Genomic DNA, 55,683 nt, shown 5'->3' with positions numbered 1-55,683 from the left:
AGCTTCCTCAGCTTCAGGCGCAGCGCCTTCTTCGAACAGCTCTTCGGGGATTTCGCCAGGCTCAAGACCAGCATTGTCGATCTTGGTGTCAGCCGCCGCTTCTTCGATCTCGCGCTGTTCATCTTCGAACATTTGCGCAAGAACGTCGACGCCTTGGGTCTGAAGCTCAGCTTCATCGTCAGAACGTGCAACGTTGGCTTTCACGGTTACGTGCACCTCAGGGTGCAGAGCAACGGTCACATCGTGCATACCGATCGTCTTGATTGGTGCGCCCATGATGACTTGCTTCTTGTCAACATCGTGACCTTGTTCCGTTAAGCCAGCGACCATGTCGCGAACATTGACCGAACCATAAAGCTGACCGGTGTTCGATGCGGCACGGATGAGGATAACCTCAGCGCCTGCAACTTTCTCGCCAGAGGCTTCTGCCACGGTCCGCTTTTCAGCGTTCTCTTTTTCAAGACGCTCACGGTTGGCTTCAAACACGGCCTTGTTGGCTTCGTTAGCACGCAGTGCCTTCTTCTGTGGAAGAAGGAAGTTGCGAGCATATCCATCCTTTACGGTGACGACATCGCCAATAGAGCCGAGCTTCTCGACGCGTTCAAGGAGAATGATATCCATGTGTCAGTCTCCTATTTCACGATGTAGGGAAGCAGGCCGATGTGGCGTGCGCGCTTGATGGCTTTGGCCAGTTCACGCTGCTTCTTGGCTGAGACGGCAGTGATGCGCGAAGGCACGATCTTGCCACGCTCGGACATAAAGCCCTGCAGCAAACGCACGTCTTTGTAGTCGATCTTTGGGGCTTCCTTGCCTGAGAATGGGCAAGACTTGCGGCGGCGGAAAAACGGGCGGGCCATCAGTCGCGCTCCTCACGGTCTGAACGGCGCTTACGATCGCGCTCGTTTTTGCGCATCATTACCGAAGGACCATCTTCGTGCTCTTCAACACGGATGGTCATGTAACGAATAACGTCTTCATTGATACGGGTTTGGCGCTCGAGCTCTTCAACAACCGAGCCTGGGGCGTCGATGTTGAGCATGACGAAGTGCGCCTTGCGATTGCGGTCGATTTTGTAGGCGAGGGACTTAAGGCCCCAAGTTTCGGTCTTTGTGACCTTACCTTCGTTCGCTTCGACGATTTCGGTCGCCGAGGCCGCCAGCGCGTCGACTTGAGCTTGGCTCAGGTCCTGACGCGCGAGGAAGATGTGCTCATACAGAGCCATGCTTCACGTCCTTACACTGTAATGCCGATCGCTGGCTTGTCTGCGGGATTGCAGGGCCCCTCCGGCTTTCTTCTACCCTCCTAAGAAAGAAGGGTTGCGCGCACATAACGAGTTTGATGGGGAATGCAAGCTACATAGCGTGAAATGAGCCAATCTATCGTTGGGCTTCGGACTCTTTGAGTTCTTTCAGCCTTCGCCTTATCTGGAACTGCGCGGCATCCAGGTCGGACATGAATACCGATCGCACCCAAGGATCGCTGACACTTGCCAACAAGTCTTCGCGAGAACGGGCATTCTCGATGATGGCATCCCCGTCCAAAAGGTCTTTCTGACTCTTGCGCCAGCAACATGCCATCTCATGAGCCAATTCTGGATCGCCAGCCTTTCCCGCGATTTCTTCCCATCTACTTCGCTTGTCCTGATCCAGTTCTGCATAAAAGTAGAACCGGGCCATATGGTAGGCTGCGATAGGATCGCCGGCCTCCGCTCGTTTGAGCCAGACCTGTTCGCCATCCAATAATACGGTTAATGTCGCCTGCGTGCTTCTGAGGGAACTTGCGTAGACGCTTCGGCCAATCGGGTCGAACATTCGCCTGTTAGGAAAAGCCTGCTTCAATAGCGACAGTTGCTCTCGCAACATTTCGATCTTTCGATTTGTATCGGGCTCGTCTTTCGCCTTCCAACCAATTCTGTCAGCCAGCCAGTATAGAGTATGCGGATCGCCCACCTCCATTGCTTTCTTGCGCCAGACCTGCGCGTTACGCTCATCAGACCGTTCAACGTAAGCTGAAGCGACCATGCCAGTCGCCCTGATGCTCTCGCTGGTGTCGCCCTTTTCCGCTATTTCTATGAGACGCCGAATCTCTTTGTCATCAGGAGGCGGTAAGCACGCACAACCCTCAGTTTCGAGCCCGGGGCTCGCAATCAAAAACAACCCCACAGCAACAATCGCAAACGGGATAAGCACGAATTTGAATCCACTCTTCATTGCAGCCGATCATTAGCATGCTGAGAGGATTTCCCCAAGCTACATGGCCAGAAAGCTTGACGCGATTGGCTTGCAAGAGAGATTGCAATAATCGAACAGGAGTATTGAAATGCCTTCAGGCTTAGTCGCACTGCTTGATGATGTCGCTGTAATCGCTCGCACGGCTGCGGCCTCTGTTGATGACATCGCTATGGCCGCCGGGCGAGCTGGATCAAAGACCGCAGGCGTAGTCATTGACGATGCAGCGGTGACGCCAAGTTATGTGACGGGGCTGTCTCCGGCACGTGAGCTCCCCATTATCTGGGCGATCACCAAGGGGAGCTTGTCCAACAAGCTTATCATCCTGCTGCCCGGTGCCATACTTCTATCCGAATTTCTGCCGCAAGCGATCATCTGGATACTGATGCTCGGCGGCGCTTTCCTTTGTTATGAGGGCGCTGAAAAGGTGATGGAGAAGTTGGGCGGGGCCAAACACGGCAAAACCGTCGATGATGAAATTACCGATCCCGCAACATTCGAGAAACAGCGCATCGCAGGAGCAGTGCGAACCGATTTGATCCTGTCAGCAGAGATCATGGCTATCACTTTGAGCGAGCTGGATCTGCCGACTTGGTGGGAGCGCGGCCTAGCGCTGGCATTGGTAGCATTTGTAGTGACGATTGTGGTCTATGGAACGGTGGCGTTGATCGTGAAGATGGACGACGTTGGCCTCAGGATGCTCCGCGAGAGCGAGATCACGAACGTTCGCCGGTTCGGAGTCTTCCTGTTGCGAGCCATGCCGAAGCTGCTCATCGCCCTGTCTTTCATCGGCACCATTGCGATGCTCTGGGTCGGCGGCGGGATTATTCTCCACGGCACGCATGAGGTCGGCTTCCACCTGCTGTACGACATTGCGCATGGCGCTGAATATGCGGTCGCGGGGGTTGCTGGAGCATTATCCGGTATTGCCGGTTGGATCACCTATGCTGCGATTTCAGGAGTGATTGGCTTGGCGCTGGGCGCAGCCATTGCCTTCCTATTGCACAATGTGATTGGTTATGAGGGCTCCCATTGATGCCAGAGGGACAATATACCGCGCCCATCCTCTACACCTGCGCAGGTTCGCGCGGGCTTCGCGCAACATGGGCGGCAGAGGAGGCGGGCATTAAGCTTGATCTTCGGATGCTGCCCTTTCCACCCAGGCACAAGGCGCCTGAGTACCTGGAAACCAATCCGCTAGGCACGATACCCATGCTCGTCGATGGCGAAACTCAAATGACCGAGAGCTGCGCGATTGCGCATTATCTTGCGGTGATGGGCGGCGCGGATCAGCTGATCGTTGCTCCAGGTCAGAAGGATTACGGCGAGTATCTCGATTACACTTACCACGCCGACGCCACGATTACCTTTCCGCAGACAGTCTATATGCGTTTTGCTCTGTTCGAGAAGCACAAGGGTTGGGAGGATGCAGGCCACGCCTATGCCAATTGGTTTGAAAAGCGCCTTGTGAAGATTGAGCAGCGTCTGGAACGCCGTGAGTTTCTGTGCGCAGATCGCTTCACCGTCGCCGATATTTGCGTTGGCTATGCGTTGATATTGGCTAAATCCGTAGGCCTTGATGGACGGATTCCTGAGCCGATTAAAACGTACCGCGACCGCCTAACTTCGCGTGAGGCTTACAAGATCGCAGTGGCTAAGGAAAAAGCGGGCGCGCCCTAACCCCCTACCGTCATTGCGAGCGCAGCGAAGAAATCCAGGGCGCTGTGCGAAACCGCTCTGGATTGCCACGTCGCCTGCGGCTCCTCGCAATGACGATTAGGTCTTAGCCCCCTGCGTCCAAGTCTGCCCCGCAATTCCCGCAGGTCTTATTGGGCCATGGGACAATGATAGAGCCTCGGAAAAACAGGTTCTTGCCGCAGTTTGGGCAATTAAACAGACGAATCCGGGCGTTAAATGCGATGAGCATCAACACCGCGACCGCAAACGCCCAGGTCGAATGCCCCATCCATTTGTCAATCGTGATGACGAACATAAACGCCGCGAGCGTTGCGAACAGCATCAATTGCATGTGCCGCAGCGCGAGGCGATAAATCGTCACGTCAGCCGCTCCAATATTCCGCGTGCAAAGCTGCTCAAGGTGTCATCGCGCGCACCCATAATGACAATCCTGTCACCGGGCTGAGCTAACTCCACGATCCTATCGCCGGATGCATCGCGTGAGGGAATGTGCTCTGCCGAGCCGCCATGCTGCTCAATTAGGCCAATAATCCGCTCGGTGCCCTCGCTGCGGTCGACCGTGCCACCGTAATAGACCGGATCACACATGATGGTGATGTCGCCTTCGCCAAACTCGCGTGCGAAGGTCTGCGCAAGCTCATCGCCCATTTGCCGCAAGGGACCGTAACCGTGCGGCTGGAAGAAGGCGATGACACGTCCCTTGGTTGCTTTCAAAGTGCGTAATGTGGCGGCGCACTTTTCCGGGTTGTGGCCAAAGTCATCGATCACGCTAATGCCGCTGGAGCTTGTCCCCACAACGTCAAAGCGGCGTGCAAGTCCCTCAAAGCGGCTGAGCGCATAGATGGACTTTGAAACTTCAATGCCCGCCGCGCTCATGGCCGCAATGGCGGCCAAGGCGTTGGAAAGGTTGTGCATACCCGGCATCGGCAATTCCAGTGGAAACACCTCTTTTGAGCGATTGTCGATCAGGACTGCGCGAATGCTTAAAGGGCCGTGTTCTATTGAGTCCGGCTCAACCGTGATGTCGGCAGATTGATCGTGAATGCCAAAGGTGACCTTTTGCGAAGCCCGCCCCGCAAGTCTGCGTGATTCGTCGTCGTCGAGATTGATGATTGCGCAGCCTGCTTCGAATATGAAATCACCAAAGAGCTGGCGCAGTTCTTCAATCGATTTGTGATCGAGGCTGACATTTAGAAGCACGCCGATGGTGGGTTTGAACAAGGCGATTGATCCGTCGCTTTCGTCCACCTCGCTGACAAAGATGCGCGGTGAACCGACGCGAGCGCTTGCAAATGGATTGGCCTCATCGACGAAGTTCTTCATCACCGCGCCGTTCATCACGGTAGGGTCATGGCTGGAATCCGCCAATACCCATGCGATCATGCCGGTGACGGTGCTTTTGCCCGATGTGCCGCCAACCGCGACGGAATAGCCAGCATCGTTAAACAACTGCGCCAGAAGTTCGGCGCGGGTCATCCGTTCGCAGCCAAGTTCCTTTGCGCGGGCGACCTCTGGAACGGTGTTTTCGACAGCCGCTGAGGCAATCAGAACCTGTTTTTCGGAAGTGATCCCGCTTCCGTCTTGCGGAAAGAGCGTGAAGCCATTTTCGGAGAGCCAAGCGAACTTCTCCGGCGTGCGCCCTTGGTCATAGGAGCGGTCAGACCCGGCCACTTTATAGCCAAATCCCTGCGCAAGCTGCGCCAGCGGGAGCATGCCCGAACCACCGATACCGCAAAAAAAGAAAGGGTGTTGTTCCCGCACCTGACCCATTGGTTCATCCATAGGCCGTATGGTTATGGGCTTGCACAGTCAGTTACAAGCGCCCTAGGCTGGCTTCATGACAAATATCGCCATTTGTGCACCGGCAAGGGCCATCACCCGCGATCATGCGACCGCGCTTCAGGAATTGGTTGCCGCAGAATTCCCTGATCACTTGGTGACATTCCACGATCAGTGCTTTGAGCGAATGGGCCATTTTGCTGGCGATGATCTGACACGGCTGACGGGCTTTCTCGATTGCGCCAATGATCCTGCTTTTGATGCAGTTTGGTTTGCGCGCGGCGGCTATGGCTCTAATCGCATTGCGGAGGCGGCGATCTCGCGCTTGAACGCTTCGGCGAAGTCCAAAACATATGTTGGCTTTTCGGATTGTGGCTATCTGCTAGGTGCGCTCTATCGTGCCGGGATTGGCCAATGCGCCCATGGTTCAATGCCGACTAGCGCCAGATCAGAGCGTGGGGCAGAGGCGGTTCGCCGAGTTCTCAGATGGCTTAGTGGTGACAATTCAGGGCTAGAGCCCAGCCTTGATGGAACAACGCCCACGGCTGCTTTCAATCTTATCACCCTCGCGATGCTCGCGAAGACACCGATGATGCCAGACCTGACTGGTCATATCGTGATGGTCGAGGAGGTGAGTGAACAATTGTACGCGATTGACCGGGTGTTCTTCGCGCTAGCGGGCAGTCTGCCGCGACTTGCGGGTCTCAGGCTGGGTGCAGTGACCGACATCCCGGAAAACGACATTCCATTTGGGCAAGACGAGGAAGAGGTCGCCAAGTTTTGGTGTGCGAGAGCAGGAATACCCTATCTCGGGCGCGCAGAAATTGGACACACAGCTTCCAACAGGGTTGTGCCATTCGGGCTTGCAGGCCCGGCTGCAGCTTCGTAACGGCGCGCCTCAACAGGAGGAATTTCAATGAGAGCTTTTGTTTTCCCCGGTCAGGGAAGTCAAAAAGTCGGCATGGGCACACAGCTCGCCGCCGCCAGCAGCGCCGCGCGTGAAGTGTTTGAAGAGGTCGATGAGGCGCTGGATCTCAATCTTTCGGTGATCATGGCCGAAGGGCCAGAGGATCAGCTGACCCTCACCGAAAATGCGCAGCCTGCGATTATGGCGAATGCGATCGCGACTTTGCGAGTTTTGGAGAACGACTTCGGTGTGAAGCTTGCGGAAACAGGCTCATGTGTCGCTGGTCACTCTCTGGGTGAATACACAGCTCTTTGCGCTGTGGGAGCATTTGATCTCGCCACCACGGCGCGCCTTCTGAAGCTGCGCGGGCAAGCGATGCAAGCAGCGGTACCCGTAGGAGAGGGAGCGATGGCGGCTCTTTTAGGTGCCGACATAACCAAGGCAACTGCGCTTGCCGAAGCCGCCGCAGAAGGTGAAGTGTGCGAAGTCGCCAATGACAATGATCCCGGCCAGGTTGTGATCTCTGGCCACAAAGGCGCTATTGAACGCGCCGTTGCTCTCGTGAAAGATTATGGGATCAAGCGCGGCGTGCTGCTGCCAGTTTCTGCGCCCTTCCACTGCTCGTTAATGCGGCTTGCTGCCGATCGCATGGCCGAGGCCCTGGCTGAAACGCCACCGGGCACGCTCGCTCTGCCCCTTTATGCCAATGTGACCGCAGCCAAAGTCACCGATCCGGCCGAGGAACAAAGCCTGCTTGTTCAGCAAGTCACTGGGCGTGTTCGCTGGCGTGAGAGTGTCGCAGCAATGCATGCCGAGGGCGTTGAGCATTTCGTCGAGCTGGGTGGCAAAGTGCTTTCCCCGATGATCCGCAAGATCGCAGGCGAAGCGGAGGCCACCAGCCTTCTCTCAATGGAGGATTTGGAAGGTTTCGCGAGCACGCTTTGAGTACGCTCACTCTCTCGACCCATTGGATTGACGCGGCGAACACACATCTGCTGAAGAGCATTGCGCCGGGAACATTTGATCACGCGATCGATCCGGCAAGACTCAAGCGCTATCTGGCTAACCCAGCCAATTGGATGGGCGTGGCGATCCATAACAATATTGTCGTGGGCATGGTGATGGCCGTCATCCACACGCATCCAGACAAACCAACCGAGCTCTTCCTTGACGAGATCGGCACAGGAGACGATTGGCGACGCAAAGGCATTGCGCGGAGCCTTATGCAAAAGGTATTCGAACGCGCAGATGCCGAGGGGATCGATGAGATTTGGCTGGGGACCGAGCCGGACAACGATGCGGCCAATGGCCTCTATCAAGGTTTCAAGCACGAGCGCGAAGACGCTGTGATATATTATTTCGATTGGTGAGGAGCCGATAATGTTTCGATTGGATGGAATGAATGCGCTTGTAACGGGCGCGAGCGGTGGGATCGGTTCGGCAATTGCGATTGCGCTTGCTAAGCAAGGGGCGCGTGTTGCGCTTTCGGGTTCCAACGGAGATAAGCTGCGCGCCTTCCGCGAACAGCTGATTTCGGAAGTTGGCTCGCCAGAGGCGGGCGATCATGTCGAGATTACCTGCAACCTTTCTGACAAGGTGCAAGTCGAGGAATTGATCCCTGCAACACTCGATACTCTTGGCGGGATCGACATCCTTGTGAACAACGCTGGCATCACTCGCGATGGTCTTGCAATGCGAATGAAGGATGAGGATTGGGACGCTGTCGTTGGCGTAAATCTTGAGGCGGCGTTCCGCCTGATGCGCGCCTCTGCTCGGCCGATGATGAAGGGCCGGTTTGGCCGGATCATCAACATTACCAGCGTGGTAGGACACACCGGCAATCCGGGTCAGATGAACTATTGCGCGGCGAAAGCGGGGCTCACCGGCATGACCAAAAGCTTCGCGCAGGAAGTCGCTTCACGCGGGATCACCGCAAACTGCGTCGCCCCTGGTTTTATCCGCACGGCGATGACAACCGCGCTTGATGAAAAGCAGACCGAAACCATCAACGCCAAGATCCCCATGGGCAAAATGGGTGATGGGGGTGATATCGGGGCTGCCTGTGCATTCCTTGCGAGCCGCGAGGCCGGCTACATCACGGGTGAGACGATGCATGTGAACGGAGGTATGGCGATGGTGGGGTAGCTACGGTGCAGATCATTCGATTGAGAACAGTTTTGTCCGTCGCGTTTGCGATATCGCTGCCTTCGATTGCATGGGCTCAGCCAATCGATGACCCAGTCGAATGCGGACGCGCTCAAATTGAAAAGCAACCCGAATACAGAGCGGTGCTGTTCGAGCAATTCCTCACGTCTCTTTCAGACCCTTCTGTAAGATTTCTGGAAGACAAGGAAATGATGGCCAACTTGGTTCCGATCGTCGGGAAATGTGCGGAGCACCTGACCGACGAGCAAGAACAACTCGCCATTCTCGCGCTCGGCATCGTTGGCGATCAAATGCTGATCGAAGGCCGCCAGCGGCTGAGAGAATTGAAATTCGACTCGAGCCGATTTGATGATCTCTTTCTTCCGGCCCTGCGCGATATGCCTCTGGATGCGCTCAACCTGCTCACGTTCCGACCGCCTGATGAATTGCGCGAACCCGCTTTCGCATTGCGTGATGAGATCATTGAGCAAAGCGGCAAGAGCAAAGAAGAGGTCACTTCGCTTTTGATCGCATATACCACTGGATTGGTAGGCGTCGAAGCATCACGGCGGGTAGTCGCCGAGCTTTCAGAAACGCCTTAAGCGACAGATCAAGGTGCCTTATCCCCAATGGAATCTTCCCTAGGAAGGCTACACGCTTGCCCACTGCGACAGCCGCGCTAAGGTTTTTGCGAACCAGAGGCTTTTTCAGGGGCGATTCCATGCCTCGGTGAAGCCATGAAACACGAAGACGATAGGTTACGCTGATGAAGGCTACGATCGAACGCGCGACGCTCCTGCGTTGTCTCTCCCATGTTCAATCGGTGGTTGAGCGCCGCAACACCATTCCGATCCTTTCCAATGTTCTGATCGAAGCCTCTGACGGGGGCAGTGTCAAAGTCATGGCGACTGACCTTGATCTGCAAGTGGTTGAGACAATGAGTGCGGCGTCGGTTGACACACCCGGCGCGATTACCGTGTCGGCGCACCTTTTGTTCGACATTGCTCGCAAGTTGCCAGAAGGTTCTCAGGTAAGCCTTGACGCTGCCGACAACCAAATGGTGGTCAAGGCAGGTCGCAGCCGGTTCAAGCTGCCGACCCTGCCGCGCGATGACTTTCCTGTGATCGTTGAAGGCGACCTTCCAACCTCTTTTGAAATCCCTGCGCGCACGCTCGCTCAGATGATCGACGCGACGCGTTTCGCGATCTCTACTGAGGAAACGCGTTACTACCTCAACGGCATTTTCCTGCATGCGAGCGATGACGATGGGCCGGTTCTCAAGGCCGCCGCCACCGATGGACACCGCCTGGCTCGCTTCACGATTGCGCAGCCTGATGGCGCTGACGGAATGCCCGACGTTATCGTACCGCGCAAAGCGGTTGCAGAGCTAAGAAAGCTTCTCGAAGAAGCGCTTGATGGTGCTGTAATGGTTGATCTTTCAGCTTCAAAGATCCGCTTCACGCTCTCGGGTGAGGGCGGTGTTGTGCTCACCAGCAAGCTGATCGACGGGACATTCCCTGACTACAGTCGCGTTATCCCAACCGGGAATGACAAGCTGTTGAAAGTCGATCCCAAGCTCTTCTTCCAAGGCGTTGACCGTGTGGCGACCATCGCCACAGAGAAGACGCGGGCGGTGAAGATGGGGCTCGACAATGACAGAGTGACACTTTCTGTGACTTCACCTGACAACGGCAATGCTGCCGAAGAGCTTGCGGCAAGCTACAGCAGTGATGGCTTCGAGATTGGCTTTAACGCCAACTATTTGAAGGACATTCTTGGCCAGTTCGATTCAGACGAAGTCGAATTGCACCTCGCCGATGCGGGCGCTCCAACCTTGATCCGCGAAGATGATAAAAGCCCGGCACTTTATGTGCTGATGCCGATGCGCGTGTGATGCGAGCATTTGGGGGGATCATTGCCGGTGCGTTGCTGCTGAGCGGGTTTGCTGCTTCCGCGCAAGAGAACACCCAACAAAGTGGCCAGGGTTTCTCACCCGAGGATGATCTTGATTGCGCGCTCTATGTCGGCTCGCTCATGGGCGAGAACGAGGGTCTTCTAACCCCGGATGTTGTGGCTGCCTATCTTAGCTCCATGACCTATTTTATCGGGCGCTATGAGGCGCAACGGGGAACGCCGATCAATGTCGCTCTGGCAGAGCGGTATTCCGAGTTCCTCGATCAGGACCCAGCGCAGCTCGAGCAAACCTGCGGGTTGCGGACCAGGGGTTTTGCCTCACGTATGGAAAATGCAAGCCGCGTCATTGCCGAGGTTCAGACTGAGCAACGGCGGGGCGACGGAGCCGAGGACAGCCCCTAGGCTCGCGCCATGTCAGACAAGGCGCAGGTTCGCATTTTCGGGACCGTTATCTCAACCTACACTCGGATCGTTCAGATTACCTGTGAGGAAGCAGGTCTAAGCCACCAAACGACAGCGACGGCGGCCAACTCACCACAAAACCGCCATCCGTTCGGAAAGGTGCCGGTGGTTGAGGTGGACGCACTTGAGTTGATCGAAAGCGTGGCGATCGCGCAATATCTCGACAACGCACACAATGGCGGCGCTCTCCAACCTTCTGACCCTGCAAAACGCGCAGTGTTGGACAAGTGGATTGCGATTGCCAACAATTACCTCTTCCCTTTGTTTGAAGGGGGTCTGGTGATGCCGTGGATCATGCACCGAGTGGCTGGCTTCCCGATTGACCCTGAAAAGATCAACCACGCGCTTCCGCAGATTAGCCGAGCCCTAGGTTTTCTTGAGGCGGAATTGCAGAGTGATGGTGCTTGGACACGTGCTGACGGTGAGGGTGGCTTCACTTTGGCGGATGTCTTTCTCTATCCAATCGTTCGCTCGCTTGAACTGACACCGCAAGGGGAGGTCGGGATTGCTCAATGCGACCATCTCAAGGCATGGCTTGATGCTCTTGGAAATCGATCATCAATCACCGCAACACGCTGGGAAATTGAAAACTGATGGGCTAGTCTCCTTGCAAACGAGGAGGATCCACAACCCATGTCCCTAGCCCAAGTCCATGTGCGCAAGAATGAACTCACCCATGCTGTCCTCGCCGAGGTTGATGCAGGGGAGCTTGCTGAGGGTTCTATCCGCCTGAAAGTTGAGAGTTTTTCAGTCACAGCCAACAATATCACCTACGCGGTGGTGGGTGATGGATTTGGTTATTGGAACTTCTTCCCGCCCAAGACCGATGAAGAAGATCTCGGCATCGTCCCAATGTGGGGTCACGCCGTGGTAACCGAGAGCAATAATGAAGCTTTCGAAGTCGGAGAGCGCGTTTATGGCTACTTGCCGATGGGAACGCAGTTCGATGTCGTGCCGGGCAATGTCACTGCGGCGAGCTTCTCCGACATGACCGATTATCGCCAACCGATGAGCCCGGTCTACAATAACTACTCGCGCCTTGCCGCTGATCCCGAGCATGACCCTGCGCGTGAGAATGAGCGGATGATCTACGGCCCGCTGTTCAAAACCGGCTTTATCATCGACTATTTCATGCGCTCAGAGGGCTGGTTCGGAGCCGAACAGGTTGTCCTAACGAGTGCCTCGTCTAAGACTGCGATGGGCCTCGCTAGCGTTGCCAGGCAAAACTCGCCGGGTGTGAAGCGCATTGGTTTGACATCTTCAGGCAATGTGGATTTCGCCGACAGCACAGGGCTTTATGATGAAGTCCACACCTATGAGACGATTGGCACACTGCCGATCCGCCCGACCGTCAGTGTCGATTTTGCAGGCAATGCCGAGGTGCTGGGCAGGCTCCATCGCCATTTCACCGACAATCTCAAATATTCGTGTCTCGTCGGCGCGACTCACATTGAGGCGCGCAGCTCCATGGGGGGAGGGGCAGGCGACCTTCCAGGGCCCAAGCCAACTCTGCTCTTCGCGCCCGATCATTTTGTTGCTTTCTTCAAGGAACACGGTCCCGTGGACGGCGGTATGATGATTGCCAAAACCTGGCACGCGTTTCTGAATGCGGTCGATGGGACGGTCTCGATTGAAACGCGCAAAGGTCTTGATGCTGCGCGTTCAACCTTTCTTGATATGCTCAACGGCACGATAGATCCCGCTAAAGGGATTGTAGTCGAACCTTAGGCGCGCTTAGTCGCTGCCTTTGGTCGCGTAATCGAAAAATCCATCTTGCTGCGCTTCATGGCGTGCAGCCATCTTGTCGGCAGTGTCGGTTTCGGTTGGAATGATGCACCAACCGCCGCCATTGGCGAGAGTTTCATCCACTCCGCGCTCGAGCACCTCGGGGCCAGGCTGCGCACGCCAGTGATCGCCAAGTTCATCGGGCGCGTTGCGAGCACCGCCAAAGCGCTCCGGACGAGCTTGCGCAGCGTTCCAGATTTGCGTGTTGAGAATGCCCGGACACAGGATTGTGACTCCAATGTCGTCTTCGGCAAGCTCTGCCATCAGCGCTTCGCCTATGGCCGCGGTCATCTGTTTGGTTGTGGCGTAGAGTGTGAAGGGGCCGCGTACTGGTGTCACAGAGGCAGAGCTTGCTGTAATGCCGACATGTCGCGCTCCTTTTCTTGCCTTGAGCACGGGGAGCCATGCCCGCGCAGTGTGCATCGGGCCCATGACATTTACGCCCATAAGCCAGTCGATTGACTTCGCTTTTGCCCCGCTGAGCGTGTCGGCAGATCCGACCCCCGCATTGATCCAGAGGAGCGATGGTTCGATTCCCTGAGCGATCAACTTCTCAGCGACACGCTCGGTTTCTCTGCGATCAGACACGTCGCAGCCATGCGCGCGCGCATCGTTACCGCACAACCGCGCGGTTTCTTCGGCTTCATAGGCATCGATATCAAGCGCACAGATGCGCATTCCCTTGGCCGCAAAGTGTTGCGCCAGCCAACGACCAATCCCGCGCCCTGCGCCGGTGATAACGGCCCAGTCGCCGGGCTTTGGTGTGTAAGCGGTCACTCAGCCGCTTCGGCGAGTTCGGCGCGCTGTGGGCCTCGGATAAGGCCTCCGGGCGCTTCGCCGGTCCATTTGCCGTCTTCGAAAGTCACCGCACCGTTTTTGATGGTGTAATCATAGCCTTGAGCCTTCTGCAGCAAGCGCTTGCCACCTGCTGGGAGGTCAAAGGCGAGCCAGGGCTTGCCCAAGGTGAGCCGATCAAGATCGATCACATTGAGGTCGGCCATATACCCGGGCGCAATCACCCCGCGATCTTCAAGTCCATAAAGAACAGCGGTGTCGCGGCACTGGCGTTTGATCGCATTCTCTAAGGTGATCCGGTCGCCGCGCGTGCGGTTCTTCACCCAATGATCAAGCATGAAGGTGGGCGAGGCGGCATCGCAGATTGTCCCGCAGTGTGCGCCGCCGTCTGAGAGCGAGTTTACCGTGTCATCAGAATGCTGCAGCGGATGGAGGAAATCCAAATTTCCGTCCGCATAGTTGAGGATCGGCAGGTAGATGAAGCCAGAGGCGTCATCGCGGCACAGAAGATCATAGGCGTATTCCTGCGGATCGACACCCGCAGCTTGGCCGCGTGCGTTAATGCTGGCTGATGCTTCCGGTTCGTAGTCGAAATCGTCATCCATCTCGTACTGTAAGGCCCAGCCCATAGTGATGACAGCGACCACTTCCATAATGTCTTGCGGGGCATCCGAGTAGTCGCTGGTCTCCGAGAGGAGCTGCGCTTTAAATGCTGGATCAAGGAGCTTAGCCCTTTGCTGCTCCCACGGAAGGTCTGCGATAGCCATCCAACTGGGGCGATAGACGAAGGGATGGACCGTACCTTGCCACGCCATGATGATCCCATTTCCGCGAAGCGCGATTTGCGCAACGATATTGGCACCGTTGTCGTTCTCGGCGCGCATTTTGTCGATTTGCTCGTCGAGAGGGAGCTCCTTGGCGATGGATTGCAGCGCAGCGAATGTGACGGGAACACCTGCCTCGCGGCTCAATTTACCCATCCACTCAAACTCGTTCCAATCACGTTTCAGGTCGCTTGCCATTTCGAAGACAGCATGTCCGCCCGCCTTTTGCCCGCGTCCCATCGCATGGCCGATGGCTACTAGCTCTTCAGCGGTTGCGGTGGTGCCGGGGACAAGCTCCCCATCGACCGATTTGTGCAAGACAGTGCGCGAGGTCGAGAAGCCTAAAGCCCCGGCGCGCACGCCTTCTTCGACAATATCGGACATCGCCTTGATGTCCTCGTCCGTCGGCACAGCGCCGGGCTGCTCACGGTCACCCAGTACATAGGCGCGCACCGCGCCGTGGGGCACATGCGTGCCGACATCGACCGTGCGCGGGAGCTTTTCGAGAGCGTCGAGATATTCGGGGAAGGTCTCCCAATCCCAGGTGATGCCTTCTGCCAACGCGGTGCCGGGGATGTCCTCAACCCCTTCCATCAGGCTAATTAGCCATTCATGGCGGTCAGGTTTGGCGGGCGCAAATCCTACGCCGCAATTGCCCATGACGACTGTAGTCACGCCGTGCCAGCTGGATGGGGCCATTTCTTGGTCCCAAGTCGCTTGGCCATCGTAATGGGTGTGAATATCGACAAAGCCGGGGGCCACGATCTTGCCGCTCGCATCGATTTCGCGCGCTGCATCGCCGCGCACTTCACCGACCTGCGCGATCAACCCGTCTTTGACGGCGATATCACCGGTGAAGCGCTCCGCTCCGGTGCCATCGACAATGGTTCCGCCCCTGATGATAAGGTCGAATGCGGGCATGATTTCTCTCCTGTCTCTCTCGATAGAGAAAGTCTCACAATGCAACCGGCTTGTCCAGATGGATGAGGCCGCTAGTCTGGCTCAAAGAAGGAGAGTGATTCCATGAAATCGAAGGCGTTAATGATGGCCGCGAGCGCTGCGGCGGTCTTGGTTGCTGCCCCTGCTATTGCACAGTTCGGGGGTGGGCCTTGGGAAATGCCCACAGATGGCGATCTGTCGACCACTCTGGATTGTCTCGAAGCGGAAGGTCTTACCATCATTTCTGCACACCGTGGTGGTCCGTCACCGGGCCTGCCTGAGAACGCTATCCCGACCATGGACGCCGTGCTCCATGCAGCCCCTGCGATGATGGAGATCGATGTCGCGGCCAGCCCCGATGGGGTCCATTATTTGATGCACGACCGTACATTGAATCGCACCACAACAGGGGAAGGCACGGTGAGCGATGTGCCTTGGGAGGAAGTGTCTCAGCTACGCTTAGTAGACGAAGCGGGATGGCTCACACCTTACAAAGTACCGACGTTCGCCGACACACTTGCATGGGCAAAGGGCAAGACTGTGCTCCAGGTCGACTTTAAACGTACCGCCGATTTTGCCACCGTCATTTCGGAGATCCGCGAAGCCGAGATGGCTTCAGGCGTGATTTTGATCGCTTACACGCAGGCTCAAGCGCTGCGACTGCATGAACTCGCGCCCGAAATGCTGATATCCTATTCGGTGAATGCGCCAGAGGGACTCGATGAGATTGTTGCAGCTGGCATCCCGGCTGAGAGCATTGTGGCATTCACTGGGACGCGCACAGTTCGACCTGATCTTTACGAGGCATTGGATGCTCAAGATGTCGAAGTGATTTTCGGCACGCTGGGTCGTCCGGACCGGTCTCTGGATGGAATCTTCGCGCGGTTTGGCACTGATGAACGCTATGCTGAGCTGGGTGAGGGCGGGGTGGATATCATCGCCACCGACCGTCCGCGCGCCGCGGCTGCTGCTCTTGCGGCGGCTGAGAGGCTGCCGAAGTCAGGCACCTGCGGAATCAATCGCGGCGGAAACTGATGGAGCGAACGCCCAGCTGGAACCCGCCCGAGGGAAGCGGCACTGCGATCCGCTTTGTCGAGACCAAGGGCCTGACTTTCGAGGTCGCGGAAGCCGGGGAAGGCGATCACTTGGCGCTCATGCTCCACGGTTTTCCCGAATTGCATTATTCGTGGCGGCACCAAATGCCTTTACTGGCGGAGAAAGGGTACCGGGTTTGGGCTCCCAACCTGCGTGGGTATGGTGCGACAGATCGTCCGAGCGAGGTGCGCGATTATGCACTCGACCATTTGACCCAGGATGTAGCCGATTTGATCGACGCAAGCGGGGCCAAGCAAGTCACTTTGATTGCGCATGACTGGGGAGCTATTATCGCTTGGCTCTTTGCGATCACGAAGAAGCGACCACTCCAACGGCTGATCATCATGAATGTGCCGCATCCGATGCCCGCACGCAGGGAACTGCGCAAATGGCGTCAGCTGAAAAAGAGCTGGTACATCTTCTTTTTTCAGCTTCCCTGGCTACCCGAGCTATTCCTCGCCCGTAAAGGCGGCGATGTGGTTGGCGAGTTGATCGCGAACACCTCTTGCAACAAGAAACGGTTTGGGCCGGATGTCCGGGCCATCTACAGTGAGGCGAGCAAGTGCCCCGGTGCACGTCGTGCGATGATCAATTATTATCGCGCGCTTCTCCGGCATGACGACACCGTCGATCCCGGTGACTTCACAATCGACATTCCAACACTGATGGTATGGGGCGAAGAAGACATTGCGATCGATATCCATTGCACTCACGGCACAGAGGAATGGGTGAGCGATCTTACGCTCAAGCAATTGCCCGGTGTCTCCCACTGGGTACAGCAGGATGCGCCAGAGCAAGTCAATACCATCTTGGAAGAGTGGTTGCCAAATACTTAAGCTGCTTGGCTTTCTTCCTCTTCGGTTGGCGGACAATCGAGGAAGTCTCTAATCGACGAAACGCATTCCTCTTCGTGGCTTAGGAGGAATAAATGTCCGCCGCCTTCCATCACCACAAGCTCACTATTGGGGATGAGCATGTTAAGGAATTTGCCATTGGCAAGAGGCACAATCGCATCGTCATCGCCCATGAGGATCAGCGTCTCCTGCTTGAGCAGGAAGGGCAGGGCCGGCGCGCTGGTCCATCCGAGCATGCACAATAGTTGGTACATATAACCACGGGGAGACGGTGGTTTCAGGCGGGACATATGCCCGCCCTTGCCCTTGCTCTTTCCGAGCCCATCACCGTAAAGAGTTTCGAAATTCTTGATCATGTAATCCGCATCAACATAGCGGCGCGGATTGGCCATTTTGGTAAGCGCTTTTGGGCTTCCTGGCATCATAAGCATACCAGCGCTCGTCGCGATTAGAATAACCCGGCGGCTACGACCGGCGTGCTGCATGGCGAAATGCTGCGCAATGCCGCCGCCCCAGCTGATCCCCATGACATCGACTTCATCGACACCAAGCTTGTCCAGCAGCTGCGCCGCGGTCCAGCTGATGGTGAAGGGATTGTAGGGAAGCACAGGATCAGGCGATTCGCCTACACCGGGCATATCAAACATAATGAACGGGCGTTCGCTCAAGCTGTCTGCCAGAGGAGCAACCGCTTCGATATTGGCACCGATGCCGTTGAAGAACAGAACCGGGAGGTGCTCGCTTGGCTGGTCCAGCCTCCACGTCGCAACCCGTAGCGTCCGCCCAGCCACATCTTCCATGGTGACCACTGCGTCATTCATCATTTTACTCACGATAATTCCGTCCTTTCACACCCCGAAGATTGGCAAACTAGGGTGGGAGACACGGCTCGCAGATCCCTTGCGGGCTGTGTCTCCCATAAGCCTGTTCGCACAAAATCCGGCGCGCGTTACTGGACGGGTCTATCAAACTTCTTCGACGACGTAGAGTCCCGGCGCACTTTCCATCGGTGGATAGGCTTCGCTTCCCACCGTTTCAGGTGCTGCGACTTTCTTGCCTGAGCGCTTCTGGATCCACTCAATCCAGTACGGCCACCAGCTGCCTTTAACCTCTTCGGTGCCTTGCAGCCACTCATCCGCGGTATCAGGCAATCTGCCCCTCTTCTTCTGGACGAAGTATTTGGCTTTTGGATTGGTCGGCGGGTTGAGGATCGCCTGCATATGGCCTGACTGAGAAAGGACATAGGTCACGTCTTTTGAGCCAAACAGCTGGGTCGAACGGTAGGTCGCTTTCCAAGGAGTGATGTGATCGGTGACACCGCCCAAAATGAAAAGGTCGGCGGTCACATTGCTAAGATCGACCTTGTGGCCGGCCATCTCGGTCTCACCCGGGGTTGAGAATGCAAGCGTCTCATAGAGTGTCAGGAAATCACCCATAAGGCTTGCCGAGAGGTTGGTCGCATCCGAGTTCCAGTAAAGGACATCGAATGCGGGCGGATCCATGCCAAGCAGGTAATTGTTGATCACATAGTTCCAGATGAGATCATTGGGCCTTAGCCACGCAAAACCGCGCGCCAGATCGTCCGCCTTGATGATACCTGCCTTCGATGCCCGCTTCTTGGCGATTTCGATGCCGTTTTCGCTGACAAGGGAGCCGGCTTCGATATCAGTGGGTTTCGGGTGAAGAACGCAAACCATCAAAGTCAGCGTTCCCAGCACCGGATTATTTGTTGCGGCCAGTTTGGATGCCAGCACAGACGCTGTTTGGCCTCCCGAGCACCCAGCCGAGACGTTGACTTTCTTAGATCCGGAGATCTCGGAAACCACCGCCAATGCCTCTTCGCAAGAGGAGATGTAATCGGCCATGTCCCAATGGCCCTGATCCTTGGACGGGTTGCGCCAAGAGATCACAAAGGTCTGCATCCCGTTGTCGACCTGCCACTTGATGATCGACTTCTCAGGCGAGAGGTCGTTGATATACATCTTGTTGATTTGCGGCGGAATTGTGAGCTGTGGAACCTCATACACCTTGTCGGTTGTGGGTGCATAATGGACCAGTTCGTACATCTCGGTTCGATGGATCACATTGCCTTTTGAAGTCGCGATGTTCTCACCAAGCTTGAAGGGCCGCTTGTCGACCTGGCTTACCATGCCCTTGTTGTGGACGATGTCGTTATAGGCGTTTTGCAAACCCTTGATCAGGCTGAGTCCGCCAGAATTGATAACCTGCTTTTGTGCAATCGGATTGCCGACCAGAGTGTTGGTCGGCGCGAGGCTATCGATGATGATGTTGGAGATGAAGTTGGCGCGGTTACGCTCGAGCTCATCCAGCTCAAGATCCTCAAGCCAATTGTTCATGCCCTTTTGGATTGCGAGGTAGTACTGCGCGCCGGCCCGGAAGAATGGGTTGAACTGCCATGCCGGATCCTGGAACCTTTTATCCTTTGGATGAGGTGCGAGATCGCTCTTGCCGGTTACGATTTTGACCATGTCTTCGCCCATGGTCTGTGCATGTTTCATCAGGCGCTTCGGATCCGATGCAGTTTCCCGCAAGAGCACCGCGACGGCACCGACAAAATCCTCTCGCGCGAGGCCGACCAGTGGCCCCAGCGCATTGGTGGATTGAGCAGCTTCGTTTTCGAGCGTTACCTTTGGCTCAGGCATTCAAATATCCCCTCATGATAGGCCGGAATTTCCGACCATGCATATCTGCTCTTGATGACCCGAGCGCATCGGCATTGCAAGATAGACCTGAAAAGCGGTGCCAATTCTTTTCCTGACCAAACTCCCGAGAATTGAACCGATTTGATGAGGCCAATTTAGTCTTCTTTCATCCATTTTAGCTATGTCGGTGTCGACCGAACAAGGATCAGGTAAGTAAATGAGTCGGCTTCTGTCGAAATTCTCCGGAGGGCAAGCGCTCGCATCTGCGCCAGAGCAAGGCAGTGCTATGCCATTTGACTCAAGGCGCAGTGCCGACTTGCTTGCTGGTCTTGAGGCTGCGGATCTTGGATGGTTTTGGGAATGCGATGCCAATCGCCGACTGACCTATCTTACCGGATCGGCGGTTTCATCAGTTGGTCTCGAGGGCGACGACCTAATCGGCTGTGATCTTACAGAAGTCTTCGCAACCGGCGAATCTGACGAATTCGATTCAACCTCTCGATCACTCAAGTTTCGACTAACATCGCGTAGCCCCATCTCCCGGCTCAATGTCAAAGTCCTTAAGACTGCAGAGTTGGAGACTTGGTGGGAGATCTCTGCCACTCCGCGTTTCGATTCAGAAGGCAAGTTTGAGGGCTATTACGGCACCGCTCGTGACATCACGCGCAGTCGTGCACATTCGCGCGATTCTGAACGCGCAGCGCAGTACGATTCTCTAACCGGGCTTGCCAATCGATTGCGAGTCACGCGCCAGCTTGAACAGACGCTAACATCATTCAAACAATTGAAGCGCTCCTGCGCGATCATGCTTTTCGACCTCGATCACTTCAAGAAAGTGAACGATACACTTGGCCACCCGGCCGGAGACGAACTGCTCAAGCAAGTTGCAAGCAGGATCAAGAAACTGGTTGGTGACCGCGGTGAGATTGGTCGTCTTGGCGGGGATGAGTTCCAGATCCTGCTCCCCGACATTGATGACCGCGGTGAGCTAGGTGATCTCGGAAAACGCCTCGTACAAATGATCTCTCAGCCGTACTCAATTGATGGATCTCGCGCTATCATCGGGTGTTCGATTGGTGTCGCGGTTGCGCCATATGACGGGATCGACGCAGATGAATTGGTGAAGGCGGCCGACCTTGCATTATATGCCGCAAAAGATGCCGGGCGGGGGACCTACAGATTCTACTCTAGTGAGTTGGCCCACAACGCCAATTTTCGCCAGCGCATTGAGGACGATCTGCGAGATGCGCTGGCACGGGATGAATTCCTCATCCAATATCAGCCCATAGTTGATGCCAAAACCCACAAGGTCGCCTCGCTTGAAGCATTGCTTCGTTGGCAGCACCCTGAACGAGGGCGCGTGTCCCCGGCCGAATTTGTTCCCGTGGCTGAGGAATTGGGCATTATCAACGAGATTGGCCAATGGGTGCTTGAAGAGGTGTGCACTCAGCTCAAAAGCTGCCCACCGGAAATTCGCGCAGCAATCAACGTTTCGCCAATTCAATTTGCCTCCGACGACTTTTACTCGGTCGTCGACCGCATTCTGACAAAGACTGAGGTTGATCCTGCACGAGTGGAGCTTGAGATTACGGAGAGCGTATTCGTCGGTGATCTCGAGTGTACAATAAAGCTCTTCAAGAAGCTGAAGCGTCGCGGGGTCCGTCTTTCGCTCGACGACTTTGGAACCGGCTATTCTTCGCTCAGCTATCTCCGGGATGCGCCGTTCGACAAACTCAAAATCGATCAGAGCTTTGTGCGTGGCTGTTCGGCCAAAGACAACAACAATAGCGCGCTTGTTTCAGCCATTATCAGTATGGCTAAAGCCCTAAAAATGGAGACGGTTGCCGAGGGTGTCGAGACACACGATGAGCTCGGATTGGTCACCACCCATGGTGCGACCCATCTGCAAGGCTATTTGTTTTCGAGCCCAATCTCATTTCAGGATCTACTTGCACGGTTTGACAAGAAGCAGCTCGAGTTCAAGCCGCGTGGCCCAGAAAAGTATCGCGCTGAAAGGCGAACGGAATTCCGCAAGATTGGTCTGATCCACGGCGACAGCCGCTACAATGTGGTCCTCCGCAACATCTCGAAAACCGGTGCCCGTATCGAAGGCCTGCTCGAAGTTCCTGTTGGCACTGAAGTGGTGCTTGATTTAGGCGATGGGCAATTGGCCGTCGCAACGGTCCGTCGATCCGACGGTTTCAGCCAGGGTGTTGAATTCGAAACACATCTTGTCAGTGACGGCGATAGTGGTCTGTGCACTCGACACCGTGTTTCACCTTATCAGATTGAAGCTGCTGGCAGGCCGCTCGGAGCGCTCACCAATTCAGCTGTGGCTGCTTACACCGGAGCAAAGCAATCTGCTCCCAAGGCATTTGTCCAGATCGATATTGGCGCTCAGATCAGGCATTAAGCCCCGGCTTTCGCTTGGGCCTGCGTTTCGCGCAGACGACCAATGCATGGTCAAATCTCCAAAGAATGCTGAAATCCAATGCCGAGAACTGGTTTCTCGTGCAGGACAAGGAGGGGACTGATGGTGCGCTCACCCCCCATTTTAGGGAAAAAATAACCACTGCAGTTTACTCCCCGTGAACATAGCGATCTGGATTTTCAGATATTCGCAGCAGGGAAAGGAAGTTCGCGGGTGCCCCTAAAGGGATTCTTGTCATCTATTGGCGGCGCAAACTCGCGTTCTGCGGAAAGCAAGCTCTCTGACGGACAGAAGCTAGACATGTTGCATGAGCTTGAGAGCTCAGGACTTGGTTGGTTTTGGGCGTGCGATCCTAAGGGCAACCTTACCTACTTAAGCGCCACCATTGCGGAGCGTCTTGATATCCCTCTTGAGGATTTGATTGGCCAACCGCTTTCTAGCGTGTTCGTATCTGCTGATCATGACGGGCGGACCAAGTCGCTTGCCCTTATGCTGGGTGCGCATAAGTCCTTTTCAGGCTTTGCGGTTCGTGCGGAGAAGCGTCCGGACGGTGCGGTTCTTAGACTTTCCGGTCAGCCGAGTTTCAAGGGCAGCACGTTTGAAGGCTTTCGCGGGACCGGCTGGGATATAACTGACGAATACTATCGCGAGGAAGAAACGGCGCGTCTTGCGAAGTATGACTCGCTAACGGGTCTCTCCAACCGCCATCGGATGAAGAGCATGATCGAATCAACTCTGACCGCTTTCAAGGCGGCCAAACGGAACTGCGCGTTGATGATGCTTGATCTTGATAAGTTTAAGCATGTCAATGACACCTTAGGTCATGCGGCAGGCGATGAGTTACTGAAGCAAGTCTCAGATCGCCTTAAGCGGTCAATCGAGGTTGAATGCGAGATTGGTCGTCTTGGAGGAGACGAGTTTCAGGTCCTCGTCCCTGATCTCGATGATCGCGGCGAATTGGGCGAAATCGCTCTCAAAATCATCACTATGCTCAAGCAGCCTTACACACTTGAAGAAGGTCGCTGTGTGATTGGATGCTCGGTTGGCATCGCTGTTGCGCCGCATGACGGTGTAACGATGGACGAGGTTGTGCGCTCTGCCGACCTTGCGCTGTATGCGGCCAAGAACGGTGGTCGTGGCCAATACCGCTTCTTCTCTGGCGAACTCGAGAACGAAGCGATCTTCCGCCGCCGGCTTGAAGAGAATCTTGGTGAAGCCGTGCGGAGCAAGCAGTTGTTCCTCAAGTATGAGCCCATCGTTGACGCGAGCAGCGAAGAGGTGCGTGTGCTTGAGGCACATATTTGTTGGATGCATGATCAACGAGGCGAGATCGACGAGGAAGAGTTCGCATCGATTCTCGAAGGATCAAGCCAGATCATTGACGTAGGCAGTTGGGCGATTGAGCAGGCTTGTGCCCATGCGGCTGCGTGGCCCGATTCCATTCGGGTGGCAGTGAATGTACCCGTTGCTCTCTTCGCATCAGACGGTTTTGTCGAGGCGGTGTCCAATGCGCTCACTGCGGCAGAATTGCCTGCGCGCCGGCTTGAGCTTGAAGTGAGCGAAGCGGTGTTCTTTGGCGACACTGATGCTGTAGACCGCACTCTTGGGCAGCTATTCAAGCTGGGCGTTCGGCTTACCCTTGATGAATTTGGCAGCGGTTACTCCTCACTTGCCTACCTGCGCCGAGCCCCGTTTGACTCGATTAAGATCGATGAAAACCTTGTTGCTGAGGCTGAAAAGCATGATAGCCGCGAGCTTGGACTTATCCGGGCTATCGTCGCACTGGCTGGTGCGCTGGAGATGGACACGATCGCCAATGGGATTGAGAGCACAGAGCTCTTTAGACGTCTCAAGGAGTGCGGCGTTAAACGCATGGAAGGTCCGATCTATTCCGACCCTGTCGCGCGGGATGTGGTCGAAGCTGAACTTGTCGGAGATAACTGGAAGATCGCGCCAAGCGGTGACCGCATCAAACGCTCCAAGCGTCGCACAGTCTATCGCCGTATCAATGTCATCCATCATGACCATTCCTATGAAGTGGTGTTGCGCAATCTTTCGAAGACCGGGGCACTTATCCAAGGCCTTGATGAGGTTCCCAAGGGCACGCAATTCGTGGTTGATCTTGGCGGTGGGCAATTGGCGGTCGCCACTGTCAGTCGTTCGAACGGCGACACGCAAGGCCTCGAGTTCGAGCAGTCATTGATAGATGATGGCTCCGGTGGTCTCTGCACCCGCAATCGGGTCTCTCCCTATGCGTTGGCGTCGGCAGGTGCACCGCTCGCGGCGCTTTCACCTGGCAGTTATCACAAGATGCAAGGTGGCGGCCTGGGGCTGGGAAGCGTTCCCCAGTTTAGCTACGCTCCTCAAGCTCGATTTGAAGCTGCCTGATTCTGCTCGTTCCTGGTAGATCACGTTGGGCAGTTGTGGCTTGCGATATTCGCGAATGACATAAGGCGCGAGGCTCGCTAAATGGCGGGCAAATGACTGATCTCTCCAAAATTCGCAACTTCTCGATCATTGCACATATCGACCACGGCAAGTCCACGCTGGCTGATCGGTTGATCCAATTCACCGGCGGCCTAAGCGCGCGGGAAATGTCCGAGCAAGTCCTTGATAACATGGACATTGAGAAAGAACGCGGCATCACCATCAAGGCGCAGACCGTGCGCCTCAACTACACCGCCAAAGACGGCGAAACCTATCAGCTTAACCTGATGGACACCCCCGGCCACGTCGACTTCGCTTACGAAGTTTCACGCAGCCTTGCCGCATGCGAAGGCGCGCTGCTGGTCGTAGACGCCGCCCAAGGGGTCGAGGCGCAAACCCTTGCCAATGTCTACCAATCGATCGAGCACGACCACGAAATCGTCTCTGTCATCAACAAGGTTGACCTTCCCGCAGCCGAACCAGAGCGCGTGCAGGAGGAGATCGAAGAGGTCATCGGCCTCGACGCATCGGACGCTGTCATGACGTCAGCGAAGACCGGCATCGGCATCGAAGACGTGCTCGAGGCAGTCGTTGCCAAAATCCCGCCTCCACAAGGGGAACGCGACGCAGCCCTCAAAGCCAGCCTCGTCGACAGTTGGTATGACCCCTACCTCGGCGTCGTCATCCTCGTGCGAGTCATCGAAGGCGTCCTGACCAAGGGCCAACAGATCAAATTCATGCAAGGCGGCACACAGCACCTTGTCGACCGCGTCGGTTGTATGCGTCCGAAAATCGAGCAATTGCCTGAACTCGGCCCCGGCGAAATCGGCTTTATCACCGCGCAGATCAAAGAGGTCGAACAGGCCCGCGTGGGTGACACCATCACCACCGTCAAAAACGGCGCGACCGAAGCGCTTCCCGGATACAAAGACGTGCAGCCCGTGGTCTTCTGCGGCCTCTTCCCCGTGGACGCCGCCGACTTTGAAAAACTGCGCGAAAGCATCGCCAAACTGCGCCTTAATGACGCCTCCTTCTCGTTTGAGATGGAATCGAGCGCCGCCTTGGGCTTTGGCTTCCGCTGCGGGTTCTTGGGCCTCCTGCATTTGGAGATCATCCAGGAACGCCTCAGCCGCGAATACGACCTCGACCTTATCACCACCGCGCCATCCGTGGTTTACCGCCTGCAACTCAGCAAGTCGAAGACCGAGGATGCGAAGGAGATCATGCTCCACAACCCGGCCGATTGGCCCGATGTGAACCGCATCGCCATGATTGAGGAGCCGTGGATCAAGGCGGTGATTTACACCCCCGACGAATATCTCGGCTCTATCCTCAAGCTGTGTCAGGACCGGCGCGGTATCCAGACCGATCTCACATACGTGGGCGGGCGCGCGCAGGTCACATATGAGCTGCCTTTGAACGAGGTGGTGTTTGATTTCTACGACCGGCTCAAGTCTATCAGCCGTGGCTATGCCAGTTTTGATTACGAGCAAATCGGCCTTCGCGAAGGCGACCTTGTGAAGATGAACATTCTGGTGAACGCAGAGCCCGTGGATGCGCTGTCATTGATCGTTCACTCCGGCGTCGCAGAAGAGCGCGGCCGCGGCATGTGCGAGCGTCTAAAAGACCTGATCCCGCGCCATTTGTTCAAGATCCCCGTGCAAGCAGCCATAGGCGGCAAAATCATCGCCCGCGAGACGATTGCGGCAATGCGCAAAGACGTGACCGCCAAGTGCTACGGCGGTGACATCAGCCGTAAGAAGAAGCTCTTGGAAAAGCAGAAAAAGGGCAAGGCCAAAATGAGAGAATACGGAAACGTTTCGATCCCTCAGGAAGCTTTCATCGCTGCACTACGTATGGGTGAAGAGTAGCTCTCATTTTGATGCGCGAGCGCCGAAGGCGGCCTGTCCCCGCGAAGGCGGGGAGGAATGTGAGCATTCCGCAGGAAGCGTTTATTGCGGCGCTGAGGATGGGGGAGGAGTAACCTTCTCCCCTCCCGCTTGCGGGAGGGGCAGCGAGACTTAGCCCGCACCAGCGGGCTCTAGTCGCAGCGGGGTGGGCGCGTATGCCACTACCTTGCAGACCCACCCTTAACCCCTCCCGCTAGCGGGAGGGGGACCAATTGAGCGCAAACCCGTTCATCCTGAGCTTGTCGAAGGATGCTCCCAGCGCGGCGCACGGAGCGCTTGCGCCAGCAATCGTGGAACTGCGGGTGGCGGTTTTGCGCCCTCATCCAAGACGCGGGTACCCGCGAATTCGGCACCCCAAAGCGGACATTGTTTATTGATGTTGCGCCGCCGACGACGAGAAGCGAAACCTGTAGATCTTTGACAGAGATTTGTGGGGTAAAGCGATGGCTCAATCGGAACAGGTTTGCTGTTCGAGCTGGAGGATGAGATCGAGGACAGCATGTCGAATGGAAAAAATCAGTATTGTTAAGAGAATCTAGTAAGTTCTTGTCATCGGAAAATAATGGAGCAATACACGGACTCCGAAGCAGGGCGCTATATCAACTCATGGGACAATCTTTATGATAAGTAACTTCGACGAGGTGAAGAAGCAACTTTCAGAGCTTTCTGAGGTCATCAACAAGTTCAAGTCTGAGGCAGTCCAGTTACGGATTGTGGAGATCGTTCTGGGCGATGGGGCTGAACACGGCTCGGCTGATGACGCCCAAAACGATGCAAGCAAACCGGCACCCAAACCTGGTCGTCGAAAAGCTACGCGGAGCAAGGCCACGCTCAAGGCCAAAGTTGATAGCGCAGAAGCAAAAACCAGTAAGAACACACGAAGCAGCGGCAAGGGCGCAGTAGCGACAGTTTCCGAATTGGTTGATAACGGCTTCTTCGAAAAGCCAAAAACCATCAACGACATAGTGTCGCATTGCGAGGAAAAGCTAGCTCGTCGGTTTAAATCAAATGAGTTTTCGGGGAAGCTGGGGCGCCTAACTCGTGAGGGTATCCTAGATCGCACGAAGAATGGCGACGGACAGTATGAGTACACCCAAACTTAAGTCGCCGCTCGATGCGGCTCTAGCCAACGTCGATAGCACTTTTCGTGGTCGGATCATCAAGCAGTTTTTGGCGCTGAAGACGGCTCTGGCTGCCGGGAACGATAAAGCTGTTGGGATAGAGGCCGGCCATGTTTGTGAGACAGTGCTGAGACTGTTGCAGCAGGAGGTACACGGTAATCATACAGGTTTTGGCAAGAAAGTTGGCAACTTTGGCGACGAGTGCCGTCGTCTTGTGACCAGCAACAATGGCGCGGTGAATGAATCACTGCGCTTAGTGATCCCCCGCGCGCTCATTTACGTTTACACGATGCGCAACAAACGGGGGATCGGTCATGTAGGCGGAGATGTTGACGCCAATCGAATTGACGCGGTTACTATCGCTCAATCCTGCGATTGGGTTATCTGTGAGTTGATCCGTTGCTTTCACGGCCTCTCTCTCGAAGAAGCTCAGGATTTGGTAGACGGACTCACTATTCGAAGCGTCCCCGAGGTTTGGGAAGTCGGAGGTAAGAAACGGATTTTGAAGAAGGGCTTGCCGTTCAAAGACCAAGTGCTCTTACTTTGCTATCAAGCCCCCAATTCGACAATCTTGAGCGAGGATCTGTTCGATTGGGTTGAGTACTCGAACTTTTCCGTGTTCAAAAAGAAGGTCCTATTAGAACTCCATAAAGATCGGCTTATCGAGTATGACCAGAGCGCGGACTGTGTAACGATCTCGCCACTTGGAGCAAAGGAAGTTCAAGATAGAGTGCTATAGAGCCGTCGAAGAGACAGAATTTTTTTGTCTGTTTGTCAGCCTCGCTTGCCCTCTAACCTGACATTCCACTTTCGGCCCAAGTTTCGCTCGAACGCCTAATTGCACCACATCCTTCGGCCACTCACCCTTCTTGTGCGGCGGTTCACTTCAAGCCCGATTCCGCTCAGCTAGCCCTACTCCACAACTCAATTGCTCAAGCTGTGACTGTGCGCTATCGCTTGTCGTGCAGCGGGCAAACTCCCACTGTGAGGCGTCGTAACCTCGTATCACGTACGCCGGTCGAACCAGCTTCGGCCGGGTGGCCGTCACGTATGTCCAAGGTCCGCCTAAAGGTGGCGGCGCTCCGACGTACGTGCGGGGTTACGAACACCCGGCTTTTCGGCCCGGTCCAGCCTCTTGAAACAAGGAGGCGAGGTCAATGGACAGATCCAGCGAAAAGGAAGAGCAAAGGGGATCGACCGTTTGGTTGGAACTGGAGGCGTGGCTGATCGGCGTGGCGGTATATGCGCCGGCGTTGCTCTGGCTATGGAGCTGGGTGCTTTGAGAGTGTTTTTTGGCCTTGGGCGCCGAAGTCCTTGCTGACGCTGGCCCTTCGGGCCGTCTTCGACTCCCCGCAAGCGCTTGGGGATCAGTCGGTTTCCCGCTCATTCCACCCATCATCCTTAAGCCCATGCACCGTCTTCCTCGGGCTTGGCGTTGGGGGCTTCACAAACTCCACCGGTCCTTCGTAATTCACCGTCTCGCGCGGGCCTTCGTAGTGGCGGCGGCGCATGGCTTCATCGGCCTCCAAGCGCTCGAAGTCGCGGTTGCGTAAGGTCTCGAACGCCTTCCAAGCCTTGCGGGTTTCTTCGGAGAATTGCTCCCATTCGCGCATCCGCCTGCGCTCGACCTCTTCCCGAATGCCCGCGACCTTCGCGTCGATGCTGTCGCGGATCGCTTGAATAGAGACTTGATCGCGGGATGCCGCCAGCTTTGCCTTTTCTTGGGCCTCCCACTTCTTGCGCCATTTCTTTTTAAGGCGGCGCTTTTCCATTTTGCCGACCGCATTCAGGCCTTTTAGGTCTCCGCCGCCTTTGGTGACAGCATTGCCAAAGCGCTCTGGCGCGCGGTTGCGGAGCATGAACATGAGCAATCGGTCGTTGACCTTTTTGCGCACGCCAACAAGCTCGCCATAGGAATAGACCGGCTCGTCCACGCCATTGAGCGCGCGGTCCATGGCAACGTCCTCCAGCCTCTGAACCCCAAGGTCGAGCGCCTTGCGCCACGCCTCGCGAAAGCTCTCAGCACCCTTTTGGCGGCGCAGGTAATAGGCGCCGACCGTGCTCATATCGACGACTTTGCACGCGGCGGCGACCGAGCCGGTGTCGGCGAGCGCTTCGATAAAGGCCTGCTGGCGCTCATCGGTCCAGCCATCGTGGCGTTTGCACTCACGCGGGACGGGCGTGAAGGAGGGGAGCTGGCCGCGTGGGACAAGCTGGCGCGAGGTGCGGGGATCGGCGCGGCGGGTCATGCGGGCGGTCCAAGCACAAAAGGCCCCAGTAGGAAAACTAGTAGGAAAACTAGTCAGAAAATCAGTAGGAAAACTGGTGTGCGGGGGAGGGGGGGTGAAGCGGGAGAGCTTTTAGCAAAACCTTAGGGGGCTGTGCGCTATGGGCCGAGCATGGAAAAGCTGCGTTCTCCCTTGCTCTCAGGCGCATTTGCGGCGGCACTCGCGGTCTCGCTTGGGGCGTGTGAGATGCTGAGCACGTCCTCGACCTATGAGGATGCGCAGAGGGCGTTTGATGCGGGGCAGTACCGGATTGCCAATGCGCATTTGGCGGATGTTCTCTCGCGCGGGGATGCCGATGAGCGGGTGCGGCGATTGCAGCTCGAGTTGATGCTCAAGCTGGGCGATGGCAACCGGGCGATGGCTGCACTCAATCAATTGCCTGAGGAGGCTTTGGGCGGGGCGGAGCGCAGGGTTGCACTGGCTCATGCGCAGATATTGCAGGGTAATCCTCGCAGGACGGCGGAATTGTATGACCGGTTGGCGCCCGAGGGCCTCTCCGAGCAGGATTTGCGGATGCTCTTGTGGGCACTTGCGGAACTGGGTGAGGACACCGCGTTTGAGGCGCGGATGGGGTTTGCGCTCTCACGCTTTCCTGACAGCCCCTATCTCAACGCTCTGGCGGCTGACCAGCTCTATGATTTGGGGCGACCGCGCGAGGCGGACAGCTTTGCGCAAGCCGCACTCGTCAATGGACCGGACACGGTGGAGGCGCGTCTTGTGGCGGGCCGCAGAGCGATCTTTGATGGCCAGTTGGAAAAAGCGATCGAGCACTACACCAAGGCCAATGAGATCAACCCCGCGAACCCATTGCCGCTCGCCAATGTCGCGGGGCTCCATCTGGATCTGGGGCAGGTTGAGGAAGCGGGCAGGGTGCTCACAATCGCTCAGCAGAACCACGGCGGCTATCCGTTCCTGCAATGGCAAGTCGCGCGTCACAGGCTGGCGGTTGGTGATGCGCAAGCTGCGCGGGCGGCCAAGGATCAGGCTGAGCGCCAATTCGCAGACAACCCAGAGTTCATTCTGCTGTCCGCCGAAATTGAGGCAGCCTTGGGCAACAATCGGCTTGCCCTGGACAATTATCGCCGGTTTGTTCGCGAGGCTGGTGAAGTGCCCGAGATCATGCGAAAAATCGCTGAACTTGAAAGCTGATCGGGCAATAGCCGTGGTCTCAAGCAGCACATATTTCAGAAAAGCGTCACCAAGCGGCGCAAAAGCCCAATAACTTCACTTGGCGTTCACTTTGTCGCTGGTTATATCGCGCGCCTATGAAACGCTCCATTAGCTCGAAAATCACCCGCGCAGGCCTTCTTGGTGCTGTGATCGCCACCACCGCAGCATGTGGGGGAGGCTCGGCCAATGAAGACGTCGCCTATGTCGCACGCGATGTGGAGACGCTTTATGCAGAGGCGGCGAGGCGTCTTGACACTGGCAACACGCAGGTTGCAGCGGCCCTTTTCGACGAGGTTGAGCGTCAGCACCCCTATTCGCCATGGGCACGCCGCGCGCAGTTGATGAGCGCTTTCAGCTATTACATCGCGCGCGATTACAATAAGTCGATCTCGAACGCGCAGCGCTTCCTGTCTATCCACCCGGGTAACAAGGATGCGCCTTACGCCTATTATCTGATCGCGCTTTGCTATTACGAGCAGATCTCGGACGTGAACCGTGACCAGTCGATTACCGAGCAAGCGCAAACCGCGCTGCGCGAAGTCAATCGCCGCTTCCCACAAACGGAATACGCTGCTGACGCGCGCTTGAAGCTTGACCTTGTGGCCGATCACTTGGCCGGCAAAGAAATGGAGATCGGTCGCTTTTATCAGCGCTCTGGCCGCTGGCTCGCTGCGCAATTGCGGTTCCGCAATGTGGTCGACGATTTCCAAACAACGAGCCATACGCCCGAAGCACTCTACCGTTTGACGGAAAGCAGCCTCGCGCTTGGTATCCGCGACGAAGCGGTGAAATACACGGCGGTCCTAGGAGCGAACTATCCCGGCACCGAATGGTATGAGAAGGCCTTCGAACTGGTGGGCGAACACGCGAGCGACGTGACACCCAGCTGAGGAAACCCAGTCTCCTGCTGATCTTAATTAGATACCGTAGCGCTCAATCAAATAGGCAAGCACAGCGTTACGGCGATTGTCTTTGATATCAAAGCGACCAGCGCGCACGGCTCGAGCGACTTCTCGCGCTGTTTCACGATTGAGGTTGTTATGGTATTCGCAGCTCTTGCAGGTGATGTGTCGGCGCACTTGTGTGCGGCCCCGAGTGATCAAGCGACGCTCATTTGAGATGTTGCTGTTGGTGCCTCGCATGGTTTCCTTGCCCCATCCGAAGTCAGTGCCACCGCGAGGCCGTGTACCAGAACCAAAAGCCGTAGTAGAACTGGCAAGCAACGCCAACAATGTGGCAGAGATCAACGCTTTCTTCATCAGTTCTCATCCCCTCCATACGAATAAGACTTCGCACTCTCGCGCCCGGAACTTTTGCAGACGAGATTGCCCATACCTGAAATTCGATAACGGTGGAAGAATGATTTGATCGCATGCAACGTCCCTGCGCGACCGAATGTCTGCTACGGGCCGGGTGCGGACTGTCAGGATCAAATTGACCGGCAAGCAAAAACGGACCGGCAGGTGACGACCCAAACGCAGTCGGAATCTCAGCAAAGGAAGTACTTCCGAGTAACCGGCGAAACCGGACTTTGCTTCCTACCTCTTTTTGATTTAGCCTGGTTGTCGAGCACATCAATTTTTCACGAGCAATTCCCCGCAAAACGTAGCGTGTCTCGTCAATAATCTTCAAAAAATCCAGTCTAGATGCTCCACCAAGCGTAAGTTCGAACAGCCGCGACAACCCAGAATTGCCAGATCGTCTTGCCACTTTTCGATGGAACTAAATTGTGGCCCTGGGCGTTAATGCCTCAATGCCGAGCTTCGAGAAAGTTCAACGACAACGTATCCGCGTCGAGTATTGATCGGACGGGGCGTCGCATTGTCACAGGAGGATTGCTTGACGATGATCGGCATGCGTATCGCAATTGTGCTATTTCTAATCATCACGATGCCAAATGCGCCCTTAGCAGCGCAGCAGTCGAGCGCCTCGCAATCATCGCTGATAGCTGGTGAAGCCTTCGATCAAGATGAAATGTGGGATGCCATCAATGCCGATCCGGCTTTGGGCCGCTCGAAGGCGATGGCTTTTCTTGAAGCGAACGACCCTCCGTTGTCACTAGATAACAGAAGACGTGCGCTCAACATCATAGGTGTGAGCTTTGCTATGCAGGGCCGAATGGATGAAGCGCTTGTCTACGCGCATCAGGCTCTGGATATGGCGGTTGAGCAAGATGATTTTCTTTCTGCGTCGCGGGGCTGGACCAATATCGGGGCAATGGAACAGGCGCGGGGCGAGTTGGCGGCGGCGGTTGAGGCCTATGGGTATGCCGTGGAGTTATCCAAACAGGCTGATAAGGAGGCTGTCGCTCACGATCACACTTTGACCAGCTTCGGTAGCTTGCTGCTCGAGTTCGGGCGGCCTAGCGAAGCGATTGAGTTACTGGAAGAGGCGCGCCCCGTTCTTTTGGCTGACGAAAGGACCACGGATAGGGCGAGCGGCTTTTTGCCACTCGCTCGGGCATATCGAAAGGTCGGTCGATTCAGCGAAGCCGAATCTTTGCTTGAGGAGATCCGCGGCTTTCTCGATCTCGAGGAGAGCGCAGAGCTTACAGCTACATTACACTGTGAAGAAGCTCAGCTTTCATTGGTAACAGAGAAACCTATGCAAGCGCGTTCTGCGGCCCAAAGATGCCTTAGAGTGGCCCAGAACTCGAACCTGCTTTTGCCCGAGGTCGATGCACTAACGGTGCTTGGAATAGCAGCCGAGTTCACGGGCGATATTGAAAAAGCAAAAGCCAATCTCGCGCTGGCTATGTCAGCTTTGGATAAAGCGGAAAGCGCGTTATCTTCCGGCGACGACGCGACACCCTCGATTCTTGAGAGACGTTTACAGGCCAATCGACTTGCATCGGACATCGCAGTCCGCGAAGGGCGGCTTAGCGACGCTCTGGAAAACTTCAGATTACGTATCGCTTATGACGAAACACTGGATGGTATCGCCGCAAAGGCAGGGAGTGCGCTCGATACCTTCCGTTATCGCCAAGAGCTCGATACACTAAACATGCAACTCTTGAAGACAGAGGCAGAGGCATTGCAATCACGCAATGCGCAGCAGCAGCAACTCATCTTTGGTGCCTTGGCACTGGCTGTCTTGCTGGCACTATTGGCATGGGTCCTGTTCCGAAGTGATCGCGCAGAGCGAAGGCTTAATGCAGCCTTGCATCTATCGCTCGACAGGCAGCGCTTGCTGAATGCGGATATTCAGCATCGCGTGAAAAACAACTTGCAGTTGCTCTTATCTTTGCTGAACTTGCAGTCGCGAAGCGCTCCTAGCGAAAGCGCAACCGTTATGAAGAGCATGAAGAACCGCGTTCTTTCAATGGCCGCGGTGTATAACAATCTCTACGCGGATGGAGAAACCGACGTCGAGGCAACCGTGAGCGCTCAGAGCATGCTCACAGAACTAATTGGCCAGATTGCAGACACCTATGGCGCAGCGGACCGGGTCGGTTTGATAGCGATCGAGGATGTTCAGTTCGACAAAGCAACTGCTTCGCCGCTTGGCTTACTTGTTGCCGAATTGACCGCCAACGTATTCAAGCACACACAGGGTAGCTTCGACCTGTCGCTCAAGGCAATGGATGAGGATCAGTTCGTCCTCACGGTAATCGACCAAGGAGAGCATTTCTCTGTCGGCACCAATTTCAAGAGTGGAGGTGGACTTGATATCGTCAACGAGCTTGCGTTGCAGATCGGGGGTACGCTGGAGCATCAAGCCGTGTCGCCGATTGGCAACAAATGGACTTTGGAGTTCTCCGCCTAGGCGACACCGGTGACCTCAGGCGATGAGGTGAAGTGGCGGAGTGAGCTGACCGAATTCCTGGGTGCCAACGCCACTCACTCCACGGCTTGAATCTCTAATGCGTCGTGTCCGCTGTCACCCGCAGAAGTGGACTCTCACGCTAAGCTCTGCAGCGTTGACAGCGGACTCTTCGAATAACCAACCAAAGCTGTTCGTTTTCGGGTGAACCCTGCGTGACGAGGCGTGCGGATTGCGTTAGACCGCTTTCGCAATGCTAACCCGGCTTTCCATCCGCAATATTGTTCTCATCGAAGCGCTTGATCTCGATTTTCGGCGCGGGCTTGGCGTTCTCACTGGGGAGACCGGCGCGGGTAAGTCGATCCTGCTCGATGCGCTTGGCCTTGTGCTGGGTGACCGGGCAGAAACGGCGCTCGTGCGCGGCGGAGAGCCAAAAGCCAGCGTGTCAGCCAGCTTTGAATTTGCGCAGATGCCCCGCGCAATTGTGGCTGCTTTGGATGATGCGGACATCGAGATTGAGCCTGGCGAGCCTCTGATAATTCGCCGACAGGTGAAAGCTGATGGAGGCTCCAAGGCCTTTATCAATGACCAACCGACGAGCGTTAGCTTGCTGCGCGATCTTGCTGCGTCCTTGGTCGAGCTGCATGGTCAACATGATGATCGGGGCCTCGTGAACCCGCGAGGTCACTTGGCTCTGCTTGATCGGTTCACAGGTGTTGATCTGGATGTGCTGGATCGCCGTTGGAAAGCCTGGACCAAGGCCGAGGCCCAATTGTCCGAAGCGCGAGACGCAGTCGAACAAGTGCGCGCAGACCAAGACCTCTTGATAGCGCATTTGGCTGAACTCACCACGCTCGAACCACAAGCGGGAGAGGAGAGTCGCCTCGCGGAGGCGCGTTCTGATATGCAGAAAGGCGAGAAGCTTTCAGGTGACCTTGAGGAGTTGCGGCACCTTTGGGAGGGCTCGGACTCACCGCTTGCGAATTTGCGTGTGGCCGCGCGTAAGCTCGATAGGATTGCGGACCAGCATCCCCTTTTGACTGAGGCGCTGGCGTCGCTTGATCGCGCCGTTATTGAAGCGGGAGAAGCGGAGGAGAAGCTGGAATCGGCGGCACTCGCGCTTGTCCATGATCCGCAGGCGCTCGATGCGGCGGAAACGCGCCTGTTTGAACTGCGCGCTTTGGCTCGTAAGCACCGTTGCGAAGTGGATGCATTGCCCGAACTCATGCGTGAGATGCGGGCGCGGCTCGATGCGATTGAAGGCGGTGAAGCACAATTGGACGCGCTTGAGGCGGGTGCGGTCGAAGCGCGTGAAGCCTATGTAAAGACAGCCGAGAAGGTGCATGAACAGCGGGTTAAAGCTGCGAAGAAGCTCGACAAGGCGGTGGCTGGCGAATTGGCTCCGCTTAAGCTCGATGCGGCACGGTTCAAGACTGCAATCAGCACATTGCCCGAGGATCGCTGGGGTGCCAGCGGAATGGATGGGGTCGAGTTTCTGATCTCCACCAATCCGGGATCGGACTTCGCGTCGCTCACCAAAATCGCTTCGGGCGGCGAGCTCTCACGCTTTATTCTGGCGCTCAAAGTGGCGCTCGCAGAAAGGGGCGGGGCGGCCACAATTATCTTTGATGAGATCGATCGTGGCGTGGGCGGAGCGGTTGCTAGCGCAATCGGTGAGCGTCTGGCGCGTCTTGCTGCAGAAGAGGGACAACTGCTTGCCGTCACGCATTCGCCGCAAGTCGCCGCCCGAGGATCGCAGCATTACCTCATCGCCAAATCGTCCAATGGCACAGTCACCAAGACCGGGGTTGTTGAGTTGGACATTGCAGGCAGGCAAGAAGAGATCGCCCGCATGCTCTCTGGTGCTGAGATTACGTCAGAAGCACGCGCGCAGGCGGATCGACTGCTGGAGGACGTATAATGGAAATACTTGGCGGAATTCTCGCTGGTCTGGTGCTCATGGCGCTTTTGGCAGGTGTTGGCATCGCGGCGCTGGTCGCTCTGGCCTTTATGGTTGCGCTTCATTTCCTGACTGAGATGAGTTTTCGCAAAGTCTTTCTTATCTCGTCCGGCATTGGACTGCTTGCGCCGATCTTTCTCGGCTTGGCAATTTCCGGAGCCATCGCAGACGGGTCGCTTGAACGTGATCTGCGCAGCGAGATGGGCGAATTCATTCAATTGCCCGAAGACGCAGGCGAGAGATGGGCAGAGGCACTGCCGAAGCTGCGCGAAATCGGAGAGGCAAGTGAACGCGGAGAGCTATCCGAAGACGAAGCTGAGGCGCGTGTCCGCGAGATTCTTGGAGAGTTTGAAGATCTTCAAATCGGCATCGACATAAACGGCGATGGCGTCGTGATCGGTGGAAACGGCGATAGTGAGGACGAAGATGCCGCCGATCCAGATGCCGCCGATCCAGATGCCAACGCTTCGGACACGGGTGTGCCGCTCGAATTGCCGGAACCCGTCGAGGCGCAAAACGGATCTGAGCAATAGGCCTTAGTAGGGGCTTCTATGGGGACTGATCGACCACAGATTGAATATGGCCTTTCCGCCAAACTTTGGATTGCCGCCGCTGTCGTCCTGTCCTTCGGTGGCACCATGTTCGGCTTTGCGGGCCTTCTTATGTGGAGCTTTCGTGCAGCGGAAGTCATGCTTCCCAATGCCCGCATGACTTCTGACTGGCTTACCTCGCTGTTTCCCTACGCAACGCTTTTGAACCTTGGCCTGATGGCGACGATTACCGTGCTCGGCGTGCTCAACATCCTTATCGTCGTTCGTGCCCGGGAATTTCTCGCTGGCGGGTGGAAGCGTTGGATGATCCAGTCCATGGTGAGCGTGATTGCTGCCATTATCTTTCTGAATGCTACAAATGTCTCTTGATCTCAAAGAAATGACTGAAGCTGATGCCGCCAATGAGCTTATGCGCTTGGCGCGCCAGATCGCGCATCATGACAAGCTCTATCACGCCGAAGATTCGCCCGAGATTACTGATCCGGAGTACGACGCTCTTGTTCGCCGCAATCGCGAGCTGGAGGAGGCATTTCCCCATCTAATCCGTGACGACAGTCCTTCCAAAAAGGTCGGGCATCAGATTGCAGCGTCGCCTCTGTCCAAGGTTACCCATGAAGTTCGCATGATGAGCCTCGACAATGGCTTTAATCGAGAAGAAGTCGAAGACTGGGTCGCGCGGGTGAGACGTTATCTTAACCTGGGCGAGAGCGTTCCTGTCGCGATTACGGCTGAGGATAAGATTGACGGCCTCTCCTGTTCGCTACGCTATGAAAAGGGCAGGCTTGTGCGGGCCGCCACGCGCGGGGATGGCCAGGTAGGCGAGGATGTGACGCCCAATGCCCGGCATATTTCTGACATTCCGCAAGAATTGCCAGTAGGCGTGCCGGATATCTTCGAAGTGCGCGGCGAGGTCTATATGTCGCGCGCCGACTTTGCGGCTCTTAACGCTGCGCAAGAAGAGGCGGGGGGCAAGCTTTTCGCCAACCCGCGCAATGCGGCGGCGGGGTCCTTTCGACAGAAGGATGCCTCAGTCACCGCTAAGCGCCCGCTTAAATTCTGGGCGTATGGCTGGGGTGCGGCTTCGGAATTGCCGTGTGATACCCAAAGCGAGATGATGCGGATGATCGAAAGCTGGGGCTTCCCGCTTTCGCCATTCCTGACGCGCACTGAAACGGTCGATAAGATGATCGCGCATTACGAGAAGATCGGGGGGCAGCGGCCTGACCTCGGCTATGAGATCGACGGCGTGGTCTACAAGGTCGACCGGCTCGATTATCAACAACGGCTCGGCTTTGTGGCGAAGGCTCCGCGCTGGGCGCTGGCGCACAAGTTCCCGGCGGAGCGTGCGGAAACCACACTCGAAGCCATAGATACTCAAGTGGGTCGTACCGGCAAGCTCACTCCTGTTGGCAGGCTTGCCCCCGTCTTGGTTGGTGGTGTCACAGTCACCAATGTGACCTTGCATAACCGCGATGAGATTGAGCGGCTTGGCGTTCGTCCGGGAGACCGAGTGATGATCCAGCGCGCCGGTGATGTCATCCCGCAGGTGGTCGAGAACCTAACCCGTGAAATGGACCGCGAAGCTTTCGATTTTCCCAACGTCTGCCCGGAGTGCCAGAGTGAGGCGGTCGCCGAAGAAGGCGAAGTCGATGTCCGTTGCACCGGCGGCCTTATCTGTCCGGCGCAGCGTACCCAAAGGCTTGAGCACTTTGTCAGCCGCAAGGCTCTCGACATTGATGGGTTTGGGTCCAAGACCATCGCGCAATTCTTTGACAAAGGCTGGCTGGAAAGCCCGGCGGATATCTTTCGCCTGAAGGAGAGGCGCGAGGAGATTCTGGCGCTTGAGGGGTGGCAGGATAAGTCTGTCGATAACCTGTTGGAAGCTGTGGAGAACCGTCGCGCGCCGGATGCGGCGCGGCTGCTGTTTGGCCTTGGCATTCGCCACGTCGGCGAGGTGACGGCGCGAGACTTGCTCAAATACGTTCACCAGTTGCCGACTCTAAGGACCATCGCTGAAAGAGCGCGCGCAGGGGACGAAGATGCGGCCGGTGAGCTCACCGCAATTGACGGCATCGGCCCAAGCGTGATCGGGGCATTGGGCGACTTCTTCCACGAACCACACAATGTTGAAGTGTGGGAAGATTTGCTCTCACAAGTTGCCCCGCCGCGATACGAAGTCGAAACGGTCGAAAGCCGGGTGGCTGGTAAAACCATTGTCTTTACCGGCAAGCTTGAAACGATGAGTCGCGATGAAGCGAAAGCGCAGGCAGAGCGTTTGGGGGCAAAGGCGGCAGGATCGGTAAGTGCAAAGACCGATCTTCTGGTTGCGGGTCCTGGCGCGGGGTCCAAGCTCAAAAAGGCTCAAGATCTTGGCATCGAGACAATGGATGAAGCTGGCTGGGCCGCCATTGTTGCCGAGGCTGAGGGGTGATGGACGTCCTTCGCGAGTTTCACCCGCAAGCTGCGCGGATCGCGGAAAGCTTACGTGCTCGTGGCGAGAAAGTGGCGGTCGCCGATGGAGCGACTGGGGGCCTGATCATGGCGAGCCTCCTAACGGTGCCTGGCGCGCTCAATTTCTTTGTCGGTGGAGGCGTGGTCTATTCCTTCCGGGTGCGCGATGTCCTGTTTGCCCAACCGCGAGAGGTGTACAAGGGCATTCGCGGTCCTTGCCCTGAGTATGCGTTGATTCAAGCACGCTCGATCCGCGACAATATGCAGGCCGATTGGGGGCTTGCCGAAAGCGGATCGGTCGGTGGATCAAAGCACCCAGGAGGCGCACCTTCCGGCCTGAGTGTTGTGGCCATTGCTGGGCCTGATGGGTTTGAAGCGTACACTGCATTGGAAACTGAGAGTGATGATCGCATCGCGAACATGTACGCTTTCACTCTCAATGCGCTAAATTTCCTCGAAAAGACGGTGGCTTAGAAATTTTCTTCAGCGAGTTGTCGAATCCGCCTTGTCTCGTTCGTCATCCTGTCAGAGCCTCGCCACGATCGGCGCGAGGTCAGTGACGGAGACAAGACAAATGCAATACATGTTGATGATCCACGAGAGTGAAGACGCTTATTCTGGCGAAGATGGCGCAGCCGTCATGGAGGCAACGCTTGCCGGACATATGAAGCTGATTGAAAAGCTTGAGGCGGATGGTGTTGAGTTTTCGGGCAACCGGCTTCGTGAGGCGCATACAGCGACCACATTGCGCTACGAAGGAGGCGACAAACCGGCTCTGCGTGATGGCCCTTTTGCGGAAACGCATGAGGAATTGGGCGGTTATTATATCGTCGAGGCCGCCGATTTGGATGCTGCCATTGAGTGGGCGCGGATGATCCCCATTCCGGGCAAAGGCGCAGTCGAAATTCGCCCTGTCTGGCCTGAAGAGGAAATGTAAGGGGAGTGAGCGATCTCGCCCATTCCATTCACAATGCACGGCCAAAGGTAATTGCCGCCTTGGCTGTGCATTGCCGCAACCTCGACTTGGCCGAAGAGGCGTACGCTGAAAGCGCCGCCAAATGCCTGAGCCAGATGGTGGCGCCTGATAATGTGGCCGCTTGGCTGATGACCGCTTCAAAGCGGTGGATTGTCGATACCATCCGACGCCAGCAAACCGAGGCCCGCGCGATCGAGGATGTAGAAAGGACGGCTGATATGAGCGCTGAAGTCCTTGAGTTTCCAGAAGCGATTGAAGACGAGCGATTGCGGCTAATCTTTATCTGCTGCCATCCTTCTATCGCAACCGAAACGCGTGTTGCATTGGCGTTGAAGGTCATTTGCGGTTTGCCAGTGGCAGAGATCGCGCGGGTCTTCCTCACCAGTGAAGCGACTATGTTTCAACGCATTACCCGCGCAAAACGCAAGGTCGCCGAGGCTGGCATTCCCTTTGAGCTTCCACCGCGAAAAGCATGGGGTGAGCGGCTTGACGCGGTGCTTCTGACGCTCGAGCTTGGCTACACGGTCGCCTATCAGGATGCAGGTGCTGAGCGTGCCCAGATCGATGGAGCAAACGCGGGAGAAGAGGTTGCAAGGCTAGCTGCGCTTGTCGCTCAATTGATGCCGCAAGAGCCCGAAGCTTTGGGATTGGCTGCGCTGATCTATCTCGCAAAATCAAGGTTGCCTGCCCGACTTGATAAAGAGGGAGCAATGGTGCCGTTGTCTGAGCAAGATACGACGCTGTGGGATTACGATGCGATTGAGAAGGCGCGACGTTGGCTTGAGGAAGCTGCGGCTTTAGGACAAACGGGCCCTTACCAAGTCATGGCCTCCATCCAGCTCACGCATGCTCGCATGGGCTTTGGGGTATTGACCGATTGGCCATCAATCCTTCGGCTTTACGACGGGCTTTTGCACCTTCGTCCGGGACCGATTGTAGCGCTTAATCGCGCCGTTGCATTGTCCAAGGCAAAGGGTGCCGAAACGGGGTTGTTTGCATTGCAAGCGATAGACTCATCCAAGCTCGCTAAGTCGCGTCCCTACCTTGTCGCGCAAGCGGATCTCCTGACCCAGCTTGGCCGCTTGGACGAGGCAATCGCCGCCTATTCGCAAGCGCTCGAGCTCAATCCGCCCCGGGCCGAACGCCTTTTTCTGGAGCGAAAGCGAGCCTCACTCGGCCCACGTTAAATGACATTTCGGCGGCGGAACCATAGGATTGCCCAGTCGCCTCGCTCCAATCGCCTGGCCAGACGGAAGCCCGCCTTACGATACGCCCGCCGCACGGCGCTCTCTTGCTTACCTTTGAGAAGCCCAGCGAGCAGTAGACTTCCTCTTGGAGCCACGGCAGCGCTAAAATCATGAGACAAATCGACTAAAGGCCCTGCCAGTATGTTCGCAATCAGCAGATCATAGGGTCCGCGAAGCGACAACAACTGGTCATCCATGCCGTCAGCAACCACCATGGTGATCTCGTTTGGCGACGGACCGATTGTGACGGAGTTGAGCTCGGCATTGGAGTGCACGACCTCGGCACAGATTGGATCAATATCAGAAGCCGTCACTTGTGCTGCTGGCCACAACTTCGCTCCAGCAAAGGCAAGAAGGCCGGTTCCGGTGCCGATATCAGCAATCCGCCTCGCGCGCATTCCGCTCGCCTTCATTGCGCTCAGCATTTCTAGACACCCGGCCGTGGTTTCGTGCTGACCCGTGCCGAAGGCTTGAGACGCCGGAATGGCGAAATTCATGAGGTCAGGGTCAGGTGCGTAATCGGGCGTGTGGACGAAGAACTGGCCTGCGCGAATGGGCGGGGTGCCTTGCTGGCTTTGCGCGACCCAATCGGTTTCAGGAAGTTCTTCCACGTCGATTGCAGGCGGAGTGCCAGCGAAAAGGGAGGCTATGGCATGCTTCTCTGCCTCTGCAGGTTCGGACGGCAACCAACCTTCAAGAACCCAGTCTTGCGGCCGGTCCTCACTCAATTCGCGTCCCGCAATGACGAGGTTATAGTCCCACTCCTCGATCTCGTCGTGAGCCAAAAGCGCGGCTTGCACGACCTTTTTGGGTGCGTGAGCGATCAGCTTCCAGCTTTTCATGGGTTTAGTGCTTCATCAGCAAGGCGGGTTTCAAGGTTGAGCAATTTGCGCCCCGCATAGCTTGCGCATGGCCGGGCTCCTGGCGCGTTTTCGATCAGTTGACCTGCCTGCATCCTGCGTATCATGCGACTGTGGGAAGGGTGGGGGGTGAGAACGATTGTGCACTCCTCCCGGCCCAGCGCGACCAGCCCCGCGCGGAAAGCGGCAACATAGTCGGGATGGTCGCTAAATCGGTAATCGTCGCGGCTGATGGGAGAGAGGCTGTCAGCATAGACAATAGTCTCACAGCGCTCTTTGCATTCTTGCCACCGCCAACTCATCGCGCCGGGCGAGTGACCTGGTGTTTCTATCGCGCGGATGGTGGTGTCTCCCAATTGGAGGACATCGCCAGAGGCCATGATCCTGCCGACCGCCACGCCCTCAAAAGGATCGTGCATCCCGTGTTGAGGATCTTGCGGAGAATCCTTCCCCGATGTGAGCACAGGTTCAGCGGTTGAGGATGCAACAACCACTGCGTTCGTTGCTCTTTGAAGTTTGGCCATCCCGCCAACGTGGTCGAAATGCTCATGACTGTACAAAAGATAGCGAACATCGCTGAGGTTAAAGCCAAGGGCGGTGACATTGGCCATCACGATCTCTGCGCCCGCCGCAGTACCGCTGTCGATTAGGACATGGCCTTCATCGTCAGTGATAAGGATCGCACCAATTCCACATGTGCCGACATAGTAAGTGTCGCGGTATATTTCGAATGGCGGAGCAGGCTTATCCCATTCATCCCACGGCTTGCAGGTGTCGAGGAACGCCTGTTGATCGGCGGGGATATCTGCCTTTGGGCCGTGCGCTGTGGCGGGGATTGAGAAGGCGATGAGCGTCGCGGCGCATACGCGGGTGAGTTCACCGAACAAAGCTTGCTCCATTTGCATCGATCACCGCGCCCGTCATGCTCGCTGGTGCATCTATTGTGCAGTAGGTGATGATCGAAGCGATCTCTTCGGGTGTTGCGACTCGGCCAAGCGGGATGTCAGCAAGCAAGCCCGCGCCGCCTCGGCTTTGCAGATAATCACCTGCCATCGATGTGTCAGTGAACCCCGGCGTGATCGCAAAGCTCAAAATGCCCTCCGCCGCATAAGCGCGTGCAATGGTTTTGTGCATGGCGATCAACCCACCTTTGGCTGCGGCATAATGCCAATGCGCAGGTGAGTCGCCGCGGTAAGCCGCTCGGCTGGCCACATGTACGAGTCGCCCGCGCTCCCCGCTCTTTCCAGCGAGGTGCCGTTTCCAGTGGCGCACCGCAAAGCGACTCAGTTGAGCAGCAGCCGTCAGATTGATCCGGAGCGTATCTTCCCAGCGGTCCAGCCACTCGATATCGGAGCAATCAAGCGAGTTGTGTTCGAACAACCCGGCATTGTTCACGACAGCGGCTATGTCTCCTCCGCTGCGCTCAAGTGCTTCATTCCAAAGCATTTGTGCGGAAAGCGGGTCCGCAAAGTCGGCGGCAATCGTGCTCTCGTTTCCTTCGCGTGAGCGGTGACCGATCACTTTCAGGCCCCGTTCTTCGAGCGCTTTTCGGGCCGCCGCGCCTATGCCTCGGCTCGATCCGGTGACAAGAATGTAACTCATGCAACTCTCTATCCAGAAAATTGCAAGTAAAGTCGAGCGCGTGTAGGCTTGCGCACGGGGCCCACTTCGCTAAGTGGGATGGGGAATATGCAAGCAACATGAGACCACTATGAGCCAAAGACCGCTTTCGCCGCATCTCCAGATATGGCGGTGGGGACCGCATATGCTGGTGTCGATCCTTCACCGCGCAACCGGCGACGGCATGGCCTTGGTTGGTCTGGGTGTTTTGGTCTGGTGGCTTGGAGCGCTTGCGAGCGGTCCGGCTGCGTATGAGACTTTCCTTTGGGCGGCCAGTTCACCGCTTGGCTATGTTGTATTGGTTGGCCTTTCATGGGCTTTCTTCACCCATATGATGAGCGGGCTGAGGCACTTCGTTCTCGATGTGGGCGCGGGCTATGAGCTTGATACGAACCGTTTCTGGTCCATCGCATCGCCGATAATCGCGGTTTTGCTGACAGCGTGCCTGTGGGCTTACATTCTCTTCGGCAAGGGAGCTTGAACCATGGGTAATGGCACTTCCATCGGCCGCGTTCGCGGACTTGGCTCAGCGCACGAAGGCGCGCATCACTGGCTCGTGGCTCGCACCACCGCGGTTAGCAACCTCATCTTGATGACATGGCTGATCGTAAGCTTTGTTCTGCTTCCCAATTACACGTACGAAACGGTTTCAGGCTGGATTTCGCAGCCGATCGCTGCGGTTCCGATGATGCTTTTGATCATCAGCGTTTTCTATCACGCGAAGCTTGGCCTTCAGGTTTTGATCGAAGATTACGTCCATGAAGCGGGCCTTAAGTTCGCTACTCTGACTGCCCTCAACCTTGCCGCATTTGGCGGCGGCGCATTCGCTTTGTTCAGCATTGCGCGCCTCGCACTTACAGGAGCTGCCTGATGGCAACTGCACCCGCAAACGACGCTTATAAAATCATTGATCACGTATATGACGTGGTCGTGGTTGGGGCAGGGGGCTCTGGCCTTCGTGCAACGACAGGCGCTGCAGAAGCTGGCCTTCGCACCGCTAACATCTCCAAAGTGTTCCCAACCCGCTCGCACACCGTGGCGGCACAAGGCGGTATTGCGGCATCGCTTGGCAACAACACGCCGGACCACTGGACCTGGCACATGTATGACACCGTGAAGGGTTCAGATTGGCTGGGCGACCAAGACGCGATTGAATATCTCGTGCGCGAAGCGCCTCAGGCGGTTTACGAGCTTGAGCACGCGGGCGTACCGTTTTCCCGTAACGAAGATGGTACGATTTATCAGCGTCCTTTCGGCGGCCACATGCAGAACATGGGCGATGGCCCTCCGGTGCAGCGCACCTGCGCAGCCGCTGACCGTACTGGCCACGCGATGCTTCACGCGCTCTATCAACAGAGCCTGAAGTATGATGCTGACTTCTTTATCGAGTATTTTGCGCTCGACCTGATCATGGATGACGTGGATGGCGTGCGTAAGTGCGTTGGCGTTATGGCTCAGTGTCTTGACGATGGCACCATCCACCGCTTCCGCGCGCAATCCGTTGTGCTGGCGACAGGCGGTTATGGCCGTTGCTATTACACCGCGACATCTGCGCACACCTGCACAGGCGACGGCGGCGGCATGGTGCTGCGCGCTGGTCTCCCGTTGCAGGACATGGAATTCGTGCAATTCCACCCAACCGGCATTTACGGCGCAGGCGTCCTCATCACCGAAGGCGCGCGCGGTGAGGGCGGTTATCTGACCAACTCGGAAGGCGAGCGCTTTATGGAGCGCTATGCTCCGTCGGCGAAAGACCTCGCATCACGCGATGTTGTCAGCCGTTCGATGGCTCTCGAAATGCGCGAGGGACGTGGTGTTGGCGCCGATGGCGACCATATCCACTTGCACCTCGATCATATTGCGCCTGACGTATTGGCTCAGCGCCTTCCTGGTATTACGGAAAGCGGTAAGATTTTCGCAGGCGTTGATCTGACGCGTGAAGCTCTGCCAGTGACGCCGACCGTTCACTACAATATGGGCGGTATTCAGTGTAACTATCACGGCCAAGTCGTGACCATCGGCAAGGACGGCAATCCGGACGAGGTTGTGCCGGGTCTCTATGCCGTAGGCGAAGCGGCTTGTGTATCGGTACACGGCGCGAACCGTCTGGGTTCGAATTCGCTGATCGACCTTGTGGTGTTTGGCCGTGCGACAGGTCTGCATCTGAAAGAAACGCTCACCCCGGGTGCAGCACAGCCCGAACTTCCGACCGACAGCGCTGACTTCGCTCTCACCCGTCTTGACCACTTCCGCTACGCTAAGGGTGGGTCGCCGACTGCTGAGATCCGTTCGGATATGCAAAAAGCGATGCAGAAACACTGCGCCGTGTTCCGCGACAGTGAATTGATGGACGAAGGCGTCAAGCTGCTCGCCGAGCAGAACAAGCGCATGGAAGACATCCACGTGACCGATCAATCTCTGATCTGGAACAGCGACCTGATTGAGACGCTGGAGCTTGATAATCTCATGAGCCAGGCAAATGTCACAATGGCATCGGCCGCCAACCGCAAAGAAAGCCGCGGCGCGCACGCTCACGAAGATTTCCCGGATCGCAACGATGCTGAGTGGATGAAGCACACGGTTGCATGGTTTGAAGGCTGGGGCGGTCAAGGCTCCAACATCCAAATCGATTACCGTCCAGTGCACGAATACACGCTTACCGAAGATGTGACCTACATCGAGCCTAAGGCGCGTGTTTATTAATTGGATGATGAATGACTGCCTTGTTTTCTGAAAACTCTTAACCGTTACTTAGATTCTCCGAAATAATCAGCGTTGACGATTGGCAACATAGCGTTGAGCAAGCGGAAGGGTGAGTAATGGGCGGTTTTGGTCGAAAGGGGCAGGCGGCAATGCAAGCTCAGCAACTACCTCGGCCTAAATCGCCAAAGGGGGCGATACGCTTTGATGTAACGCCTAACCCGTGGAAGTTGCTGTTCACTGCTTTTGCGTGCGTTTTCTGTGTTCTGATACTATTGGCTTTCGCGGTGGAAGGACGAGGTTTAATCCTCGTCGTTATTCCGCTTGGTCCGACGGCAGCGCAAATTTTCTATGTGTTCATGGCGCTGGTTTGCCTTGCTTATTTGGTGCAAGTGATGCGCGGATTCGTCCGAAGTTTCGGTGGGCAATTGTGGATGACGCTTGATCAACATGCCATTACCGGGCCTACAAAATACAGCGGTACTCACACAGTTCGGATCGCTTTTAGCGCCGTCAACAATGTGGAGTTAAGAAGCCAAAGCGATGATCAGTATTTGGTGATCACAGGGCGCGATGGCAGAAAGATCAAAGTGAGCTCGGCCAATTTTCGCGAAGCAAAGAAATGGCCTTCCTTCCTTCAGGAATTGGATCGCAGATTGAATGGTGGTGGAAGCTGATTAAAGAACGCCTGCGAAAACGCCTATCCTCCTATTGGAAAATGGAGGTGGGCAACGCGTTGTTACTGCCAGCTTTCATGGTCTTTGCGTGCAGTTCGCTTGATCAACCCATGAGCTGGTGGCTGGCGTTTGCGTGCCTTCCTATGTGCGGGTTGTTGGTGCTGGGCGGGCTTTATTGGCGCGCCAAGCTGCATCAACTTGGCGGACAGTCCGAAACCTTGAAATCCTTTTTGCCAATGGCGGACAAATGGCAGGTTCCCTTGGCCGCTTTATCAGCTTTGGCCGTGGCCGTTGCAGCTGGCGCGTGGTTGTTAGATTTGGGTGCATCGACTGGCGACACAGTTTGCATCACCGTGGCTGCCGTCCTAGCTGGGCTTGAGTACATCAATTATTACCATCGCCAATTGCAGCATTTCGACCATCCTGCAGACTTTAAGCGGCTGATGTCGGGCCGCGGTTTTGCGCGCGCCCAGATGGCAGTCGATTTGGCCAAATTCCGGCGAAAAAGCTAGGCTGCGAAGCCGAAGTTGGGAGTGGTGTTTTTACCTTTTTTCGTTGGCTCAGCCGGACTGGCAACCTTGCGACCGAAAAGGCCGTAGGTGAGATTCTGTACGGGAGATTGTGTGCCCGTTGCTGGCTTCTTTGTCTTACTGTCGCGGCTCATGATCATTCCCCCAAATGGTAGCGGAAAATGTGCTGTCTCAGTTGAACATGCATGTTCTTAGCTCTTCTTTGGTTGGCCTGATTGCACGGCGACGACACAATTCAAGAATGTCGCATCGGTACAATTGCGTTCACCAGTCCAAGATGTCGGGCCTTGACGTGTGGTTCGCGCTTCGTGATTGGTTGTCTATGTTCAAAGGGCTTAGCACCGTATGTCTGACGGCACTGTGTTGTGCGTCACTTTCGATCTCCGAATCTGCGAGCGCGCAAGAAAACCCCAATCAGCCGCCCGAGCACACTCTGCCTTGGCCCAACATTGCTGCTGGCCAGTCTCCTGAGGAACTTGCGCAAAGCATGACGGGCGCGCCCGAGCTGAACCGCGGTGTCCCGGTGCGCGAGATTGTTGAACAACGCCGCAGGCTCGATGCCAAGCTGGCGGCGCTTCAACCTCAACGCGCCGGCGAAGTCGATGCCTATGTGATTTCCATCGCGCTCGACAGCGATCCAGTTTTTGCCAGAGAGGCTCGCGAAACCGCTCAGGTGCTCTCAAGCCGCTATGGTGGGCAAGGCCGCACGCTGACGCTGGCGGGGCCTGATGGCACGCAGAATGATTTGCCCAAGGGCTCGATAGAGAGCCTGTTTGTGGCTCTCGCACGCATCGCCGACCTTATGGACACAGACGAGGACGTTCTTGTCCTCTACACCACCAGCCATGGCAACAAGCTGGGCCTTGCCTATCATTATGGCGACACGGGTTACGGCATTCTTTCGCCTACGCGGCTCAAATCGGTGTTCGAAGAGCTGGGGATCGAACGGCGTATCCTTATTATCAGCGCGTGCCATTCGGGCGTTTTCGTGCCTACCCTGGCGAGCCGCGATACAGCGATCCTCACTGCCTCAGCGGCGGAACGCAATTCCTTTGGCTGCCAACCTGAGAATGATTGGACCTTCTTTGGTGATGCTTTGATCAATCGGGAGTTGCGCAAGCCTCAGAGCCTGTCTGACGCGGCGCGTGCGGCGGCCCTTCAGATTGCCGGTTGGGAAACACAGGCGCGCCTGCTTGCCTCGCTGCCGCAGAGCGCCTTTGGGGCGGGAGTAAGCCAGTGGCTGCCCATGCTGGAAGCAAGAATGCCACAGATCGCGAGTGCACCTGTTGGCAGACCGGCGATGACGGCCGAGTAACTATTCGGCGGCTGCCGGTTTTTCAGGAGCCTCCGCGCGCCGCGCTTTGGTGATCTCTACCGGTTCTGCCAGGATCTGGCCCATCATTGGGCCAACACCTTTGTTGGGGTCAGCTTCTCCAGCGTGAATTGCAGAGACAATATCCATCCCATCGATCACATAGCCGAAAACAGCATAGCCGTTTTGCCAAATGGGATCGTCAGAATCGGGTTGGGCATCCAGACCAATCTGATCTGCAAGCATGATTGAGAAGTCGCCATTGGCTGTTCCAGGTTCAAGCATAGCCATGGAAACCGCACCATTGGTGTGGCTCAGCCCTGTTACTGTTGTGGGCTCGTGCGGGATGCCGGGTAGAATACGCTTGGGATCGAACTGCGTGCCCCCTTGGATAAGGCCATTGGGCATAGGCTCGCGCTGAAGTTTCATCGCGCGGTAAAAGACGGTGCCATCAAACCGCCCCTCATCAACATAGCGCAGGAAATTGACGGCGGTGATTGGTGCTCGCTCGATCTCCAGACGGATTGTGATCTCACCTTTCGTGGTCTCGAGTACCACATCTTGCGTCTCGTAATTGACCTCCGGCTCCGGTGTTGCGGCGATGAGTGGCTCGTCGTCTTTGATCTCAAACTTCATGAGCAGGGTGCGTTGACCTTTCGAGAAGTTATTGTCGGAAACCAAATAGAGAAACGTTTTCCCAAACTGCTCACGCACGGCGAGCCCCTCGAAATTGTCGAGGGTTAAGGGCGGGATGAGTACGGCCAGCGTTTCTGGCTGTCCTTCCAATGGTAATTTGACGATGGCGGTCCGATTGCCTTCACCTTCGCGGTAGCTGCGGAAGAGGATATAGCAGGTGCCATCACTCTGGCAGGCGGCATCGGTGGGAGCCCCTTGGTGCTCCGCGATTTCAGGCGGTGCAGGCAGCTCGAACCCGCCCGCGCCTCCCAATGATGAATGCACGCAATTGACCTCGCCAGAGCGGGCCCATTCGCCGCAGGCAATCATGGCTTCGATGCTCGCTGCCAAGGTCTCAAGACCGGCATTAGGATCCGCGTTGTTTACCAGCGCGAGTGCGGCAGAAAGATCATGATCAGGGCTATTCATGGGCTCACCGGGGCCATCAAGGCGGCCGTAAAAGAGAGCGCGGTGGTTCCGTTCAAAGGTCACAATCCACCCACCAAGGGCGACGTGCTCAATCGCTTCTGCGTCCACATTGTCATTGCCTTTAAGCCGTCGCCCGCGTTCATCGAGCAGCCGCCCTCGGTTGACAGAAAGCAGGTCAACCAATTGCCCATTGATCTCGTCTAGCTCAATTGACAGCCAGTGGCCGTCATCACTTACCGCGAATAGTCGGTCTTGGACCCAGGTCAGACCGGAAACCCCACCGAGGTCTTCTTCACCAGGTGCAATCTCCAGTCCGCCGCGATAAATCAGCTCGCCGACTTCGTCAGCCGCTGGCTCTTCTACACTCATCGCCACTGGATGGGTTTCGACGAAAATCTCGTCTTGCGCATGGGCTGATATGGATAACCCCACAGCAAGGGCAGCGGCCAAGAACGTTTTCCATGTCATTCGTCCTGCAATATCGGCCTCTGGCAGAGAAACAAGTGGGGAGGGTACATGTTCATCTAGTAGCAATGTTTACAGGCGTAGTCGATATGACTACACACGTAATCACGTTTCCTTCTTCGGGGTTAGAGGAGGCCAATTTGAGTAAGTCAGATCAATCAAGTCCGGAGCGTATCAGTGAAGCTGAGCACGCTGTTATGGAGGCCCTTTGGGATCAAGGGACAGCAACTGCATCGGATGTGTGCAAAGCGGTGTGCGAGAAACGAGGGTGGAGCTTGGCCACGGTCAAGACGCTCCTTTCACGGCTCGTCCAGAAAGGCGCGATTGAGACTCGGCCCGATGGTAGGCGCTATATCTACAGTCCCCTGATAGCTCGCTCAGATTATGTCGGAGGAGAATCGCGGCGTCTGGTTGACCGGCTTTTTGGCGGAAAGGCTGCATCACTTGTTGCCCACCTGGCTGAGACTGAGGCGCTGACCGAAGATGATCTCAGCGCGATCGAGGCTTTGCTCAAGGAGTTGAAGTCATGACTGATTGGATGATGGAAACGCTTCTTTGGACAGCTGTGCTGATTGCCTTGGTCCTTCTGGTCCGTCGACCGATTTCGCGCGCCTTTGGCCCGCAAATCGCATACGCTTTATGGGCTTTGCCAGCGCTTCGATTGGTGCTGCCTCCGATTGAGCTTCCTGCATGGATGCGTCTCACCGAACCTGAGTTAGCAGTGGCACCGATAGCGGTTGCCGATGAACCGCTCGTTACTGCTTTCGATCTTTCCACGATGCATTCTGAGAACGCAGTTGTGGCGCACCCGGCGGCGACCGATACCACAGCCCCGCTTACCCAGACGACCGCTTTCGACTTTAGCTTTCTTGACACCGGAATGCTGATCGAATTGGGAGTCGCTGTATGGCTTATCGGCGCCGCCATTTTTCTTGTGATGCGGTTTTCCGCCTATTTCCGCCTACGGGACGAGCTATTGAGAGATGGTCGCGAAGTCGGACGCGAGGGTTCGGTTCGCTTCGTAGAGACGCCTGGCACACAGGCCCCACTCGCTTTTGGCGTGACCGACAAAGTCGTCGCATTGCCAGAAGGCTTTCTGGCGCACCCTGATCGCCAGTCGCGTGATCTGGCTCTGGCGCATGAGCTCCAGCATCACAGAGGTGGCGACCTTCTTGCCAACGTCCTTGTCCAACCACTTTTTGCGATCCACTGGTGGAACCCCTTGGGGCGGTATGGGTGGCTCGCGCTGCGCCGCGATCAAGAGGCCGCGTGCGATGCTCGTGTCATGGCAAGCGCACAGCGCGAAGAGCGCGAAGTCTATGCCAATTTAATCGTCAGCTTTGCCGCCGGTCCCAACGTCGCACTTGCCGCGCCAATGGCCTGCCCGGTGCTGGGAGAGAAATCGATAATCCACCGTTTGAGGAGCTTGAAGATGGATAACACAAACACAAAGCGACGCCTTGCAGGTAAGGCGTTGTTGGGGGCAGCGGTGGTTGCACTGCCCATGACCGCTTCGATAAGCTACGCTGCTAGCGAGCTGCCGCAAGCACCGAAAACTGCTAACGCTCCAACTCTTCCTTCGGCCCTTTCTGCGCTAGTGGCACCCCAGGCCCCCACCGCGCCAGAGGCTCCCAAAGCTCCGCTCGTCGATGATCAGATCATCGTGATCGACCCTGATGGAGAGGTTTCGAACGTCGAAACGAATAGTGAAAACGTCTTTGTCTGGAACGGCGATGAGGGCGAGAATAGTGCCCGTGTGATACTCCGCAGCAACGAACATTCCGATTTTCCTCGCGGCAAAGGCATGAACAAAGAGGAATTGCAGCGCTTCCTTGAGCGTTCGGAGAATTCCAAGATCATTTTGCGCAATCGCGGCAATTCAGTTCGCTTCTTTGATCGATCAGAAATCGACGGGGAAGGTCAACTAAGCGAAGAGCAGATCGAAGAGATCTTGGATGAGGTCCGCGAAGGCCTTGAAGAGGCCAATAAGGTGCTTGAGGAACTCCCAGAGATCATCGAAAAAGCGCAAGCCGAGGCCGAAGAAGCGCGCAGCAATGAAGGTCGCAGAGTCGTTCGGGTCGAGCGAAGCTGCAAGGGCGGCTCCAGCGAAATTGTTACGGAAACCGAGGATGCCAACGGTGTGCAGGTGATAAGCATTTGCCAGAAAGGCGTGATGGTACAGGCGCTGAACGGACTGCGCGAAGCGCGCAATTCTCTCAAGTCTTCAGACGAGTTGAGTGGCGCAGATCGCACCCGTGCTATTCGCGAGATTGACCGTGTGATTTCGCGCTGGGAGCGCGAAGCTAGGTAGGGTTGTAGGGGAGTAGGGGACGACAGTCTCTATTCCCCGCCATCCACGTTCAAAAAGAGACCGGAGTGAGGGTCAGCCCCTCGCGCCGGTCTCTTTTTTGCTTTCATGTGATGTCATTGCGGAACGGGTGCTAAGTCCTGGTTCATATCTGAGGGCGCACCGCGCGGAATGTTGGGTGGGACGTTGGAAGAGGTGTCTGCGCTCGCCTCAACAAGTCCGCGTCTTGGGCGCGCCGGGTAAGAACATCCGCGCCCCTCTCCTAAGCCTTTGAGGTAGGAGCGCCTTGCAATGCCTGCCGTGTAGGCGAAGCGCGTCGCATTGCGTCGTTTGTTGGCGCCAGAAACCTCGCGCACAATTCCGCGGAATGGGATGAATGATCCCACAACGCTCTTCGCAACCCGTCCTCTGCTGATTCCGTCTTCGTCTTGCTGTGGCAGATCAAAATCTGCACCTAGCACGTTGTCGAGCTCGGCTATTCGTTCGACAATATCGTTGCAGCTGTTGACCCCGGCCACGTCGTATGGGTCCTGTGCGGCTATCTCCAAAACCTCGGGGAGGTCCTCGGCATCGATGTTAAAATCCTCAAGCGGAGTGCGCGCCACATCCATCGCGTCCGGTTCTTCCTGACGCATCTGCGCGTATGCAGCTTCTACCGGCGCCATGAGCGCCAGGGCCGCGCCGAGAGTGACCGCTTTAACCGGCATTGAAATAGACATCGCATGCTCCTGCATCGCTGCTGTTTAGTCCGCGTCTCAACGCTTCCATGCGTTGATCACTGGTCCCGTGGGTAAAGCCTTCAGGGTTGATCCTCTGGCCCGCGCGGCGCTGAATGGTGTCATCACCAACAGCGCTCGCAGCTCTTAGCCCTTCTTCCAGATCACCTCGTTCAATCAGCGCTTTGTTTTGCCCAGCCCAAACGCCAGCGTAGCAATCGGCTTGCAGTTCAAGACGCACCAACAACCGATTGGCCTCTCGAGGGTTTTGTTGTTGGAGACTGCGCACTTGGCCTGAGATGCCCGTCAGGTTCTGAATATGATGCCCATATTCATGCGCCATCACATAAAGCCGCGCAAAATCGCCATTGGTCCCCGCCATTTGGGCGAGCTGGTCGAAGAATCCTGTTTCGATGTAGATACCGTAATCCGCCGGGCAGTAGAACGGGCCCGCTGCCGATGAAGTGTTGCCACAGCCCTGCGTGGCAACGGGACCTGGCGGATAGAGCACGAGTTCGGGTTGCTCAAACCTGATGCGCGAATTTAGCAGGATCGGTTCCCATGTCTCATTAAGGCTCTGCATCGCGCGGCATGCTTCGTCCGCGTAGGGGCCGCTTGAGCAGAGTTGATCCTCGGTCGCTGCACCTTGCTGCTGATTGACTTGAGGCGCGGGGCCTTGGATGTCTTGCAACACACCAATTGTCTGGGTCGGATCGACTCCGAAGACGAGCGCGGCAATAATCGCGATGACTAAGGTGCCGCACCCAATTCCGCCAGCTTTACCTGCACGGACACGCCCCCGGCCTCCGCCTGAACGAACTTTGATCTTTGATGTATCGTACCGGCCCAGCCGCACTGAAATTCCCCCTAGAGACCTAGAAAACAGGCGCAGGTCACATGTGCAATCCTCGCTTCTGTCCATAGTCGCTTCGCAATTCACTGGACACAGCCGCTTTGCGACGCGAAAGCATCTCCGCATGGTACACGTCTTGGAGTGGCTCGCAATGCC

At 56.3% G+C, this 55,683-nt stretch carries 56 protein-coding genes (1 of these 56 only partly in view); 37 read left to right on the top strand and 19 right to left on the bottom strand.

Translation table 11 applies throughout. From position 1 onward, the window contains the following. From rplI to Q0778_RS02940, 4 genes are all read right to left on the bottom strand, one after another. On the bottom strand, positions 1–621 hold the 5' portion of the coding sequence (gene rplI / locus Q0778_RS02955) for a 50S ribosomal protein L9 (protein ID WP_298304564.1). 45 nt of this gene lie to the left of the window's left edge; the window shows 621 of its 666 coding nt (coding positions 1–621); it begins with the start codon at positions 619–621; its stop codon lies off the left edge, out of view. An 11-nt stretch (positions 622–632) separates the two neighbouring features. Beyond that, on the bottom strand, positions 633–857 hold the full coding sequence (gene rpsR / locus Q0778_RS02950; protein WP_034957989.1) for a 30S ribosomal protein S18: 225 nt from the start codon (positions 855–857) through the stop codon (positions 633–635). Continuing rightward, positions 857–1,222: a 30S ribosomal protein S6 gene (gene rpsF / locus Q0778_RS02945; RefSeq protein ID WP_298304569.1), complete on the bottom strand. Its 366-nt coding sequence runs from the start codon at positions 1,220–1,222 to the stop codon at positions 857–859. Before rpsF ends, rpsR begins: the two co-directional genes overlap by 1 nt. A gap of 154 nt (positions 1,223–1,376) precedes the next feature. Beyond that, entirely contained in the window at positions 1,377–2,210 is an 834-nt protein-coding gene (locus Q0778_RS02940) for a hypothetical protein (protein ID WP_298333892.1), read from the bottom strand. Between the two features lie 109 nt (positions 2,211–2,319). Between Q0778_RS02940 and Q0778_RS02935 the strand changes: the two genes are divergently transcribed. Both Q0778_RS02935 and Q0778_RS02930 read left to right on the top strand, forming a co-directional pair. Next, the gene (locus Q0778_RS02935) at positions 2,320–3,264 is read left to right on the top strand and encodes a DUF808 domain-containing protein (protein WP_298333890.1); all 945 of its coding nucleotides are present in this window, start codon (positions 2,320–2,322) and stop codon (positions 3,262–3,264) included. Beyond that, complete coding sequence (locus Q0778_RS02930) at positions 3,264–3,908, top strand: glutathione S-transferase family protein (protein ID WP_298333888.1); 645 nt, start codon at positions 3,264–3,266, stop codon at positions 3,906–3,908. Before Q0778_RS02935 ends, Q0778_RS02930 begins: the two co-directional genes overlap by 1 nt. Positions 3,909–4,011: 103 nt before the next feature. Here the strand turns inward: Q0778_RS02930 and Q0778_RS02925 are convergent, their stop codons facing one another. Both Q0778_RS02925 and Q0778_RS02920 read right to left on the bottom strand, forming a co-directional pair. Beyond that, positions 4,012–4,287 (bottom strand): hypothetical protein, encoded by a 276-nt coding sequence (locus Q0778_RS02925; protein WP_298304579.1) that lies wholly within the window; start codon positions 4,285–4,287, stop codon positions 4,012–4,014. Continuing rightward, on the bottom strand, positions 4,284–5,708 hold the full coding sequence (locus Q0778_RS02920; protein WP_298333884.1) for a Mur ligase family protein: 1,425 nt from the start codon (positions 5,706–5,708) through the stop codon (positions 4,284–4,286). The genes Q0778_RS02925 and Q0778_RS02920 overlap by 4 nt, the downstream gene beginning before the upstream one ends. Before the next feature lie 55 nt (positions 5,709–5,763). On the opposite strand from Q0778_RS02920, the gene Q0778_RS02915 reads away from it, so the two are divergent. The 9 genes from Q0778_RS02915 (at position 5,764) to Q0778_RS02875 (ending at position 12,861) form a co-directional block, all read left to right on the top strand. Next, entirely contained in the window at positions 5,764–6,594 is an 831-nt protein-coding gene (locus tag Q0778_RS02915) for an LD-carboxypeptidase (RefSeq protein WP_298333882.1), read from the top strand. A 27-nt stretch (positions 6,595–6,621) separates the two neighbouring features. Continuing rightward, positions 6,622–7,557 (top strand): ACP S-malonyltransferase, encoded by a 936-nt coding sequence (fabD, locus tag Q0778_RS02910; protein WP_298333880.1) that lies wholly within the window; start codon positions 6,622–6,624, stop codon positions 7,555–7,557. Continuing rightward, complete coding sequence (locus Q0778_RS02905; protein WP_298304591.1) at positions 7,554–7,982, top strand: GNAT family N-acetyltransferase; 429 nt, start codon at positions 7,554–7,556, stop codon at positions 7,980–7,982. Before fabD ends, Q0778_RS02905 begins: the two co-directional genes overlap by 4 nt. A gap of 10 nt (positions 7,983–7,992) precedes the next feature. Beyond that, positions 7,993–8,757: a 3-oxoacyl-[acyl-carrier-protein] reductase gene (gene fabG / locus Q0778_RS02900; protein ID WP_298304594.1), complete on the top strand. Its 765-nt coding sequence runs from the start codon at positions 7,993–7,995 to the stop codon at positions 8,755–8,757. Positions 8,758–8,762: 5 nt separating this feature from the next. Beyond that, positions 8,763–9,359, top strand: coding sequence for a hypothetical protein (locus tag Q0778_RS02895; protein WP_298333878.1), 597 nt, complete (start codon positions 8,763–8,765; stop codon positions 9,357–9,359). A 164-nt stretch (positions 9,360–9,523) separates the two neighbouring features. Beyond that, complete coding sequence (dnaN, locus tag Q0778_RS02890; protein WP_298304600.1) at positions 9,524–10,651, top strand: DNA polymerase III subunit beta; 1,128 nt, start codon at positions 9,524–9,526, stop codon at positions 10,649–10,651. Beyond that, the gene (locus tag Q0778_RS02885; protein ID WP_298304603.1) at positions 10,651–11,073 is read left to right on the top strand and encodes a hypothetical protein; all 423 of its coding nucleotides are present in this window, start codon (positions 10,651–10,653) and stop codon (positions 11,071–11,073) included. The genes dnaN and Q0778_RS02885 overlap by 1 nt, the downstream gene beginning before the upstream one ends. A 9-nt stretch (positions 11,074–11,082) precedes the next feature. Beyond that, a complete protein-coding gene (locus Q0778_RS02880) occupies positions 11,083–11,727 on the top strand; it encodes a glutathione S-transferase family protein (protein WP_298333876.1) in 645 nt (214 codons plus the stop codon). 39 nt (positions 11,728–11,766) lie between these two features. Then, complete coding sequence (locus Q0778_RS02875) at positions 11,767–12,861, top strand: DUF2855 family protein (RefSeq protein ID WP_298333874.1); 1,095 nt, start codon at positions 11,767–11,769, stop codon at positions 12,859–12,861. 6 nt (positions 12,862–12,867) lie between these two features. Here the strand turns inward: Q0778_RS02875 and Q0778_RS02870 are convergent, their stop codons facing one another. Together Q0778_RS02870 and Q0778_RS02865 are read right to left on the bottom strand one after the other, a co-directional pair. Beyond that, positions 12,868–13,695 carry an SDR family NAD(P)-dependent oxidoreductase gene (locus tag Q0778_RS02870; RefSeq protein ID WP_298333872.1) on the bottom strand — a complete coding sequence of 276 codons (828 nt, stop codon included), beginning with the start codon at positions 13,693–13,695 and terminating at the stop codon, positions 12,868–12,870. Then, positions 13,692–15,458 (bottom strand): D-aminoacylase, encoded by a 1,767-nt coding sequence (locus Q0778_RS02865; protein ID WP_298333870.1) that lies wholly within the window; start codon positions 15,456–15,458, stop codon positions 13,692–13,694. The genes Q0778_RS02870 and Q0778_RS02865 overlap by 4 nt, the downstream gene beginning before the upstream one ends. Positions 15,459–15,560: 102 nt before the next feature. Here Q0778_RS02865 and Q0778_RS02860 point away from each other — a divergent pair, with 102 nt between their 5' ends. Next, a complete protein-coding gene (locus Q0778_RS02860; protein WP_298333868.1) occupies positions 15,561–16,511 on the top strand; it encodes a glycerophosphodiester phosphodiesterase family protein in 951 nt (316 codons plus the stop codon). Then, a complete protein-coding gene (locus Q0778_RS02855; protein ID WP_298333866.1) occupies positions 16,511–17,407 on the top strand; it encodes an alpha/beta hydrolase in 897 nt (298 codons plus the stop codon). The genes Q0778_RS02860 and Q0778_RS02855 overlap by 1 nt, the downstream gene beginning before the upstream one ends. On the opposite strand, the gene Q0778_RS02850 is transcribed toward Q0778_RS02855, so the two are convergent. Together Q0778_RS02850 and Q0778_RS02845 are read right to left on the bottom strand one after the other, a co-directional pair. Continuing rightward, a complete protein-coding gene (locus tag Q0778_RS02850) occupies positions 17,404–18,249 on the bottom strand; it encodes an alpha/beta hydrolase (RefSeq protein ID WP_298305535.1) in 846 nt (281 codons plus the stop codon). The genes Q0778_RS02855 and Q0778_RS02850 overlap by 4 nt on opposite strands. Before the next feature lie 141 nt (positions 18,250–18,390). Beyond that, positions 18,391–20,088 (bottom strand): alpha/beta fold hydrolase, encoded by a 1,698-nt coding sequence (locus tag Q0778_RS02845; RefSeq protein WP_298333864.1) that lies wholly within the window; start codon positions 20,086–20,088, stop codon positions 18,391–18,393. 217 nt (positions 20,089–20,305) lie between these two features. Here Q0778_RS02845 and Q0778_RS02840 point away from each other — a divergent pair, with 217 nt between their 5' ends. The 6 genes from Q0778_RS02840 to Q0778_RS02815 all read left to right on the top strand — a co-directional run bounded on the left by Q0778_RS02840 (position 20,306) and on the right by Q0778_RS02815 (position 29,260). After that, on the top strand, positions 20,306–22,501 hold the full coding sequence (locus tag Q0778_RS02840) for an EAL domain-containing protein (protein WP_298333862.1): 2,196 nt from the start codon (positions 20,306–20,308) through the stop codon (positions 22,499–22,501). A gap of 231 nt (positions 22,502–22,732) precedes the next feature. Continuing rightward, on the top strand, positions 22,733–24,907 hold the full coding sequence (locus Q0778_RS02835) for an EAL domain-containing protein (RefSeq protein WP_298333860.1): 2,175 nt from the start codon (positions 22,733–22,735) through the stop codon (positions 24,905–24,907). 92 nt (positions 24,908–24,999) lie between these two features. Further along, on the top strand, positions 25,000–26,817 hold the full coding sequence (lepA, locus tag Q0778_RS02830; protein WP_298333858.1) for a translation elongation factor 4: 1,818 nt from the start codon (positions 25,000–25,002) through the stop codon (positions 26,815–26,817). Positions 26,818–27,476: 659 nt separating this feature from the next. Further along, positions 27,477–27,959 carry a hypothetical protein gene (locus tag Q0778_RS02825; protein WP_298333856.1) on the top strand — a complete coding sequence of 161 codons (483 nt, stop codon included), beginning with the start codon at positions 27,477–27,479 and terminating at the stop codon, positions 27,957–27,959. Beyond that, a complete protein-coding gene (locus tag Q0778_RS02820; protein ID WP_298333854.1) occupies positions 27,940–28,716 on the top strand; it encodes a hypothetical protein in 777 nt (258 codons plus the stop codon). The genes Q0778_RS02825 and Q0778_RS02820 overlap by 20 nt, the downstream gene beginning before the upstream one ends. 418 nt (positions 28,717–29,134) lie before the next feature. Next, a complete protein-coding gene (locus Q0778_RS02815; protein ID WP_298333852.1) occupies positions 29,135–29,260 on the top strand; it encodes a hypothetical protein in 126 nt (41 codons plus the stop codon). 84 nt (positions 29,261–29,344) lie between these two features. Here Q0778_RS02815 and Q0778_RS02810 read toward each other — a convergent pair whose 3' ends face one another. Further along, on the bottom strand, positions 29,345–30,226 hold the full coding sequence (locus tag Q0778_RS02810; RefSeq protein ID WP_298333850.1) for a hypothetical protein: 882 nt from the start codon (positions 30,224–30,226) through the stop codon (positions 29,345–29,347). 150 nt (positions 30,227–30,376) lie between these two features. Here Q0778_RS02810 and Q0778_RS02805 point away from each other — a divergent pair, with 150 nt between their 5' ends. Next, a complete protein-coding gene (locus Q0778_RS02805) occupies positions 30,377–31,414 on the top strand; it encodes a tetratricopeptide repeat protein (RefSeq protein WP_298333848.1) in 1,038 nt (345 codons plus the stop codon). A 116-nt stretch (positions 31,415–31,530) separates the two neighbouring features. Continuing rightward, positions 31,531–32,325 (top strand): outer membrane protein assembly factor BamD, encoded by a 795-nt coding sequence (locus Q0778_RS02800; RefSeq protein WP_298333845.1) that lies wholly within the window; start codon positions 31,531–31,533, stop codon positions 32,323–32,325. Positions 32,326–32,352: 27 nt separating this feature from the next. Here Q0778_RS02800 and Q0778_RS02795 read toward each other — a convergent pair whose 3' ends face one another. Then, on the bottom strand, positions 32,353–32,694 hold the full coding sequence (locus Q0778_RS02795; RefSeq protein ID WP_298304659.1) for a hypothetical protein: 342 nt from the start codon (positions 32,692–32,694) through the stop codon (positions 32,353–32,355). A gap of 586 nt (positions 32,695–33,280) precedes the next feature. Between Q0778_RS02795 and Q0778_RS02790 the strand changes: the two genes are divergently transcribed. The 8 genes from Q0778_RS02790 to Q0778_RS02755 all read left to right on the top strand — a co-directional run bounded on the left by Q0778_RS02790 (position 33,281) and on the right by Q0778_RS02755 (position 42,322). Continuing rightward, positions 33,281–35,200 carry a histidine kinase dimerization/phosphoacceptor domain -containing protein gene (locus tag Q0778_RS02790; protein WP_298333843.1) on the top strand — a complete coding sequence of 640 codons (1,920 nt, stop codon included), beginning with the start codon at positions 33,281–33,283 and terminating at the stop codon, positions 35,198–35,200. 250 nt (positions 35,201–35,450) lie between these two features. Further along, positions 35,451–37,118 (top strand): DNA repair protein RecN, encoded by a 1,668-nt coding sequence (gene recN, locus Q0778_RS02785; RefSeq protein ID WP_298333840.1) that lies wholly within the window; start codon positions 35,451–35,453, stop codon positions 37,116–37,118. Then, positions 37,118–37,690 carry a hypothetical protein gene (locus tag Q0778_RS02780; protein WP_298333838.1) on the top strand — a complete coding sequence of 191 codons (573 nt, stop codon included), beginning with the start codon at positions 37,118–37,120 and terminating at the stop codon, positions 37,688–37,690. The genes recN and Q0778_RS02780 overlap by 1 nt, the downstream gene beginning before the upstream one ends. Positions 37,691–37,708: 18 nt before the next feature. Further along, positions 37,709–38,077: a hypothetical protein gene (locus Q0778_RS02775; RefSeq protein WP_298333836.1), complete on the top strand. Its 369-nt coding sequence runs from the start codon at positions 37,709–37,711 to the stop codon at positions 38,075–38,077. Then, complete coding sequence (gene ligA / locus Q0778_RS02770; protein ID WP_298333835.1) at positions 38,067–40,139, top strand: NAD-dependent DNA ligase LigA; 2,073 nt, start codon at positions 38,067–38,069, stop codon at positions 40,137–40,139. The genes Q0778_RS02775 and ligA overlap by 11 nt, the downstream gene beginning before the upstream one ends. Next, positions 40,139–40,633 (top strand): CinA family protein, encoded by a 495-nt coding sequence (locus Q0778_RS02765; RefSeq protein ID WP_298333833.1) that lies wholly within the window; start codon positions 40,139–40,141, stop codon positions 40,631–40,633. The genes ligA and Q0778_RS02765 overlap by 1 nt, the downstream gene beginning before the upstream one ends. Positions 40,634–40,733: 100 nt before the next feature. Next, the gene (locus tag Q0778_RS02760) at positions 40,734–41,096 is read left to right on the top strand and encodes a YciI family protein (protein ID WP_298304683.1); all 363 of its coding nucleotides are present in this window, start codon (positions 40,734–40,736) and stop codon (positions 41,094–41,096) included. A 5-nt stretch (positions 41,097–41,101) separates the two neighbouring features. Next, positions 41,102–42,322 (top strand): DUF6596 domain-containing protein, encoded by a 1,221-nt coding sequence (locus Q0778_RS02755; protein WP_298333831.1) that lies wholly within the window; start codon positions 41,102–41,104, stop codon positions 42,320–42,322. Here Q0778_RS02755 and Q0778_RS02750 read toward each other — a convergent pair. From Q0778_RS02750 to Q0778_RS02740, 3 genes are read right to left on the bottom strand one after another with little or no spacing between them, the layout of a single operon-like run. After that, entirely contained in the window at positions 42,319–43,224 is a 906-nt protein-coding gene (locus Q0778_RS02750) for a 50S ribosomal protein L11 methyltransferase (RefSeq protein ID WP_298333829.1), read from the bottom strand. The two genes, Q0778_RS02755 and Q0778_RS02750, sit on opposite strands and share 4 nt — an antisense overlap. Then, entirely contained in the window at positions 43,221–44,141 is a 921-nt protein-coding gene (gene bla / locus Q0778_RS02745) for a subclass B3 metallo-beta-lactamase (RefSeq protein WP_298333827.1), read from the bottom strand. Before bla ends, Q0778_RS02750 begins: the two co-directional genes overlap by 4 nt. Further along, complete coding sequence (locus Q0778_RS02740) at positions 44,119–44,844, bottom strand: SDR family oxidoreductase (protein WP_298333825.1); 726 nt, start codon at positions 44,842–44,844, stop codon at positions 44,119–44,121. Before Q0778_RS02740 ends, bla begins: the two co-directional genes overlap by 23 nt. A 109-nt stretch (positions 44,845–44,953) precedes the next feature. Between Q0778_RS02740 and sdhC the strand changes: the two genes are divergently transcribed. From sdhC to Q0778_RS02715, 5 genes are all read left to right on the top strand, one after another. Further along, positions 44,954–45,343: a succinate dehydrogenase, cytochrome b556 subunit gene (gene sdhC / locus Q0778_RS02735; protein WP_298333823.1), complete on the top strand. Its 390-nt coding sequence runs from the start codon at positions 44,954–44,956 to the stop codon at positions 45,341–45,343. 3 nt (positions 45,344–45,346) lie between these two features. Next, positions 45,347–45,733: a succinate dehydrogenase, hydrophobic membrane anchor protein gene (gene sdhD, locus Q0778_RS02730; RefSeq protein WP_298304701.1), complete on the top strand. Its 387-nt coding sequence runs from the start codon at positions 45,347–45,349 to the stop codon at positions 45,731–45,733. Further along, positions 45,733–47,565: a succinate dehydrogenase flavoprotein subunit gene (gene sdhA / locus Q0778_RS02725; RefSeq protein WP_298333821.1), complete on the top strand. Its 1,833-nt coding sequence runs from the start codon at positions 45,733–45,735 to the stop codon at positions 47,563–47,565. The genes sdhD and sdhA overlap by 1 nt, the downstream gene beginning before the upstream one ends. A gap of 116 nt (positions 47,566–47,681) precedes the next feature. Continuing rightward, complete coding sequence (locus Q0778_RS02720; RefSeq protein WP_298333819.1) at positions 47,682–48,239, top strand: hypothetical protein; 558 nt, start codon at positions 47,682–47,684, stop codon at positions 48,237–48,239. Further along, positions 48,185–48,751, top strand: a complete 567-nt coding sequence (locus Q0778_RS02715; protein ID WP_298333817.1) for a hypothetical protein — start codon at positions 48,185–48,187, stop codon at positions 48,749–48,751. The genes Q0778_RS02720 and Q0778_RS02715 overlap by 55 nt, the downstream gene beginning before the upstream one ends. On the opposite strand, the gene Q0778_RS02710 is transcribed toward Q0778_RS02715, so the two are convergent. Continuing rightward, a complete protein-coding gene (locus tag Q0778_RS02710; protein ID WP_298333815.1) occupies positions 48,748–48,903 on the bottom strand; it encodes a hypothetical protein in 156 nt (51 codons plus the stop codon). The genes Q0778_RS02715 and Q0778_RS02710 overlap by 4 nt on opposite strands. A 143-nt stretch (positions 48,904–49,046) precedes the next feature. Here Q0778_RS02710 and Q0778_RS02705 point away from each other — a divergent pair, with 143 nt between their 5' ends. Then, positions 49,047–50,084 (top strand): C13 family peptidase, encoded by a 1,038-nt coding sequence (locus tag Q0778_RS02705; protein WP_298333813.1) that lies wholly within the window; start codon positions 49,047–49,049, stop codon positions 50,082–50,084. Here the strand turns inward: Q0778_RS02705 and Q0778_RS02700 are convergent, their stop codons facing one another. Then, complete coding sequence (locus Q0778_RS02700; RefSeq protein WP_298333810.1) at positions 50,085–51,653, bottom strand: peptidylprolyl isomerase; 1,569 nt, start codon at positions 51,651–51,653, stop codon at positions 50,085–50,087. Positions 51,654–51,739: 86 nt separating this feature from the next. Between Q0778_RS02700 and Q0778_RS02695 the strand changes: the two genes are divergently transcribed. Then, positions 51,740–52,180: a BlaI/MecI/CopY family transcriptional regulator gene (locus Q0778_RS02695; RefSeq protein WP_298333808.1), complete on the top strand. Its 441-nt coding sequence runs from the start codon at positions 51,740–51,742 to the stop codon at positions 52,178–52,180. Then, positions 52,177–53,961: a M56 family metallopeptidase gene (locus Q0778_RS02690; protein ID WP_298333806.1), complete on the top strand. Its 1,785-nt coding sequence runs from the start codon at positions 52,177–52,179 to the stop codon at positions 53,959–53,961. Before Q0778_RS02695 ends, Q0778_RS02690 begins: the two co-directional genes overlap by 4 nt. 113 nt (positions 53,962–54,074) lie before the next feature. Here Q0778_RS02690 and Q0778_RS02685 read toward each other — a convergent pair whose 3' ends face one another. Together Q0778_RS02685 and Q0778_RS02680 are read right to left on the bottom strand one after the other, a co-directional pair. Then, complete coding sequence (locus Q0778_RS02685) at positions 54,075–54,677, bottom strand: hypothetical protein (RefSeq protein ID WP_298304732.1); 603 nt, start codon at positions 54,675–54,677, stop codon at positions 54,075–54,077. Continuing rightward, positions 54,655–55,530: a neutral zinc metallopeptidase gene (locus Q0778_RS02680; protein WP_298304736.1), complete on the bottom strand. Its 876-nt coding sequence runs from the start codon at positions 55,528–55,530 to the stop codon at positions 54,655–54,657. The genes Q0778_RS02685 and Q0778_RS02680 overlap by 23 nt, the downstream gene beginning before the upstream one ends. Positions 55,531–55,683: the final 153 nt, after the last annotated feature.

This window comes from uncultured Erythrobacter sp. (assembly GCF_947502395.1).
Classification (GTDB): domain Bacteria; phylum Pseudomonadota; class Alphaproteobacteria; order Sphingomonadales; family Sphingomonadaceae; genus Erythrobacter.
The sequence above is the reverse complement of the archived record's forward strand: the minus strand, read 5'-3'. Positions and strand labels throughout refer to the sequence as shown.

What these genes read in the sequence shown, in the direction of transcription:
- rpsR (WP_034957989.1), bottom strand. Translation starts at nt 857, where the DNA reads ATGGCCCGCCCGTTTTTCCGCCGCCGCAAGTCTTGCCCATTCTCAGGC.
- rpsF (WP_298304569.1), bottom strand. Translation starts at nt 1,222, where the DNA reads ATGGCTCTGTATGAGCACATCTTCCTCGCGCGTCAGGACCTGAGCCAA.
- Q0778_RS02940 (WP_298333892.1), bottom strand. Translation starts at nt 2,210, where the DNA reads ATGAAGAGTGGATTCAAATTCGTGCTTATCCCGTTTGCGATTGTTGCT.
- Q0778_RS02935 (WP_298333890.1), top strand. Translation starts at nt 2,320, where the DNA reads ATGCCTTCAGGCTTAGTCGCACTGCTTGATGATGTCGCTGTAATCGCT.
- Q0778_RS02930 (WP_298333888.1), top strand. Translation starts at nt 3,264, where the DNA reads ATGCCAGAGGGACAATATACCGCGCCCATCCTCTACACCTGCGCAGGT.
- Q0778_RS02920 (WP_298333884.1), bottom strand. Translation starts at nt 5,708, where the DNA reads ATGGATGAACCAATGGGTCAGGTGCGGGAACAACACCCTTTCTTTTTT.
- Q0778_RS02915 (WP_298333882.1), top strand. Translation starts at nt 5,764, where the DNA reads ATGACAAATATCGCCATTTGTGCACCGGCAAGGGCCATCACCCGCGAT.
- fabD (WP_298333880.1), top strand. Translation starts at nt 6,622, where the DNA reads ATGAGAGCTTTTGTTTTCCCCGGTCAGGGAAGTCAAAAAGTCGGCATG.
- fabG (WP_298304594.1), top strand. Translation starts at nt 7,993, where the DNA reads ATGTTTCGATTGGATGGAATGAATGCGCTTGTAACGGGCGCGAGCGGT.
- dnaN (WP_298304600.1), top strand. Translation starts at nt 9,524, where the DNA reads ATGAAGGCTACGATCGAACGCGCGACGCTCCTGCGTTGTCTCTCCCAT.
- Q0778_RS02885 (WP_298304603.1), top strand. Translation starts at nt 10,651, where the DNA reads ATGCGAGCATTTGGGGGGATCATTGCCGGTGCGTTGCTGCTGAGCGGG.
- Q0778_RS02880 (WP_298333876.1), top strand. Translation starts at nt 11,083, where the DNA reads ATGTCAGACAAGGCGCAGGTTCGCATTTTCGGGACCGTTATCTCAACC.
- Q0778_RS02875 (WP_298333874.1), top strand. Translation starts at nt 11,767, where the DNA reads ATGTCCCTAGCCCAAGTCCATGTGCGCAAGAATGAACTCACCCATGCT.
- Q0778_RS02865 (WP_298333870.1), bottom strand. Translation starts at nt 15,458, where the DNA reads ATGCCCGCATTCGACCTTATCATCAGGGGCGGAACCATTGTCGATGGC.
- Q0778_RS02860 (WP_298333868.1), top strand. Translation starts at nt 15,561, where the DNA reads ATGAAATCGAAGGCGTTAATGATGGCCGCGAGCGCTGCGGCGGTCTTG.
- Q0778_RS02855 (WP_298333866.1), top strand. Translation starts at nt 16,511, where the DNA reads ATGGAGCGAACGCCCAGCTGGAACCCGCCCGAGGGAAGCGGCACTGCG.
- Q0778_RS02850 (WP_298305535.1), bottom strand. Translation starts at nt 18,249, where the DNA reads ATGATGAATGACGCAGTGGTCACCATGGAAGATGTGGCTGGGCGGACG.
- Q0778_RS02845 (WP_298333864.1), bottom strand. Translation starts at nt 20,088, where the DNA reads ATGCCTGAGCCAAAGGTAACGCTCGAAAACGAAGCTGCTCAATCCACC.
- Q0778_RS02840 (WP_298333862.1), top strand. Translation starts at nt 20,306, where the DNA reads ATGAGTCGGCTTCTGTCGAAATTCTCCGGAGGGCAAGCGCTCGCATCT.
- lepA (WP_298333858.1), top strand. Translation starts at nt 25,000, where the DNA reads ATGACTGATCTCTCCAAAATTCGCAACTTCTCGATCATTGCACATATC.
- Q0778_RS02825 (WP_298333856.1), top strand. Translation starts at nt 27,477, where the DNA reads ATGATAAGTAACTTCGACGAGGTGAAGAAGCAACTTTCAGAGCTTTCT.
- Q0778_RS02820 (WP_298333854.1), top strand. Translation starts at nt 27,940, where the DNA reads ATGAGTACACCCAAACTTAAGTCGCCGCTCGATGCGGCTCTAGCCAAC.
- Q0778_RS02815 (WP_298333852.1), top strand. Translation starts at nt 29,135, where the DNA reads ATGGACAGATCCAGCGAAAAGGAAGAGCAAAGGGGATCGACCGTTTGG.
- Q0778_RS02810 (WP_298333850.1), bottom strand. Translation starts at nt 30,226, where the DNA reads ATGACCCGCCGCGCCGATCCCCGCACCTCGCGCCAGCTTGTCCCACGC.
- Q0778_RS02805 (WP_298333848.1), top strand. Translation starts at nt 30,377, where the DNA reads ATGGAAAAGCTGCGTTCTCCCTTGCTCTCAGGCGCATTTGCGGCGGCA.
- Q0778_RS02800 (WP_298333845.1), top strand. Translation starts at nt 31,531, where the DNA reads ATGAAACGCTCCATTAGCTCGAAAATCACCCGCGCAGGCCTTCTTGGT.
- Q0778_RS02795 (WP_298304659.1), bottom strand. Translation starts at nt 32,694, where the DNA reads ATGAAGAAAGCGTTGATCTCTGCCACATTGTTGGCGTTGCTTGCCAGT.
- Q0778_RS02790 (WP_298333843.1), top strand. Translation starts at nt 33,281, where the DNA reads ATGATCGGCATGCGTATCGCAATTGTGCTATTTCTAATCATCACGATG.
- recN (WP_298333840.1), top strand. Translation starts at nt 35,451, where the DNA reads ATGCTAACCCGGCTTTCCATCCGCAATATTGTTCTCATCGAAGCGCTT.
- Q0778_RS02780 (WP_298333838.1), top strand. Translation starts at nt 37,118, where the DNA reads ATGGAAATACTTGGCGGAATTCTCGCTGGTCTGGTGCTCATGGCGCTT.
- Q0778_RS02775 (WP_298333836.1), top strand. Translation starts at nt 37,709, where the DNA reads ATGGGGACTGATCGACCACAGATTGAATATGGCCTTTCCGCCAAACTT.
- ligA (WP_298333835.1), top strand. Translation starts at nt 38,067, where the DNA reads ATGTCTCTTGATCTCAAAGAAATGACTGAAGCTGATGCCGCCAATGAG.
- Q0778_RS02765 (WP_298333833.1), top strand. Translation starts at nt 40,139, where the DNA reads ATGGACGTCCTTCGCGAGTTTCACCCGCAAGCTGCGCGGATCGCGGAA.
- Q0778_RS02760 (WP_298304683.1), top strand. Translation starts at nt 40,734, where the DNA reads ATGCAATACATGTTGATGATCCACGAGAGTGAAGACGCTTATTCTGGC.
- Q0778_RS02750 (WP_298333829.1), bottom strand. Translation starts at nt 43,224, where the DNA reads ATGAAAAGCTGGAAGCTGATCGCTCACGCACCCAAAAAGGTCGTGCAA.
- bla (WP_298333827.1), bottom strand. Translation starts at nt 44,141, where the DNA reads ATGGAGCAAGCTTTGTTCGGTGAACTCACCCGCGTATGCGCCGCGACG.
- Q0778_RS02740 (WP_298333825.1), bottom strand. Translation starts at nt 44,844, where the DNA reads ATGAGTTACATTCTTGTCACCGGATCGAGCCGAGGCATAGGCGCGGCG.
- sdhC (WP_298333823.1), top strand. Translation starts at nt 44,954, where the DNA reads ATGAGCCAAAGACCGCTTTCGCCGCATCTCCAGATATGGCGGTGGGGA.
- sdhD (WP_298304701.1), top strand. Translation starts at nt 45,347, where the DNA reads ATGGGTAATGGCACTTCCATCGGCCGCGTTCGCGGACTTGGCTCAGCG.
- sdhA (WP_298333821.1), top strand. Translation starts at nt 45,733, where the DNA reads ATGGCAACTGCACCCGCAAACGACGCTTATAAAATCATTGATCACGTA.
- Q0778_RS02720 (WP_298333819.1), top strand. Translation starts at nt 47,682, where the DNA reads ATGGGCGGTTTTGGTCGAAAGGGGCAGGCGGCAATGCAAGCTCAGCAA.
- Q0778_RS02715 (WP_298333817.1), top strand. Translation starts at nt 48,185, where the DNA reads ATGGCCTTCCTTCCTTCAGGAATTGGATCGCAGATTGAATGGTGGTGG.
- Q0778_RS02710 (WP_298333815.1), bottom strand. Translation starts at nt 48,903, where the DNA reads ATGAGCCGCGACAGTAAGACAAAGAAGCCAGCAACGGGCACACAATCT.
- Q0778_RS02705 (WP_298333813.1), top strand. Translation starts at nt 49,047, where the DNA reads ATGTCGGGCCTTGACGTGTGGTTCGCGCTTCGTGATTGGTTGTCTATG.
- Q0778_RS02700 (WP_298333810.1), bottom strand. Translation starts at nt 51,653, where the DNA reads ATGACATGGAAAACGTTCTTGGCCGCTGCCCTTGCTGTGGGGTTATCC.
- Q0778_RS02695 (WP_298333808.1), top strand. Translation starts at nt 51,740, where the DNA reads ATGACTACACACGTAATCACGTTTCCTTCTTCGGGGTTAGAGGAGGCC.
- Q0778_RS02690 (WP_298333806.1), top strand. Translation starts at nt 52,177, where the DNA reads ATGACTGATTGGATGATGGAAACGCTTCTTTGGACAGCTGTGCTGATT.
- Q0778_RS02685 (WP_298304732.1), bottom strand. Translation starts at nt 54,677, where the DNA reads ATGTCTATTTCAATGCCGGTTAAAGCGGTCACTCTCGGCGCGGCCCTG.